General features: G+C 70.7%; 45 protein-coding genes and 2 pseudogenes (1 of these 47 only partly in view). 18 read left to right on the top strand and 29 right to left on the bottom strand.

The genetic code is table 11. The annotated features are described in order from the left end of the window. Positions 1 to 308 precede the first annotated feature (308 nt). Together EF387_RS03285 and EF387_RS03290 are read left to right on the top strand one after the other, a co-directional pair. Complete coding sequence (locus tag EF387_RS03285; protein ID WP_128374930.1) at positions 309 to 1,544, top strand: trypsin-like serine peptidase; 1,236 nt, start codon at positions 309 to 311, stop codon at positions 1,542 to 1,544. A 338-nt stretch (positions 1,545 to 1,882) separates the two neighbouring features. Further along, positions 1,883 to 2,308 (top strand): annotated as a pseudogene (locus EF387_RS03290) (hypothetical protein); the annotation flags it as partial. Positions 2,309 to 2,408: 100 nt separating this feature from the next. On the opposite strand, the gene hflX reads toward EF387_RS03290, so the two are convergent. The 6 genes from hflX to miaA form a co-directional block, all read right to left on the bottom strand. Beyond that, the gene (gene hflX / locus EF387_RS03295; protein WP_128374931.1) at positions 2,409 to 3,902 is read right to left on the bottom strand and encodes a GTPase HflX; all 1,494 of its coding nucleotides are present in this window, start codon (positions 3,900 to 3,902) and stop codon (positions 2,409 to 2,411) included. 443 nt (positions 3,903 to 4,345) lie between these two features. Continuing rightward, on the bottom strand, positions 4,346 to 5,809 hold the full coding sequence (locus EF387_RS03300) for a M1 family metallopeptidase (RefSeq protein ID WP_128374932.1): 1,464 nt from the start codon (positions 5,807 to 5,809) through the stop codon (positions 4,346 to 4,348). Positions 5,810 to 6,078: 269 nt separating this feature from the next. Then, a complete protein-coding gene (locus tag EF387_RS03305; protein WP_128374933.1) occupies positions 6,079 to 8,319 on the bottom strand; it encodes a RelA/SpoT family protein in 2,241 nt (746 codons plus the stop codon). Positions 8,320 to 8,711: 392 nt separating this feature from the next. Then, a complete protein-coding gene (gene dapF, locus EF387_RS03310) occupies positions 8,712 to 9,581 on the bottom strand; it encodes a diaminopimelate epimerase (RefSeq protein ID WP_128374934.1) in 870 nt (289 codons plus the stop codon). Positions 9,582 to 9,657: 76 nt separating this feature from the next. Further along, positions 9,658 to 10,143 carry a hypothetical protein gene (locus tag EF387_RS03315; protein WP_162467071.1) on the bottom strand — a complete coding sequence of 162 codons (486 nt, stop codon included), beginning with the start codon at positions 10,141 to 10,143 and terminating at the stop codon, positions 9,658 to 9,660. 108 nt (positions 10,144 to 10,251) lie between these two features. Next, on the bottom strand, positions 10,252 to 11,190 hold the full coding sequence (gene miaA / locus EF387_RS03320; protein WP_128374936.1) for a tRNA (adenosine(37)-N6)-dimethylallyltransferase MiaA: 939 nt from the start codon (positions 11,188 to 11,190) through the stop codon (positions 10,252 to 10,254). A gap of 183 nt (positions 11,191 to 11,373) precedes the next feature. Here miaA and EF387_RS03325 point away from each other — a divergent pair, with 183 nt between their 5' ends. Together EF387_RS03325 and EF387_RS03330 are read left to right on the top strand one after the other, a co-directional pair. Then, positions 11,374 to 11,652 carry a hypothetical protein gene (locus tag EF387_RS03325; RefSeq protein WP_128374937.1) on the top strand — a complete coding sequence of 93 codons (279 nt, stop codon included), beginning with the start codon at positions 11,374 to 11,376 and terminating at the stop codon, positions 11,650 to 11,652. Positions 11,653 to 11,694: 42 nt separating this feature from the next. Further along, positions 11,695 to 11,985, top strand: a complete 291-nt coding sequence (locus EF387_RS03330; protein ID WP_238431313.1) for an antitoxin — start codon at positions 11,695 to 11,697, stop codon at positions 11,983 to 11,985. A 412-nt stretch (positions 11,986 to 12,397) separates the two neighbouring features. Here the strand turns inward: EF387_RS03330 and EF387_RS03335 are convergent, their stop codons facing one another. From EF387_RS03335 to EF387_RS03345, 3 genes are all read right to left on the bottom strand, one after another. Then, on the bottom strand, positions 12,398 to 13,117 hold the full coding sequence (locus EF387_RS03335) for a class III extradiol dioxygenase subunit B-like domain-containing protein (protein ID WP_128374939.1): 720 nt from the start codon (positions 13,115 to 13,117) through the stop codon (positions 12,398 to 12,400). Positions 13,118 to 13,199: 82 nt separating this feature from the next. After that, positions 13,200 to 14,735, bottom strand: coding sequence for a tRNA (N6-isopentenyl adenosine(37)-C2)-methylthiotransferase MiaB (miaB, locus tag EF387_RS03340; RefSeq protein ID WP_128374940.1), 1,536 nt, complete (start codon positions 14,733 to 14,735; stop codon positions 13,200 to 13,202). Between the two features lie 66 nt (positions 14,736 to 14,801). Further along, positions 14,802 to 15,227, bottom strand: a complete 426-nt coding sequence (locus EF387_RS03345) for a pyrophosphohydrolase domain-containing protein (protein WP_128374941.1) — start codon at positions 15,225 to 15,227, stop codon at positions 14,802 to 14,804. A 332-nt stretch (positions 15,228 to 15,559) separates the two neighbouring features. Here EF387_RS03345 and EF387_RS03350 point away from each other — a divergent pair, with 332 nt between their 5' ends. Together EF387_RS03350 and EF387_RS03355 are read left to right on the top strand one after the other, a co-directional pair. Beyond that, complete coding sequence (locus EF387_RS03350; protein ID WP_128374942.1) at positions 15,560 to 16,678, top strand: peptidoglycan recognition protein family protein; 1,119 nt, start codon at positions 15,560 to 15,562, stop codon at positions 16,676 to 16,678. Positions 16,679 to 17,114: 436 nt separating this feature from the next. Next, positions 17,115 to 18,113 carry a TAXI family TRAP transporter solute-binding subunit gene (locus EF387_RS03355; protein ID WP_128374943.1) on the top strand — a complete coding sequence of 333 codons (999 nt, stop codon included), beginning with the start codon at positions 17,115 to 17,117 and terminating at the stop codon, positions 18,111 to 18,113. Between the two features lie 124 nt (positions 18,114 to 18,237). Here the strand turns inward: EF387_RS03355 and EF387_RS03360 are convergent, their stop codons facing one another. Continuing rightward, entirely contained in the window at positions 18,238 to 19,662 is a 1,425-nt protein-coding gene (locus tag EF387_RS03360; RefSeq protein ID WP_128374944.1) for a sensor histidine kinase, read from the bottom strand. 9 nt (positions 19,663 to 19,671) lie between these two features. Further along, positions 19,672 to 20,358, bottom strand: a complete 687-nt coding sequence (locus EF387_RS03365; RefSeq protein ID WP_128374945.1) for a response regulator transcription factor — start codon at positions 20,356 to 20,358, stop codon at positions 19,672 to 19,674. A gap of 323 nt (positions 20,359 to 20,681) precedes the next feature. Between EF387_RS03365 and EF387_RS03370 the strand changes: the two genes are divergently transcribed. The 8 genes from EF387_RS03370 to EF387_RS03400 all read left to right on the top strand — a co-directional run bounded on the left by EF387_RS03370 (position 20,682) and on the right by EF387_RS03400 (position 27,770). Then, positions 20,682 to 21,458, top strand: a complete 777-nt coding sequence (locus EF387_RS03370; RefSeq protein WP_128374946.1) for an amino acid ABC transporter ATP-binding protein — start codon at positions 20,682 to 20,684, stop codon at positions 21,456 to 21,458. 148 nt (positions 21,459 to 21,606) lie between these two features. After that, positions 21,607 to 22,449 (top strand): glutamate ABC transporter substrate-binding protein, encoded by an 843-nt coding sequence (locus tag EF387_RS03375; protein WP_128374947.1) that lies wholly within the window; start codon positions 21,607 to 21,609, stop codon positions 22,447 to 22,449. Between the two features lie 96 nt (positions 22,450 to 22,545). Continuing rightward, the gene (locus EF387_RS03380; protein WP_128374948.1) at positions 22,546 to 23,220 is read left to right on the top strand and encodes an amino acid ABC transporter permease; all 675 of its coding nucleotides are present in this window, start codon (positions 22,546 to 22,548) and stop codon (positions 23,218 to 23,220) included. Further along, on the top strand, positions 23,217 to 24,125 hold the full coding sequence (locus EF387_RS03385) for an amino acid ABC transporter permease (RefSeq protein ID WP_128374949.1): 909 nt from the start codon (positions 23,217 to 23,219) through the stop codon (positions 24,123 to 24,125). Before EF387_RS03380 ends, EF387_RS03385 begins: the two co-directional genes overlap by 4 nt. 225 nt (positions 24,126 to 24,350) lie before the next feature. Further along, positions 24,351 to 26,006, top strand: a complete 1,656-nt coding sequence (locus EF387_RS03390) for an FAD-dependent monooxygenase (protein WP_128374950.1) — start codon at positions 24,351 to 24,353, stop codon at positions 26,004 to 26,006. A 591-nt stretch (positions 26,007 to 26,597) separates the two neighbouring features. Continuing rightward, complete coding sequence (locus tag EF387_RS49670; RefSeq protein WP_309544753.1) at positions 26,598 to 26,669, top strand: putative leader peptide; 72 nt, start codon at positions 26,598 to 26,600, stop codon at positions 26,667 to 26,669. Between the two features lie 34 nt (positions 26,670 to 26,703). Then, positions 26,704 to 27,285 (top strand): cupin domain-containing protein, encoded by a 582-nt coding sequence (locus EF387_RS03395; protein WP_128374951.1) that lies wholly within the window; start codon positions 26,704 to 26,706, stop codon positions 27,283 to 27,285. 83 nt (positions 27,286 to 27,368) lie between these two features. Then, positions 27,369 to 27,770: a rhodanese-like domain-containing protein gene (locus EF387_RS03400; RefSeq protein WP_128374995.1), complete on the top strand. Its 402-nt coding sequence runs from the start codon at positions 27,369 to 27,371 to the stop codon at positions 27,768 to 27,770. Positions 27,771 to 27,849: 79 nt separating this feature from the next. On the opposite strand, the gene EF387_RS03405 is transcribed toward EF387_RS03400, so the two are convergent. From EF387_RS03405 to EF387_RS03430, 6 genes are all read right to left on the bottom strand, one after another. Further along, positions 27,850 to 30,369 carry an ABC transporter permease gene (locus EF387_RS03405; protein WP_128374952.1) on the bottom strand — a complete coding sequence of 840 codons (2,520 nt, stop codon included), beginning with the start codon at positions 30,367 to 30,369 and terminating at the stop codon, positions 27,850 to 27,852. Beyond that, complete coding sequence (locus tag EF387_RS03410) at positions 30,366 to 31,040, bottom strand: winged helix-turn-helix domain-containing protein (protein ID WP_128374953.1); 675 nt, start codon at positions 31,038 to 31,040, stop codon at positions 30,366 to 30,368. Before EF387_RS03410 ends, EF387_RS03405 begins: the two co-directional genes overlap by 4 nt. 316 nt (positions 31,041 to 31,356) lie before the next feature. After that, complete coding sequence (gene recX, locus EF387_RS03415; RefSeq protein ID WP_128374954.1) at positions 31,357 to 32,373, bottom strand: recombination regulator RecX; 1,017 nt, start codon at positions 32,371 to 32,373, stop codon at positions 31,357 to 31,359. Positions 32,374 to 32,381: 8 nt separating this feature from the next. Continuing rightward, complete coding sequence (gene recA / locus EF387_RS03420; protein WP_128374955.1) at positions 32,382 to 33,509, bottom strand: recombinase RecA; 1,128 nt, start codon at positions 33,507 to 33,509, stop codon at positions 32,382 to 32,384. Between the two features lie 737 nt (positions 33,510 to 34,246). Beyond that, entirely contained in the window at positions 34,247 to 35,491 is a 1,245-nt protein-coding gene (locus tag EF387_RS03425; protein WP_128374956.1) for an AI-2E family transporter, read from the bottom strand. Positions 35,492 to 35,552: 61 nt separating this feature from the next. After that, positions 35,553 to 35,747, bottom strand: coding sequence for a DUF3046 domain-containing protein (locus EF387_RS03430; protein ID WP_128374957.1), 195 nt, complete (start codon positions 35,745 to 35,747; stop codon positions 35,553 to 35,555). Between the two features lie 78 nt (positions 35,748 to 35,825). Here EF387_RS03430 and EF387_RS03435 point away from each other — a divergent pair, with 78 nt between their 5' ends. Further along, the gene (locus EF387_RS03435) at positions 35,826 to 36,770 is read left to right on the top strand and encodes a hypothetical protein (RefSeq protein ID WP_128374958.1); all 945 of its coding nucleotides are present in this window, start codon (positions 35,826 to 35,828) and stop codon (positions 36,768 to 36,770) included. A gap of 20 nt (positions 36,771 to 36,790) precedes the next feature. On the opposite strand, the gene EF387_RS03440 is transcribed toward EF387_RS03435, so the two are convergent. The 3 genes and pseudogenes from EF387_RS03440 to EF387_RS03450 form a co-directional block, all read right to left on the bottom strand. Beyond that, complete coding sequence (locus EF387_RS03440; RefSeq protein WP_128374959.1) at positions 36,791 to 37,099, bottom strand: AzlD domain-containing protein; 309 nt, start codon at positions 37,097 to 37,099, stop codon at positions 36,791 to 36,793. Continuing rightward, positions 37,096 to 37,863, bottom strand: coding sequence for an AzlC family ABC transporter permease (locus tag EF387_RS03445; RefSeq protein WP_128374960.1), 768 nt, complete (start codon positions 37,861 to 37,863; stop codon positions 37,096 to 37,098). Before EF387_RS03445 ends, EF387_RS03440 begins: the two co-directional genes overlap by 4 nt. Before the next feature lie 113 nt (positions 37,864 to 37,976). Then, positions 37,977 to 38,741 (bottom strand): annotated as a pseudogene (locus EF387_RS03450) (AraC family transcriptional regulator); the annotation flags it as partial. Between the two features lie 75 nt (positions 38,742 to 38,816). On the opposite strand from EF387_RS03450, the gene EF387_RS03455 reads away from it, so the two are divergent. From EF387_RS03455 to EF387_RS03465, 3 genes are read left to right on the top strand one after another with little or no spacing between them, the layout of a single operon-like run. Further along, the gene (locus EF387_RS03455) at positions 38,817 to 43,730 is read left to right on the top strand and encodes an ATP-dependent helicase (RefSeq protein ID WP_128374961.1); all 4,914 of its coding nucleotides are present in this window, start codon (positions 38,817 to 38,819) and stop codon (positions 43,728 to 43,730) included. Between the two features lie 34 nt (positions 43,731 to 43,764). After that, complete coding sequence (locus EF387_RS03460; protein ID WP_128374962.1) at positions 43,765 to 44,595, top strand: Fpg/Nei family DNA glycosylase; 831 nt, start codon at positions 43,765 to 43,767, stop codon at positions 44,593 to 44,595. Between the two features lie 49 nt (positions 44,596 to 44,644). After that, positions 44,645 to 45,406 carry an SDR family NAD(P)-dependent oxidoreductase gene (locus tag EF387_RS03465; protein ID WP_128374963.1) on the top strand — a complete coding sequence of 254 codons (762 nt, stop codon included), beginning with the start codon at positions 44,645 to 44,647 and terminating at the stop codon, positions 45,404 to 45,406. Positions 45,407 to 46,078: 672 nt separating this feature from the next. Here the strand turns inward: EF387_RS03465 and EF387_RS03475 are convergent. The 9 genes from EF387_RS03475 to EF387_RS03520 all read right to left on the bottom strand — a co-directional run. Then, positions 46,079 to 46,549: a Dps family protein gene (locus EF387_RS03475; RefSeq protein WP_128374965.1), complete on the bottom strand. Its 471-nt coding sequence runs from the start codon at positions 46,547 to 46,549 to the stop codon at positions 46,079 to 46,081. Between the two features lie 384 nt (positions 46,550 to 46,933). Continuing rightward, complete coding sequence (locus EF387_RS03480; RefSeq protein WP_128374966.1) at positions 46,934 to 47,311, bottom strand: helix-turn-helix domain-containing protein; 378 nt, start codon at positions 47,309 to 47,311, stop codon at positions 46,934 to 46,936. A 109-nt stretch (positions 47,312 to 47,420) separates the two neighbouring features. Then, entirely contained in the window at positions 47,421 to 47,966 is a 546-nt protein-coding gene (locus EF387_RS03485; RefSeq protein WP_128374967.1) for a CinA family protein, read from the bottom strand. Further along, the gene (gene pgsA, locus EF387_RS03490) at positions 47,963 to 48,664 is read right to left on the bottom strand and encodes a CDP-diacylglycerol--glycerol-3-phosphate 3-phosphatidyltransferase (RefSeq protein ID WP_128374996.1); all 702 of its coding nucleotides are present in this window, start codon (positions 48,662 to 48,664) and stop codon (positions 47,963 to 47,965) included. Before pgsA ends, EF387_RS03485 begins: the two co-directional genes overlap by 4 nt. A 500-nt stretch (positions 48,665 to 49,164) precedes the next feature. After that, positions 49,165 to 50,706 (bottom strand): 30S ribosomal protein S12 methylthiotransferase RimO, encoded by a 1,542-nt coding sequence (rimO, locus tag EF387_RS03500; protein WP_128374968.1) that lies wholly within the window; start codon positions 50,704 to 50,706, stop codon positions 49,165 to 49,167. Positions 50,707 to 50,960: 254 nt separating this feature from the next. Next, a complete protein-coding gene (locus EF387_RS03505; RefSeq protein ID WP_128374969.1) occupies positions 50,961 to 51,818 on the bottom strand; it encodes a helix-turn-helix domain-containing protein in 858 nt (285 codons plus the stop codon). Between the two features lie 273 nt (positions 51,819 to 52,091). Beyond that, entirely contained in the window at positions 52,092 to 54,911 is a 2,820-nt protein-coding gene (locus tag EF387_RS03510; protein ID WP_238431315.1) for a DNA translocase FtsK, read from the bottom strand. Between the two features lie 241 nt (positions 54,912 to 55,152). Beyond that, positions 55,153 to 55,833: a response regulator gene (locus tag EF387_RS03515; protein ID WP_128374971.1), complete on the bottom strand. Its 681-nt coding sequence runs from the start codon at positions 55,831 to 55,833 to the stop codon at positions 55,153 to 55,155. A 318-nt stretch (positions 55,834 to 56,151) separates the two neighbouring features. Further along, positions 56,152 to 57,671: the 3' portion of a HAMP domain-containing protein gene (locus EF387_RS03520; protein ID WP_162467072.1), read on the bottom strand. 3,853 nt of this gene lie beyond the right edge of the window; only the last 1,520 of its 5,373 coding nucleotides appear in the window; its start codon lies beyond the right edge, outside the window; it ends in the stop codon at positions 56,152 to 56,154.

Genomic DNA, 57,671 nt, shown 5'->3' on the forward strand with positions numbered 1-57,671 from the left:
GGACCGGTTGCCCAGGCGCCGGTTGTCCGTCGCACCGCACGTCAGGACGAGGAGTCCACGCATCCGAGTACGACAAGACGGGGGCACTGCGCTCAGTTGGCAGGTCCCCCGTACGTACCAACGACGCCAGCCGCGTGGGGCCACGGGCGAAATCAAGATAATTGCCGTCGGTGACGATCAAGATCTTTCCCGTGACGGAACCGTTGCCGTTCCGTCGGAAGTCCCCCACAGCAACGGCATAGTCTGTGGTGCCGTTCAGCCCTTCGGCTGAACGGCGTTCGCCGAAGCAACTCAGGGGGAGTCTCACCATGCGATCGATACATCCGCGCAGCACCGACCGCCGCGGGAGGGGCGCGCGCCGCGGTACCTCCCCCCTGCTGGCCGCGGTCGGCCTCGTCACCGCAGTCGCACTCACCGCGACCGCCTGCGGCAAGGCCGACAGCGACACGAACGCGACCGCCGACTCCTCCGCCTCCTCCTCGTCCCAAAACGGCGGTGACGACAAGATCCAGATCCCGGACGACATCAAGGACAGGCTCAAAGAGCACGGGATCGACGTCGACAAGTGGAAGAACGGCGCCTGGAAGAACTGGGACAGGGACGACTGGCTGCGCGAGGCCGGCGATTTCATCAACCCGATCATCGAAGGCCTGTGGGACCCGGACCGGATGCGTGACGCCGAGGAACCGGACAAGCCCGTCGACGACAGCGACCTCTCCGGTGACCAGGGAGTCACCGACCCGACGCCGGCGCCCGTGAAGGCCCAGGCTGTGCAGCCCACGTACCACGACAGCGTCCCCGAGGCCGGCAAGGTGTTCTTCGACTCCCCCGAGGGCACGATGGTCTGCTCGGCGACGGTGGTCGAGGACCCGGCGAACCCCGGAAAGTCCAACATCGTGTGGACGGCGGGCCATTGTGTGCACGCCGGCAAGAAGGGCGGCTGGTACCGCAACATCGCCTTCGTGCCCTCGTACAACGACGAGGCCATGTCGGCGGCCGAGTTGGAGACCGCCACCCGTGAGGAGGTCGCTCCGTACGGTGTCTGGTGGGCCGACTGGGCGCAGACCTCGGACCAGTGGATCGAGCAGGGCGGTGCGACGGGCGGTGACGGCGCCCCCTACGACTTCGCGGTGCTGCACGTGAAGCCCGAGGAGGGCAGCGGCGGAAAGTCCCTCGAGGAGACCGTCGGGGCAGCGCTCCCGGTGGACTTCAACGCGCCTGCCGTACCGGAGATGGACAGCCTCACGGCGACCGGCTACCCGGCCGCGGCCCCGTTCGACGGGGAGACGCTCTTCCAGTGCACGGGCAAGCCTGGCCGCCTTTCGATCGCGAAGGCCGACCCGACGATGTACCGCATCGGCTGCACGATGACCGGTGGTTCGTCCGGTGGCGGCTGGGTGGCCAAGGGATCGGACGGCAAGCCCGCGCTCGTCTCCAACACGTCGATCGGCCCGGCCAGTTCGGGCTGGCTCGCGGGTCCGCGCCTCGGCACGGAGGCCAAGGGCGTGTACGACGCGGTGAGCAAGAAGTTCGCCGGGCAGTGACCGGTCCAGGGACCGGACGGCGACGAAGACTCTGCTGAACGAGAAGTACGGGGAAGTACGAGGAAGAGGTAACGGCGTCTGGACGGACGGTGGTCGGCGGAGAGGCTGAACCCTCACCCTGCGGCCGCCGTTCGTCCTCAAGTGTCCGGGCACAGTGGGGTCTCGCGGCTCCGCGTGGAGCCTGCTCCCGGCTTGATCAGCACCTGGGATTCAATGTTCCAACGGGGGTAACACCACTATGCGCACCTCACAACGGCGGCGCTCAGTCCTCTCCGCCATCGGGCCGGCCGCGGCCCTGGCGCTCACGGCGGTCGCCTGCGGCCCGGGCGACGCGTGCGGGCGCGGCCTACGACTACGCGGTGCTGCATGTGAAGCCCGAGAGTGGCGGCAAGTCCCTCGAGGAGACGGTGGGCGCCGCACTGGATGTGGATTTCTCCGCGCCCTCCGCACAGTCGGTGAGCCAGATGGGCGCCTGGGGCTACCCGGCCGCGCCGCCGTACAACGGTCTGAGCATGTTCAAGTGCCTGGACAGGCCCGGTCGGCTGTCGCTGTCGCCGGCCCTGCCGACGATGTACCGGATCGGCTGCACCATGACCGGCGGTTCGTCCGGCGGCGGCTGGTTCCGGGTGGCGAACGGCAAGACGGTGCTGGTCTCGAACACGTCGATCGGTCCGACCGACAACACCTGGCTCGCGGGTCCGCAGCTGGGCCGGGGCGCCCAGACGCTGTACGACGAGATGGGCCGGGAGTACGGCGGCCGGTAACCGCCGAGGCGCCCGAGCGGAGCGGAACAGACCGAAGGTCCGCCCCCGGATCAGGGGGCGGACCTTTGGTTTCACCAGGGGCGGACCGCGGTCGTGCCGGTCACGCGAGCGACGCCGGCGCGTACGGTGCCAGCTCCGCCGCCAGTTCCTCGTGGACGCGCACCTTCAGGAGCGTGCCCTCCGGGGTGTGCTCCTCGGAGAGGACCTCGCCCTCGGAGTGCGCCCGGGCGACCAGGCGTCCCTGGGTGTACGGCACGAGGATCTCGATCTCGACCGAGGGCCGCGGCAGTTCGCTGTCGATCAGCGCACGCAGTTCGTCGATGCCCTGGCCGGTGCGGGCCGACACGGCGATCGCACGCTTCTCGATCCGCAGCAGCCGCTGAAGCACCAGCGGGTCGGCCGCGTCCGCCTTGTTGATCACGACGAACTCGGGCACGTCCGTGGCACCGACGTCACGGATCACCTCGCGCACGGCGGCCAGCTGCTCCTCCGGCGCCGGGTGCGCGCCGTCCACCACGTGCAGGATCACGTCGGCGTCGCCGACCTCCTCCATCGTGGAGCGGAACGCCTCGACGAGGTGGTGCGGCAGGTGGCGTACGAAGCCGACGGTGTCGGCCAGGGTGTACAGCCGCCCGCTCGGCGTCTCGGCCCGGCGCACGGTCGGGTCGAGGGTCGCGAACAGGGCGTTCTCCACCAGAACTCCCGCCCCGGTGAGACGGTTGAGCAGGGAGGACTTGCCCGCGTTGGTGTAGCCGGCGATGGCGACCGACGGCACCTTGTTGCGCCTGCGCTCCTGACGCTTGATCTCGCGGCCGGTCTTCATGTCCGCGATCTCCCGGCGCATCTTCGCCATCTTCTCGCGGATTCGACGCCGGTCCGTCTCGATCTTGGTCTCACCGGGACCACGGGTGGCGAGGCCGCCGCCCTTGCCGCCGCCCATCTGCCGGGACAGCGACTGACCCCAGCCGCGCAGCCGCGGCAGCATGTACTGCATCTGCGCCAGGGCCACCTGCGCCTTGCCCTCTCGGGACTTGGCGTGCTGGGCGAAGATGTCGAGGATGAGGGCCGTACGGTCGATGACCTTGACCTTGACGACGTCTTCGAGGTGGATCAGCTGGCCGGGGCTCAGCTCACCATCGCAGATGACGGTGTCCGCGCCCGTTTCGAGGACGATGTCGCGCAGCTCGGTGGCCTTGCCCGAACCGATGTACGTGGCCGGGTCCGCCTTGTCGCGGCGCTGGATCACGCCGTCGAGCACCACGGCGCCCGCGGTCTCGGCGAGGGCGGCCAGCTCCGCCAGGGAGTTCTCCGCGTCCGCCGCGGTCCCCGAGGTCCACACCCCGACGAGCACCACGCGCTCCAGACGGAGCTGTCGGTACTCGACCTCGGTGACGTCCTCGAGTTCGGTGGAGAGGCCCGCCACGCGGCGCAGGGCGGCACGGTCGGAGCGGTCGAACTGGTCGCCGTCCCGATCTCCGTCGATCTCGAAGCTCCAGGCGACGTCCTCTTCCATCAGGGCATCGGCCCGAAGACCTTCGGGGTAGTTCTGCGCGAGGCTCTGCGCGGCCTGGGAAGGGGAAGAAGAGGAGGTCATTGGATCCTTACGTAGTGAGGATGGGGATGGGGCGACGGACGTGTTCCGTCACTGTCGACAACGCGCGGGGCCGCCGGGAGATTCCCGGCACCGCCTTCGCGCGGTCCGCTCCGCTCCGGAGGTTTCCCGGAACCAGCCCGGGAGAATCCCGGCTTTCCGGGACCGTCCGGGGCAGTGCCGCCGACCTGACGATGGTCGCACGGCACGACCCGTCTCGTCACGCGACTTATCACCTGTGGCCGCGGACGACGGCCTTCCGCAGGTGGGGCCCGGAGGTGACCTGCGGACTACCGCCGATCACCGGTCGCCGGTGCCCCGCAGGAGGCGGCCGGCCGCACCGGCGCGACGACCGGTCGCCGGTGCCCGCAGAAGGCGGCCTCCCGCCGGTACGTGGTGGCGTATCGCCGCGGTGCGGTGGAGTGGCTCGCCCCCATAGGTGGGCCCTAGCGCCGGGCGGTCGTGGGGGTGCTGCGCCAGTCCGGGTGGCCCGGCATCGGCGGGGTCTTCTCGCCGTACAGCCAGGCATGGAAGAAACCGTTCAGGTCGCGTCCGGAGATGCTGGAGGCGAGGTCCACGAAGTCCGCGGTGGTGGCGGTCGCGTCACGATGCGTGATCACCCAGGCGCGTTCGAGCAGTTCGAAGGCCTCGTGGCCGATCTCCTCGCGCAGCGCGTAGAGCACCAAGGCGCTGCCGTCGTAGACGACGGGGCGGAAGATGTCGAGCTTCTGGCCGGGGCGGGGCGCCTTGGGTGCGGCGGGCGGGCCGCCGGCGGCCCGCCAATGGTCGGACTTCGCGTAGGCGGCGCGCATGCGGTGCTCCACCTCGACCCCCGCCTTGTCCTCGGCGTACAGGGCCTCGTACCAGGTGGCGTGCCCCTCGTTGAGCCACAGGTCGGACCAGGTGTGCGGGCTGACGCTGTTGCCGAACCACTGGTGTGCCAGCTCGTGCACCATGACCGAGTCGACGTACCACTCCGGGAGGTCGGAGCGCAGGAACAGTTCCCGTTCGAAGAGCGACAGGGTCTGGGACTCCAATTCGAAGCCGGTGGTCGCGTCGGCGATCAGCAGCCCGTAGGTCTCGAAGGGGTAGCGGCCGGCCCTCTCCTCCATCCAGCGGATCTGGCCGGGTGTCTTCGCCAGCCATTTCTCCAGTCGTTCGCGGTCCCCGGCGGGTACGACGTCACGCACGGGGAGGCCGTGCGGGCCGGTGCGGCGCACCACGGAGGATTGGCCGATGGACACCTGGGCCAGTTCGGTGGCCATGGGGTGGGCGGTGCGATAGGCCCAGGTGGTGGTACCGCCGTGGCGCTGTGTGCCCAGGGGAAGGCCGCCCGCCACGGCCGTGTGGCCCGCGGGCGCGGTGACGCGGAACGTGAAGTACGCCTTGTCCGAGGGGTGGTCGTTGCACGGGAAGACCCGGTGGGCGCCGTCTGCCTGGTTGGCCATGACGAGCCCGTCCGCGGTCCGTACCCATCCGCTCCTGACGTCCTCGGCGGGCACCGGGTCGCTCAGGTGCCGCACGGTGATGCGCATCCCGGAGTGCGCGGGCAGCGGCTCGGCCGGGGTCACCACGAGGTCCTCCCCGGCATTCCGGAAGGTCGCCGGCGCGCCGTTGACCTCGACCGACCGCACCGTTCCGTGCGAGTAGTCAAGGTTGACGCTCTCCAGTCGTGCGGTCGTCGTGGCGTCGATCGTGGTGATGGTGGGGAGAGGCTCGTCGTTGGCGCCGGAGTAGGTGAAGTCGAGGTCGTAGGAGACGACGTCGTACCCCGGGTTCCCCAGGTGCGGAAAGAGGCGGTCACCGATCCCGAGCGGGGCGGCGGGGGGATTCGCGGCGACCAGGCAGACGGAGACGGCGGAGGCGAGCAGCGCGACGGAGGCACGGCGGGCCCTGGCGGTGAACGGCATGGACCACGGCTACCAGCGCACACTCACCGGACGGCGACGACTCGCGCCGGGCCCACCCGAACGGGTCGTCCGGCATCTGCTCCCCGGGAGGCCGCCGAAGCCGACCGCCGCCAGCGGCGGCCACCGCGCCCGGCTGCTCTCACGGCGGAACTACCGCGCCCGGCAGGTCACATCGCGGTGCTACTGCGCCCGGCAGTCTGACCCCAGCAATACCGCGCCCGGCAGCTGTCACCGCAGCGCTACCGCGCCCGGCAGCCCTCTTCGCGTCGCTACTGCGCCGCCGCGTGATGCTGTGCGCGGCTGACGTCGTACACGCCGGGGACGTTGCGCATCGCCTTCATCAGGGCGGGCAGGCCGGCCGCGTCGGGGAGTTGGAGTGTGTAGGTGTGGCGGACCCGCTGCTGGCTGGGGGGCTCCACCGTCGCGGAGACGATGGCGACGCCTTCCTGGGCGATGGCCTCGGTGAGGTCGGCCAGCAGGTGGGGGCGTCCGAACGACTCGGCGACCAGGGTGACCCGGCACTCGGTGATGTCGCCCCAGCGCACGCCGACCTCCTTGCGCCCGGTGGCCTTCATGCGCACCACCCCGGCGCACTCCACGCGGTGCACGGTCACCACTCCCCCGCGCACGGCGAAGCCGGTGACCTCGTCGGGCGGCACGGGAGTACAGCAGCCCGCGAGGCGTACGGTCGCGCCGGGGCGGTCGACCACGGCGCTCGCGCCGTCGGGGCGGCTCGCGTGGGTCGTGTCGGAGGAGGGGCGCGCGCCGGCGGGTGAACGGAGCGCCGTGCTCTCGGCCGCCGGAGCCGCCGTGTCCTCGGGGGCCGCCCCGGCGACGACCCCCCGCGAGTCGGCCGGGGTGTCTTCGGGCGAGGACGACTTGGCCGAGGCACTCTCGGACGGCCCGGCCTGCGCCTCCGCGGCCGGCTTCGGATGGGCGGCCAGCCACCGGTTGATGGCGATCCGAGCGGCAGGCGTGCGCGCGTGCTCCAGCCACTCCCGGGAGGGCTCGGAGGACGGGTCCTGGCCCATGAGGAGCTGGACGGTGTCGCCGTCCCTGAGGACGGTGCTCAGCGTCGCCAGCCGGCCGTTGACGCGGGCGCCGATACAGGCGTGCGCGTCCTCGCCGTACTGCGCGTACGCCGCGTCCACACAGCTGGCGCCGGCGGGCAGCCCCAGCGTGCCGCCGTCGGGCCGGAAGACGGTGATCTCGCGGTCCTGTGCGAGGTCCGCGCGGAGTGTGGTCCAGAAGGTGTCGGTGTCCGGGGCGGCCTCCTGCCAGGCGAGGAGGCGGGAGAGCCAGCCCGGCCGGGTGGGGTCGGCGCGCTCGCCGTCGGCCGGGTCGTCGCCGGCGGGGGCGTACGGGTTGCCGAGCGCGATCACGCCCGCCTCGGCGACCTTGTGCATCTGCTGGGTGCGGATGAGGACCTCGACGATCTCGCCGTCCGCCCGGGCCACGGCCGTGTGCAGCGACTGGTACAGGTTGAACTTGGGGGTCGCGATGAAGTCCTTGAACTCGGCGACGACCGGGGTGAGGCAGGTATGCAGTTCGCCGAGGACCCCGTAGCAGTCGGCGTCCTCGGCGACGAGTACGAGGAGGCGGCCGAAGTCGGCGCCGCGCAGTTCGCCGCGTTTACGCGAGACCCGGTGCACGGAGACGAAGTGCCGCGGCCGGATGAGGACGTCGGCGGTGAGTCCGGCCTCGCGCAGCACCTTCCGCACCTCTTCCGCCGTCTCCGCCAGCGGGTCGTGGGCACGGGCCGCGTTGGCCACGATGAGTTCCTTGGTGTGCGCGTACTCCTCGGGTCGGAGGATCGCGAACACCAGGTCCTCGAGTTCGGTCTTCAGGGCCTGTACGCCGAGCCGTTCGGCGAGTGGGATCAGTACGTCGTGGGTGACCTTGGCGATGCGCTCCTGTTTCTCGGGACGCATCACGCCCAGCGTGCGCATGTTGTGCAGCCGGTCGGCGAGCTTGATGGACATCACGCGGACGTCGTTGCCGGTGGCGACGAGCATCTTCCGGAACGTCTCGGGTTCCGCGGCGGCGCCGTAGTCGACCTTCTCCAGTTTGGTGACGCCGTCGACGAGGTAGCGGACCTCCTCGCCGAACTCCTCGCCCACCTGTTCGAGGGTCACCTCGGTGTCCTCGACGGTGTCGTGGAGCAGAGAGGCGGTCAGGGTCGTTGTCTCGGCGCCGAGTTCGGCGAGGATCAGGGTCACCGCGAGCGGGTGGGTGATGTACGGCTCGCCGCTCTTTCGCATCTGGCCGCGGTGCGAGGACTCGGCCAGCAGATAGGCCCGGCGCAGCGGTTCCAGGTCGGCGTGCGGGAAGTGCGCGCGGTGGACCTCGGCGACATGACCGATGGCGTCGGGCAGCCGGTCGCGGGCGACGGGTCCGAGGAGCGCGGCCCGTCCCAGGCGGCGCAGATCGATCCGCGGGCGGTTCCGCCTGCGATGGGCTCCGGGCGTCACGGAGCCCTGGGTCGCAGGGTTCGTGGCCTCCGCACTCATGGGGCACCTCCGGCTCGTGACCGGCGGACGGGGCCCCATGGCGTACGCGGCTCTGGGGATGCGTCGTTCCCCCGTCCGGGCCGGTGCTTGATGCTATCGAGCCGAACACCCCCGTCTGGCCGCCTCTCACCGACAGTGAAACGGATCACCCATTCGAGCGACAGATCGAAGGTTGACGTCTTGGGCCGGGAGTCCCACGAGTTCCCGATGGTGCGTCAGAGGGCCTCTGGGCCACGCCACAAGCTCCCTTGGGGGCACCACCAGCCACTGATGCCTCGTCAAGCCCCTTCCCAAGACGGCCAATCCGCTCCGGAAACGGTCCGAAATGCCACCCCCGCATGGGAGTTGTGGGCACGACAGGAGGTGACCAGAAGCACACGTCGGCGATCGGCTCAGGAACTCTCGGCGGCGAGCCAGTCGCCGTCGATCTCGCCCTCCGCGACGATCACCGCGGGGCCGGTCATCTCGATCTCTCCGTCCGGGTGCTCGGTGATCACCAGCCGGCCACCGAGCACGTCGACGGTGTACGTGGCCGGGGTGCCCGTGACCGTCGGGTCGGCGCCGTCGCGGCGGGCGGTGGCTACGGCGACCGCGCACGCGCCCGTACCGCACGAGCGGGTCTCGCCGGAGCCGCGCTCGTGTACGCGCATCGCCACATGGCGGGGGGCGCGGTCGACGACGAACTCGACGTTCACCCCGTCGGGGTATGCGGTCGCCGGGCTGAAAAGCGGCGGCGCGAGCAGGTCCCCGGCGTCGTCGAGGGAGTCCACGAAGGTCACGGCGTGTGGATTGCCCATGTTCACGTTGTGTGCGGGGCGACTGAGGTCGCCCACGCGCACGGTGACGCCCCCCTCCGGGAGGACCGCCTTGCCCATGCCGACGGTGACCTCGCCGTTCTTGGCGATGTGCACCTTCTTCACGCCCCCGCGGGTGGCCACCACGAGATCGCCCTCCGACACGTGTCCCGCGCGCTGGAGGTAGCGCGCGAACACCCGTACACCGTTGCCGCACATCTCGGCGATCGAACCGTCGGAGTTGCGGTAGTCCATGAACCACTCCGCCTCGGCCGCCATCGACGTGGCCTCGGGGTGCGCGGCGGACCGGACGACGTGCAGCAGACCGTCAGCGCCGATGCCGGCGCGGCGGTCGCACAGCGCGACGACGGTGCTCGGCGGGAGGTCGATGACATTCTCCGGGTCCGGGACGATCACGAAGTCGTTCTCGGTCCCGTGCCCCTTGAGGAAGGCGATCCGCGTGCTCATTCCTCGATCGTACGGGGTCGCTGCGGCACCCCGCCCGGCTGTCCACAGGGGGCGCCGGAAGGGGGCGGCCGCGGGCTCACCTCAGACGCGCGACCCGCCAGACCGCGAGCACGGCCACCGCCACGACCACCACCGCGTACGCGATCACGAGGCGCCAGTCGGGGCGGCGCCCGGAGCCGCGGGGCGGCAGACCCGGCCACGTGTAACCCACCCGGCGGGCGGCCATCATGCCCCATCCGGCCGCGCAGCTGCAGATCAGCAGACCGAGCATGGCGACCACGGCACCGCCGTCGCCGAACTCGAACGCCAGCGGGAAGGCGAACATCAGGGAGCCGACGGAGGCGAGGATCACGATGGGCGCGAGCTGCCAGATGCGCAGCCTGCGGTGCGGGCGCAGCTCGACCTCGACCTCGGCGCCCGTGGACATCTCGTCCGGGGCGGGGCCGTCCGCGGTCAGCGACGGGATCTCGTCCGGCCCGTCGGGGCTCAGACGGTCCTCGTCCTGCTCCCGTGCGGTGTCGTACTCCCCGCTTTGTGCGGTGTCGCGAGGGCTGGCCTCCATCGCCACGCGCCCTCCCAACTCAGGACTTCACTGGTCGATCGAAACCCGATGATGGCACGGCGTCGGATGCCCGGACGGCGACCGGAGCGTCCCGATGCCAGGACGTGATCAGGCTGTAACCGGTCGTTCGACCAACGCCAGGGCACGTCGCGGAAGTTCCGTCAGATCCGCCGCGGCCCCACTCAACCAGTGCACCCGGGGATCGCGCCTGAACCACGAATCCTGACGGCGCGCGAAGCGCTTGGTGGCACGGACGGTCTCGGCGCGCGCCTCGGCGTCGGTGCACTCGCCGGAGAGGGCCGCGAGGACCTGCTGGTAGCCGAGCGCGCGCGATGCCGTACGCCCCCGGCGCAGCCCCCGCGCCTCCAGTGCGCGCACTTCCGCCACCAGGCCCGCGTCCCACATACGGTCGACCCGGCGCGCGATGCGCTCGTCGAGTTCCGGGCGGGTCACGTCCACCCCGATCTGCAGGGTGTCGTAGACGGAGTCGTGTCCCGGCAGGTTGGCCGTGAAGGGGCGACCGGTGATCTCGATGACCTCCAGGGCGCGGACGATCCGGCGACCGTTGCTGGGCAGGATGGCCTGGGCGGCCTCGGGGTCGGCGACGGCGAGGCGGGCGTGCAGGGCACCCGAGCCGCGCAGGCACAGCTCCTCCTCCAGGCGTGCCCGCACCTCGGGGTCGGTGCCGGGGAACTCCAGGTTGTCGACCGCTCCGCGTACGTACAGACCGGAGCCGCCCACCAGGATGGGCCAGCGGCCCTCCGCGAGCAGGGCGTCGATTCGGGCGCGGGCGAGGCGCTGGTACTCGGCCACGGACGCGGTGACCGTGACGTCCCAGATGTCCAGCAGGTGGTGCGGGACGCCGCCGCGTTCCTCGGGCGTCAGCTTGGCGGTGCCGATGTCCATCCCCCGGTAGAGCTGCATCGAATCGGCGTTGACGACCTCACCGCCTAGCTGCCGGGCGAGGAATACACCCAGATCGGACTTTCCTGCTGCTGTGGGGCCGACGACGGCGATGACCCGAGGGCCGGGGGCTGCGCTACTCACTGCCCCAGTCTCGCAAACCTCCGGAGTACTTCTCGAATGAGTTAAGTGACGGTGACGGTCCGAGTTCGTTGCCTGTTGCGAGGTTCCGGCCGCCGGTCGCGGGGACCGGTGCCCCAGGCTGCGCAAAGGGACGCTCCGGGCGGCGCGGGATTTCGCCCACACGAGTAACGTATGGAGTTGTAAATGGGCGTTTTTGCCAGGTTTCGCCGCAAGTCAAAGGCCGCTTCCGGCACTGCCGAGAAGGCGTCGGTGACCGAGGCCGAGGCCGTCGTGTCGACTACGGACATCGCGGCCGCCACCTCGGAGACGGAGCCCTCCGGCAACGAGGAGCGCGCCGGAGACGAGGACGGGGCCGCGGCCGCGGTGAAGGGCGACGCGTCCGGTGAGGGCGTCGAGATCCCCAAGCAGCAGTCCGCTCAGGAGGCGGCCGACAGCGGGGCCGGCGAGGCCGCCCGTAGGTGACCGACCCGCGCGGGAAGGTGAACGATGGGCCTCCGGGACACGATGAAAACCAGACTCGCCCCTGCCAAGGGCAAGATGTCGGGCCTCGCGCTGCGGCACGAGGAGAAGATCGAGCACGGCATCGACCGCGCCGCGCGGGTCGCCGACAGGACGACCAGGGGCAAGTACAGCACCAGGATCCACACGGGCACGGGCAAGGCGAAGGGTGCCCTGGACCGGTTCGCCCACCAGGAGGGCAAGTCGCAGGGCACGCCCACTGCCGAGCGGACACCCCCGCCTGCGTCCGAGCCCCCGCCCCCGCCCGCTTCTGAGCCGCCCCCGCCGACTTCCTGATCCGACGCGCGACGGCGTGGCGGCGGACGATCGGGCACAGCACGGCGGACGAGTCGGCTCAGGAGGGCGATAGCCGGCACACGACGGCGGAGGACCGCGGAGCACCCCATGCTCCGGTCCTCCGCCGTCGTGTGCCGCGTGCCGTCGTGTGCCGGAGGCGCCGTCCTGTGCGGGAGGTGCCGTCGTGTGTGCCAGGAGTGCCGTTCTGTGCCACGTGCGCCGTCGGTGCCGCAGCCGCGTGCGGCGCCGTGTGCCGCCCAGGCCACCCGGGCCACCCGGGCCACCCGTTGGCCCTACGACCAGGCCGCCACCAGATAGCCCACGCCGTACGGCGCCTCGTCGTACAGCATTCGGTGCCGCAGCCGCGTGCGGCGCCGTGTGCCGCCCAGGCCACCCGGGCCACCCGTTGGCCCTACGACCAGGCCGCCACCAGATAGCCCACGCCGTACGGCGCCTCGTCGTACAGCAGTGACCCGCCCAGTCCCGCGTCTTCCGCCGCGCCCGCGAGGACCTGCCAGGGGGCACGGCCGGAGGCCTTCAACTCCGCCGCCAGTTCCGCGTCCAGCGCTTTGAGGGCCGCCACGTCCGCCGACCCCAGGGCGCGCGCGACCGCCGCGTCGAAGGGCGCCGCCCGCTCGTCGAGGTAACCGGGCGCCTTGAGCGTGCGGCACGCGCTGCCGTCGCCCATCACCAGCAGGGCCACCCGCTCGGCCTGCGCCCCGATCTCCCGTCCCACCTGGATACACCGCTCGGCCGCGAGGGGTTCCCCCACACCCAGTCCCTCGATCGGGGCATCGGAGAAGTCCGTTCGCTCCAGCAGCCACGCGGCGACGGCGAGGGAGGGCGGCAGCTCACGCTCCGAGGTGCCGGGGCCGTCTCCCAGGTCTCCCAGGCGTACGTCGAGGTCGACGCCGAACCCGCGGAAGGAGCCGCGGGTCCCCGCCGCGTGCGGCCCGCGCCCGCTCTGCTCGGCGGGGCCGACGACGACCAGCAGGTCGGGCCGCGCCGCCGCGAGCACACCCAGAGCGTCCGCGCACGCTTCGCGCGCGGCGGCCAGTTCGGGCGCGGCTCCCGCGGCGACCTCGGGCACGAGCAGGGGCGGGCAGGGGCAGACCGCGGCGGCTACAAGCATGATCGGCAGCGTAGCCCCGCCCCTGGGCCGAGTGTCACCGGTCGGTCGCCGCCGAGTGTCAATAGCTGCCGAGTGCCACCGGTCAGTCGCAGCCGCACCCGCTGCCCGTGGCGACCGGCAGCGGCTCGGGGACGCCTACCTTGGGCAGGCCGAGCATCACTCCCGCCGGCTTCCGCGCCTCGTCCGTCCTCGCCGCCTTCTCGACGTGTCGCTTCTCCCAGGCGTCTCCCGCGCGCGTGGCGCGCACGTTCAGGACGGCTCCCTCGGCGAGCAGGTGGTGGGGCGCCGCGTAGGTGATCTCGACGGTGACCATGTCGCCGGGACGGACCTCCGCGGTGGGCTTGGTGAAGTGCACCAGACGGTTGTCGGGTGCGCGGCCGGACAGGCGGTGGGTGGCGCCGTCCTTGCGGCCCTCCCCCTCGGCGACCATCAGTTCCAGGGTGCGGCCGACCTGCTTCTTGTTCTCCTCCCAGGAGATCTCCTCCTGAAGGGCGACGAGACGCTCGTAACGCGCCTGGACGACCTCCTTGGGAATCTGGTTCTCCATCGTGGCCGCCGGGGTGCCGGGGCGCTTGGAGTACTGGAAGGTGAAGGCCTGCGCGAAGCGGGCCTCGCGAACCACGTGCAGGGTCTGTTCGAAGTCCTCCTCGGTCTCGCCTGGGAAGCCCACGATGATGTCGGTGGTGATCGCCGCGTGCGGGATCGCCTCCCGCACCTTGCGGATGATGCCCAGGTAGCGCTCCTGACGGTAGGAGCGGCGCATCGCCTTCAGAACGGTGTCCGAGCCCGACTGCAGCGGCATGTGCAGCTGGGGCATCACGTTCGGGGTCTCGGCCATGGCGGCGATCACGTCGTCCGTGAAGTCGCGGGGGTGCGGCGAGGTGAAGCGCACGCGCTCCAGGCCGTCGATCGTGCCGCAGGCCCGCAGGAGCTTGCTGAAGGCCTCACGGTCGCCGATGTCGGACCCGTAGGCGTTGACGTTCTGCCCGAGCAGGGTGATCTCCGAGACGCCCTCGTCGACCAGTGCCTCGATCTCGGCCAGGATGTCGCCTGTCCGGCGGTCCTTCTCCTTGCCGCGGAGCGCGGGGACGATGCAGAAGGTACAGGTGTTGTTACAGCCGACGGAGATGGAGACCCACGCGGCGTACGCGCTCTCGCGGCGGGTCGGGAGCGTGGACGGGAACGCCTCCAGCGCCTCGGCGATCTCGACCTGCGCCTCCTCCTGGACGCGGGCGCGCTCCAGGAGGACGGGCAGCTTGCCGATGTTGTGCGTCCCGAAGACGACGTCCACCCAGGGCGCCTTCTTCACGATGGTGTCGCGGTCCTTCTGCGCTAGGCAGCCGCCGACGGCGATCTGCATCCCCGGGCGCCCGGCCTTCTTCGGGGCGAGCCGGCCGAGGTTGCCGTACAGCCTGTTGTCGGCGTTCTCACGCACCGCGCACGTGTTGAAGACGACGACGTCCGCGTCACCGTCCGAGCCCTCGGGGGCGCGTACGTAGCCGGCCTCCTCCAGGAGCCCGGAGAGCCTCTCGGAGTCGTGGACGTTCATCTGGCACCCGTAGGTGCGCACCTCGTATGTCTTGACGCCCACTGCCAGGCTCCGGTCACTGCTGCTCATGCGACAAGGGTAGGCGGTGCGGGCCGTACGCCCGAACGGGTTGTGGACGGCCCGCCGGTGAACGGGTCATTCCGCGCCCGGGCCGGGGCCGTCCGCGCCGGGGACCCAGCCCTGGCGTCGCAGTACGCCGGACACGTCCGGCGCCCGGTAGTGCTCCCCCTTGAGGACCTTGCCGTCGACCCGGCGGGCGATCCGGCCGTCGGGACCGCGCTTGGACATGTTGGCGCGGTGGATCTCGGCGATGACCTCGTCCAGGCCGATGCCGTGCACGAGGGCGGTGCCGTACGCCACGTAGACCACGTCGGCCAGTTCGTGGGCCAGCTGGTCCAGGGGCCCGGTCACGGACACCTCGGCGACCTCGGCGGCCTCCTCCGCCAGGAGTTCGCCCCGGTGGGTGGCGAGTTCGGGAGAGACCTCGGTCGGTGTGCTGCGGGCGTCGAGGCCGAACGCCAGGTGGAATTCGCGGACGAGATCGGCGGGTGAGGAGTGCATTCTGTGAGCCTAACGAGGTCTTTGAGACAGCGCGTGCCTGCGTTGCGTAGGCTTCTTGAGCCTTCAAACACGGTCGTGTGTACGGCAGTTGGCCCGCCGGGCGCACGGCGGCACGTGGCAGTACCTCGCGCAGCGGCGCCCCGGACGGGCGACACCGGCGAGCCGGGCCGACGGGGGCTGCGGAGCAACGAGGACCACGGGTGATCGTCGGCATCGCGCGCCGCCGCCCCAACGCCCCACCTCCGCTTGCCCCGTCGTCGTGCCGTCTGCGGCCGAGAGGCTCCCGCGGCTCCCCAGGCCGTCAGGAACGAACAGGAACACTAAGGAATCCCATGACCGTTCCACCCACACCCCCCTCCCACCGAACCTCCTCCCGTCTCAGCCGCCGCGGTCTGATCGGTGCCGCGAGCGCCGTCGCTGTGGGCGCCGTGGTCACGCCCACCGTGATGGCGGCCACGACGGACGACTCCTCCGGCGACGCCGACGGGTCGACGACCGAGGCGTTCCCCAAGACCCGGGCCGAGGCGGCCACCGGCGAGGCGCCGGTCGAGACCGCTTTCCCCCTCGTCTACGTCGGTGTGCGCTGGTCGGGAACCGGCGACGCCGCCGGCGGAGGCATCCGGCTGACCGCTGCCGACGGCAGCCTCGGCGCCTGGAAGTCACTGAGCGGCAGCGGCTGTTCGGAGGGCGAGGGCGGGGCGCTCCTCATCCCCGCCCGGGAGGCGTCCGGTTACGAGGTGAAGGCCCCGGACGGCGCCGACGGTCTGCGTTCGCTGGCCCTCGACACCGTGCACGGGCCGCGGCGCGAGGTGGCCGTTCCGGCAGACACCACCCGGGTGCGCGGGGTCGCGTATCTGTCGCGGGCTGCCTGGGGTGCGGACGAGTCACTGCGCTTCAAGCCCGACGGTTCCGAGAACACGCCCACCGCGTACTACCCGTTCCAGACCATCACGGTGCATCACACCGCCACCCCGAACGACGATCCGGACCCGGCCGCCACCGTGCGCGCGATCTACCAGTTCCACGCGGTCACCAACGACTGGGGCGACATCGGGTACCACTTCCTCATCGACGAGGAGGGACGCATCTACGAGGGGCGCTACTCGGGGGACGACGGTATTCCCGCGCACAACGCGGACGGGAAGCTGGTCACCGCCTTCCACGTGGGCGGCTTCAACTCCGGCAACCTCGGGATCGCCCTCCTCGGCACACTGGTGGACCAGGGCCCCACGGACGCCGCCCGGGCCTCCCTCACCCGGCTGATCCGCGTCCTCGTCCGTTTCCACGGCGTGGACCCCAAGGCACAGGTGACCTACGTCAACCCCGTCAACGGCACCAAGAAGGACGTCCCGGAGATCAGCGGTCACCGCGACTGGATGGAGACGGAGTGCCCGGGCGCGACGATGTACGCGGAACTGGCGGCGCTGCGGGACGCGGTGGGCGGGCGGTGAGCTGAACCGTCCGGGTGTGCTCGGCCGGGCTGACCTTGGTGCGGTTCCTGCTCGGCTGGGCCGCTCCGGAGTGGTCCTTGACCGGCTGGGCCGCTCCGGAGTGGTCCTTGACCGGCTGGGCCGCTCCGGAGTGGTCCTTGACCGGCTGGGCCGCTCCGGAGTGGTCCTTGATCGGCTGGGCCGGTCCGGAGTGGTTCCCGATCTGCTGGCTTGGGCGGAGCGGTTCCCGACCGGCCTGCTCGTCCGGAGTGGTTCCCGATCTGCCGGCTTGTCCGGAGCGGTTCCCGATGATCTGGGCCGGTCCGGAGCGGTCCCTGGCCCGCTCGTCCGAAGCGGTCCCCGGCTGGCTCGCCAGAGCTGGGCAGTGGGTGCACGGCGGGGCGTGCGTGTGCCCCGCCCTGGTCATCCGGGGCGGCAGGCTGGCAGGATCGCGCGCATGCCCAAGCCATTCCCCCCGATCGGCAGACGCCGCGCGCTGCAGGGTTCCGCGGCCGCGTTCGTGGCCTTCGGACTGCTGTTGTGGTGGCTGCTGCCGATAGGGGAGAGATCGCCCGGCGGAGACGTGACCTTCAGCACGGGTTCCCAGAAGGGCGTGTACCAGCAGTACGGGGGCCTGCTGAAGGACGCGCTGGCGGAGGACATGCCCAGCCTCGACGTACGGCTCTGGGAGAGCGAAGGGTCGCAGGAGAACGTCGAACGGGTGGCCACCGGGCAGGCCGACTTCACCATCGCGGCAGCCGATGCGGTCGCCAAGTACCGCCTGGACCAGCGTTCGGGGTGGGGCCGGCTGCGCGGCTGCGCCCGGCTGTACGACGACTACGTCCAGCTGGTCGTGCCGCGCGCCTCGTCCGTGCACTCGGTGGCGGACCTGGAGGGCAAGAAGGTCGCGATAGGACAGCCCGGCTCCGGGGTGCGGCTGATCTCCGAGCGGATCCTGGTGGCTTCCGGGCTCGACCCGAACAAGGACATCAAGGCCGTGTCCAGCAGCATCGCCACCATGTCCGAGCAACTCAGGCGCGGGGAGATCGCGGCGTTCTTCTGGTCCGGCGGGCTGCCCACGGGGGCCGTGGCCTCGCTCGCGGAAACCTTCGACATCCGGCTCGTCCCGCTCGGCGGCGACCTCGTCGAGAAACTCCACAAGCAGGGCGGGGTCTCGGTCTACTACCGGGCGGCGGACATTCCCGCCGATGCGTACAAGGAGGTCCAGGAGGGGCAGGCCGTGCAGACGGTGGCGGTGGCGAACATCCTGGTGACCCGCGCGGGCGTCGACACGAAACTCACCGAGCGCTTCACCCGGACGGTGATCGACAGCCGGGACAGCATCGGGCAGGAGGTGCACTCGGCGCAGTTGGTCGACCTGCGCACCGCCATCTACACGGATCCGCTGGAACTGCACGAGGGCGCGGCACGGTACTACCGCTCGGTGAAGCCGTAGCGGGTCCCGCTCCCCGGCGCTCTCCGACCACACCGCGCGACCGCGCCACACGTAAACCGTCCAGGGAGACCGCCACCGCCCAGGGAGACCGCACCGCACCCGACTGCCCGCCCGCGCCCACTCCTCAGATGCCGGAAGGACCCCTCTCGGGTCTGACGCGCGGCACAGTCACCGTCACCGTCAGGCCGTGCGGTTCGTGATGGGTGTAGGCGATCGTGCCGCCGCCCGCTGAGAGCAGTGCGCGGGAGATGGACAGACCGAGGCCGGAGCCCTTGATGTTCTGGTGGCGACCGCTGCGCCAGAAGCGGTCGCCGATGCGGGTGAGTTCTTCGTCGGTGAGGCCGGGACCGGCGTCGGTGACGACGACCTTCGAAACTTCCCCGTTCGAGGTGACGGAGACCTCGACCCGTTCCCCTTCGGGAGTGAACTTCAGGGCGTTGTCGATGACCGCGTCGAGGGCACTGGAGAGCGTGACCGGGTCGGCCCAGGCGGTGGTGGCGGGGCAGTCGCCGACGAGTCGTACGCCCTTGAGCTCGGCTACCGGTTCCCAGGCCGCGACGCGCTCCGCGGTCAGCGCGCCGATGTCGGTGAGCCGGAGGTCGGCCTGCGCGTGTTCGGCGAGGGCCAGGTCGAGCAGGTCGTCGAGGACCTGTGCCAGACGTTTGCCCTCGGTGCGGACCGAGGCGATCTCCTCGTTGCCCTCCGGCAGTTCGAGGGCGAGAAGTTCGATGCGCAGCAGCAACGCAGAGAGCGGGTTGCGCAGTTGGTGCGAGGCGTCGGCGACGAAGGCGCGCTGCTGCTCCAGGACGTCCTCCACGTTGTCCGCCATCTCGTTGAACGACCGGGCCAGACGCCTGAGTTCGGGCGGTCCGCCGGCCGCGGCGACCCGTGCGTTCAGCCGCCCGGTGGCGATGTCGTGGGTGGTCGCGTCGAGAATCCGTACGGGCTTGAGCACCCAGCCGGTGAGCCGCAGCGCGGCACCCACCGCGAGCAGCATCGCGGCGGCCTCCCCGAGACCGATGACGAGCCACCCGTGCAGGGTCTTGGAACGCATCTGCCCGGTGGGCGAGTCGGTGACGACCACCGCGACGACGTCACCGTCCCGGATGACCGGTGAGGCGACGACCAGCCGTTTCTTGCTGTCCCAGGGCCAGATCTGTGCCGGGTCGTGGCTGCGCCGCCCCAGCAGCGCCTCCTCGAAAGCGTCACGCCCCTCGCCCTTCGCGGGCAGGTACCAGGTCTCGGGGGCGTGCGCCATGGCGGAGTGGTCTCGGTAGAAGACGCCTGCGCGGATCCCGTAGACCTCGTCGTACTGCTGCAGCTCGCTACGCAGCGTAACCCCGCGCTGTCCCTCGGGGCCTACCCGCGAGCCGGTGGGGCGGTCGGTGACGAACTGTGCGAGGGACGCGAAGCGGGCGGCGTCGTCGATCCGGTCGACGACGACCTCCTGCTGCTGCGCGGCGGCGAGGCTCACCGCGAGCGGAACGCCTAGCGCGAGCAGGACCGCCGCCATGAGGACGATGAGCAGCGGAAGAAGACGTGTGCGCACCCGTCCCCGCTACGACGCCGGGGCGACGAGCCGGTAGCCGACGCCGCGCACGGTCTCGATCAGGGCGGGCATGCGCAGCTTGGAGCGCAGGGACGCCACGTGCACCTCAAGGGTTCGCCCGGTCCCCTCCCAACTCGTGCGCCACACCTCACTGATGATCTGCTCCCGCCGGAACACCACTCCGGGCCGCTGCGCCAGCAGCGCGAGCAGATCGAACTCCTTGCGGGTCAGTTGGACGACCGAGCCGTCCACGCTGACCTGCCGGGTGGGCAGTTCGATGCGGACGGTGCCGAGCAGCAGGGCATTCTCCGCCGAGCCGGACGCGTCGTCGTGGGCGGTGCGCCGGCTGACGGCGTGTATCCGGGCGAGCAGTTCCCCGGTGTCGTACGGCTTGACCACGTAGTCGTCGGCCCCGAGGTTGAGGCCGTGGATGCGGGAACGCACGTCGGAGCGGGCCGTCACCATGATCACGGGGGTGCTGGTGCGTTTTCGGATCTTGCCGCACACCTCGTAGCCGTCCTGGTCGGGCAGCCCGAGGTCGAGCAGGACCACCCCGAACCCATGCGCTTCCGGTACGAGCGCCTGGAGCGCCTCCTCGCCGCTGCGCGCGTGCACGACCTCGAACCCGTGTCGCGCCAGGACCGCGGACAGTGCGGCGGCCACGTGGTTGTCGTCCTCGACGAGGAGCAGTCTCACCCGGGCCCCCTTGGTTTTACTGATCGTTCGACTGTTCGTTCGCCTGGTAGTTGGCGTCGGCGCGTACTCTGGACATCATCTGGACGTGTGTGCGTGCTCATGCCCTCAGGCAGTCACGCCGATGAGTGAGGACCGCGTCAAGGGCCATCGGTGTGCGGGCGGCTTCCGTTACGCAGCCGGTACGCGCCCCCGACTAGGCCACTACGGGGAGTGTCCGACTGCTATCGGATCGTTATCCTCAGATTCCCCTCAGATGTAATGACGCTGGTGGAGCGGCGTTACTACTGTCCTCACAACCCGAGGAGGACGGAGCGGAACAACCGATGAGCAATGTATCGGTGACCAAGGACGCGGTGCCCGCGACCGGCGATCTGGTCGTGCTGAAGGACGTGAACAAGCACTTCGGCGCGTTGCACGTGCTCCAGGACATCAACCTGACCATCGCGCGTGGCGAGGTTGTGGTGGTGATCGGACCCTCGGGGTCCGGCAAGTCCACCCTCTGCCGCACGATCAACCGTTTGGAGACCATCGACTCGGGCGCGATCCATATCGACGGCAAGCCGCTGCCGGCGGAGGGCAAGGAGCTGGCCCGGCTGCGCGCGGACGTCGGCATGGTCTTCCAGTCCTTCAACCTCTTCGCGCACAAGACCGTGCTCGAGAACGTGATGCTGGGCCAGCTCAAGGTCCGCAAGGCCGACAAGAAGGCCGCGGAGGAGAAGGCGCGCGGGCTGCTCGACCGCGTGGGCGTCGCCACCCAGGCGGACAAGTACCCGGCGCAGCTCTCCGGCGGTCAGCAGCAGCGCGTCGCGATCGCGCGGGCGCTGGCGATGGACCCCAAGGTCATGCTCTTCGACGAGCCGACCTCGGCCCTCGACCCCGAGATGATCAATGAGGTGCTGGAGGTCATGCAGCAGCTCGCCCGGGACGGCATGACCATGGTCGTCGTCACCCATGAGATGGGATTCGCACGATCGGCTGCCAACCGGGTCGTCTTCATGTCCGACGGCCGCATCGTCGAAGAGGCTGTGCCGGACCAGTTCTTCAGCAACCCGAACAGTGACCGGGCGAAGGACTTCCTGTCGAAGATCCTGCACCACTGACGGTCGGCGCCGGCCCGGGACCGCGTCCCGGACGCACGCCACACCGGACCGCGGTCCCGGGCGCACTCCGCACCGGACCGCGTCCCGGACGCACAACGTCTACCGCCATCGACGGCTCGTACCCTTCACCACTCAAAGGATGTTCATCATGAAGCTCCGCAAGGTCACCGCCGCGTCGGCCGCCGTGCTCGCGCTCGCCCTCACCGCCACCGCTTGTGGGTCGGATGACAAGGACAGCGACAGCGCGGGAGCCGGGGGTGGCGACAAGATCAAGGTCGGCATCAAGTACGACCAGCCCGGTCTCGGCCTGAAGGAGTCGGACGGATCCTTCTCCGGCTTCGACGTGGACGTGGCGACGTACGTGGCGAAGGAGCTGGGCTACGACGCCGACCAGATCGAGTTCGTCGAGACCAAGAGCGCCGACCGTGAGAACGCGCTCGCCCGAGGCGACGTGAAGTTCATCGCGGCGACCTACTCGATCAACGAGGAGCGCCAGAAGAAGGTCGACTTCGGCGGCCCCTACCTGCTGGCCCACCAGGACCTGCTGGTGAAGTCGGACTCCGACATCACCGAGGCCACGGACCTCAACGGCAAGAACCTGTGCTCGGTGACCGGCTCCACCTCGGCGCAGAACGTCAGGGACAAGCTCGCCCCCAAGGCCAATCTGAAGCAGGTCGGCGGCTACTCGGAGTGCATCGCCGCTCTGCAGAGCGGCGCCGTGGACGCCGTGACCACGGACGACTCGATCCTCGCGGGCTTCGCCGCACAGCAGCAGTACAAGGGCCAGTTCAAGCTGGCCGGCCTGAAGCTGAGCAACGAGAACTACGGCATCGGCGTGAAGAAGGGTGACACCGAGACCCTCAACAAGATCAACGACGCCCTCGAGAAGATGGTCAGCGAAAAGGCCTGGGACAAGGCGGTCCAGGACAACTTCGGTCCGGCCAACTACAAGAACGAGCCCGCGCCGAAGATCGGCAACATCGTCAAGTAGCGCAGGACTCCACCGGCGTGCCGCCGCCCACCGCGATCAAGGCGGCGGCACGCCGCGCTATCCACGTACGCCACCCACCCGGAAGCGCGGGAGACCGTGTTCGACTTTATTTCTGACTATGACAACCCGACCCTGTTGGGTGCCTTCTGGATGACGGTGAAACTCACCTTCTTCTCCGGCATCGGCTCCCTGGTCTGGGGCACGCTCCTGGCCGCGATGCGGGTCAGCCCGGTTCCGCTCATGCGTGGGTTCGGTACGGCCTATGTGAACATCGTCCGGAACATCCCCCTGACGGTCATCATCATCTTCACCTCGCTCGGCCTCGCCGACATCTTCGGGGTGACGATGGGCTCCAAGGTGTTCGAGACCCGGGACTTCCGGCTGGCGATCCTCGGGCTGGTCGCCTACACCGCGGCCTTCGTCTGCGAGGCGATCCGTTCCGGCATCAACACGGTGCCCCTCGGGCAGGCCGAGGCGGCCCGCGCCATGGGACTGAGCTTCAGCCAGACCCTGCGACACATCGTGCTGCCGCAGGCCTTCCGCTCGGTGATCGGCCCGCTGGCCAACGTTCTGATCGCCCTGACCAAGAACACCACGGTGGCGGCCGCGATCGGCGTGGCAGAGGCCGCCTACCTGATGAAGGAAATGATCGAGAACGAGGCTCAGACGCTCCTCATCGGCGCGATCTTCGCATTCGGCTTCGTGGTACTGACCCTGCCCACCGGCCTCTTCCTCGGCTGGCTCAGCAAGCGACTGGCGGTGAAGCGATGAGCTCGGTCCTGTATGACGCTCCGGGCCCTCGCGCCAAGCGGCGCAACGTCCTCTTCTCGGTGATCTTCTTCCTCCTGCTCGCCCTGCTCGTGTGGTGGGCCTGGAAGACCCTGGACGACAAGGGCCAGCTGGAGTGGGCCCTGTGGAAGCCGTTCACCCAGTCGGAAGCCTGGACGACGTATCTGCTGCCCGGCCTCGCCGACACGCTGAAGGCCGCGGCGCTCGCCATGGTGATCGCCCTTCCACTGGGCGCGCTCTTCGGCATCGCACGCCTGTCCGACCACCGGTGGGTGCGGGTTTCGGCCGGCGCCGTGGTCGAGTTCTTCCGGGCGATCCCGGTACTGCTGCTGATGCTGTTCGCCAACGAGTTCTACGCTCGCTCGACGGATGTCAGCACCGCGGACCGGCCCCTGTACGCGGTCGTCACCGGCCTGGTGCTCTACAACGCGTCCGTCCTCGCCGAGGTCGTCCGGGCCGGCATCCTGGCCCTGCCCAAGGGGCAGACGGAGGCGGCCTACGCGATCGGTCTGCGCAAGGGCCAGACGATGTCCAGCATCCTGCTCCCGCAGGCCGTCACGGCCATGCTGCCGGCCATCGTCAGCCAGCTCGTGGTCATCGTGAAGGACACCGCGCTGGGTGGCGTCATGATCGGCTTCACCGAGCTGCTCAACACGCGCAGCACGCTCGCGGCGTTCTACGCCAACGTCATCCCCAGCTTCATCGTGGTGGCGGTCATCTACATCATCCTCAACTTCATCCTCACCAGCTTCGCCGGCTGGCTCGAGAAGAGGCTGCGCCGCAGCAAGCGCAGCACGGGCGCTGTCCTCGGCAAGGAGAAGGTCGACGACATCAACGCCGCCGAGGTGGGAGGCACCTTCGGAACGGGTGCCGGAGGCAGCATTTGACGAGCGGTCGCACGGTCGCCATCTGATCAGCAGTCAAGTCGCATGAGCAGTACGGAGGCAGTGGCATGATCGCCACTGCCTCCCTCGCTTGACGCAAACCCCGGCAATGGGTTGCATACGTTCTGTGATCGCACACCCTGCCCCATTCACCAGTTCCGGTACTTGTTCCGGTGGTTCTTCCGGGACGACGTCCAGGACACAGCACAGGGCAGGGGGCGTCACGCCGTGGACCCGGTGATCATCGTCGGGGCGGGGCCCGTCGGGCTCACTCTGGCTCTGGCGCTGGCCCGCCAGGAAGTCCCGTCCGTCGTCCTGGACGAGGGCACCGGCAAGGAGGAGCAGCGGTTCGCGCGCACGGTCGTAGTGCACGAGGACACTGCCGACCTGATGCACCGGCTGACCGGTTCCCCGCTGGACCGGACGGGACTGCGCTGGGCCGGATGGCGGTCGATGCGGCGCAAGCAGGTGATGCGGAAGATCACTTTCACGTCCGATGATCAGGTGCCACGGACTGCCGGTCCTTCCGGGAATCCGGGCGACGAGACCGACGACCGAGCCCCGGCACCGCTGCACCTCGCCCAGCACGAGCTGACCCGCGCGCTGCGCGCCGCCATCGACGGCGAGCCGCTGATCCAAGTCGCCGTGGAGAACCGGCTCGACTCCATCGAGCAGGAGCCGTCCGGGGTGACCGCGCACACCCGCGGTCCCCAGGGCACCTGGTGGCGCGGCAGCTATCTCATCGGCTGCGACGGCCCGCGCTCCACGGTCCGCAAGCTGGAGGACATCCGCTTCCCGGGCCGAACGGCCGTCGAACGGCACGCCGTGGCGGCGCTGCGCACGGAACTCCCCTGGCCCGGCCAGGCGTTGCTGCACCGTATGCCGCCGTGGCGGACGTCCGGCCCCTCGGCGGGGGAGATCGCCGCACGGCCCCTCGCCGACGACGTCTGGCGGCTGGACTGGCTGCTGCCACCGGGCAAGGATCTGGTCACACCCGAACTGCTGGTGGCGGGCGTCCGCGAGACCCTCGCAGGCTGGAGCGGCGACGGCACACCCGCGTACGAACTGCTGGACACCGGCGTGCACACGGTCCACCACCGCCTCGCCCGTCGGTGGCGGGCCGGCCGGGTCTTCCTCGCCGGGGACTCCGCACACCTGCTCGGCGCGCTCGGTGGCCACGGTCTGGAGGAGGGGCTGCGGGACGCCGACAATCTTGCCTGGAAGCTGGCACTGGCCTGGCACCACGGCCCCCACGAAGCACTGCTCGACAGCTATCAGGAGGAGCGGCGCGCCGTGGTCTCCGCCCGGCTGCGCGCCGCCGACCAGGTGCTGCCGGTATTGCGTGGCGGCGGGGGGTTGCGCTCGTACGTGCCCGGATCGGCCCGCAGTCATGACGCGCTGATCTCCGACGGCCACTTGGGGCGCGGTGCGCTCGGGGCGCCGGGGGCCTACGCCACCTCTCCGCTCGCGCCCGAGCACACCGAGTCGGAGGTGTCCGTGGACACGGCTCCCGGTGCGCCGGTCGTCGACGTCCGGGTGACCGCGGAGGACGGTTCGTTCGTACGGCTGCGGGAGCGGCTCGGGCGCGGAGCCCTGCTGGTGGTGCTGATCGCTCCGGGTACGGGCGTGTGGGAGCGCAAGCACTGGGTTACGGCCGGCGTCATGCCACGACTCGCGGCAGCGGTGACCGCGCTGCCGGGTCCCGCCGAACTGCTGGTCGCCGAGAGCTACCCGGGCGCCGCGGCGCACTCCGTGCTGCTGATCAGGCCGGACGGCCATCTGGTCACCGCACTGAGCGGGGTCCGCCCGGCGGAGCTGTACGCGGCGGCCGAGGCGGCGCTGGGCGGATTAGCGCGGCGTGAGGCGGCGGCGAGCACGGGATGAGGCCTGGGGCGTCGGCGTCGCGTGCCCGTCGCCGCCGTATGCCCGTGCCGTCGTGTGGCCGTGCCGTCGTGTGGCCGTCGCCCTCGTATGCCCGTGCCGTCGTGTGGCCGTCGCCCTCGTATGCCCGTGCCGTCGTGTGGCCGTCGCCCTCGTAGGCCCGTGCCGTCGTGTGGCCGTCGCCCTCGTATGCCCGTGCCGTCGTGTGGCCGTGCCGTCGTGTGGCCGTCGCCCTCGTATGCCCGTGCCGTCGTGTGGCCGTCGCCGCCGTGTGGCCGTCGCCCTCGTATGCCCGTGCCGTCGTGTGGCCGTGCCGTCGTGTGGCCGTCGCCCTCGTAGGCCCGTGCCGTCGTGTGGCCGTCGCCCTCGTATGCCCGTGCCGTCGTGTGGCCGTCGCCGCCGTGTGCCCGTCGCCGTGGGCGGCCTTTGGTCGATCTGGCCGCCGTAGGCCTGTCGCCGTCCCGGTCATGTGCCCGTTCCCGCAGTGGCCGCGAGCAATTTTCGAACTGACGGTCACCGTCGGGTCCACATAGTGACTCTCGGTTGACCGCTCCGCGGCACCATGGTGTACTCCGGACCGTGACCGACACCTGTGTGCGCCTGTGGCGGAGGGTCCATATGGACCTCGTCCGCTATGCGGGCTGCGTGTGTCGCCCGTCCTGCTGATTCGCCTTCTCCCCCTCTGCGCACCCGCCTTGGCATGGGTGCGCTTTCACGCGAACACTTCAGGACGGTACTCGTGTCTGTCTCCGCATTCCCCGCCGTACCGGCGACCGCGACCGGCGCCCCGGCTCCCACCCAGGCGGACCTCCTCGACTTCGTGCGCCGCACTGCCTCCGACGCCGAGTTGATCGCCTCACTCCCCCTCGACCCCGAAGGCCGCACCTGGGTCCGGCTGGAGGGCCCCGGCGGCAGCGAGGCCTGGCTGATCGGCTGGCCGCCCGGCAGCGGCACCGGCTGGCACGACCACGCCGAGTCCGTCGGCGCCTTCATCACCGCGTCGGGCGAGCTCAAGGAGAACTCGCTCGCCGTTCGGCTGCCCAGTGAGGGGTGGACCACCCTGGAACTGACCGAAGGGGTGGACCGCGAACGGGGGTTGCCGGCCGGCAGGGGCAGGTCGTTCGGTCACCACCACGTGCACGAGGTGCTCAACGAGTCCACCGAGGTGCACGCCATCTCCGTCCACGCGTACTACCCGCCCCTGCCGCTGATCCGCCGCTACAGCCGGACGGAACAGGTGCTGCGCCTGGAGCAGGTCGAGCGTCCGGAGGACTGGCAGTGAGCGCACACCCTGTGGACGGGGAGCAGCCGGTGGGCGGGGAGCAGCCTGCAGGCGGGGAACGCGCCGTCGATGGCGAACGCCCCATGGGCATCGACGAGTTGCTGGATCGGGTTCGCGCGGCCCTGGACCGGGTGGCGCCCGAGGAGGCACACGACGCGACGCAGGCCGGGGAGGCGCTCCTGGTCGACATCCGTTACGCGGCCCTGCGCGACCGCGACGGGCTGATCCCCGGCGCCCTCGTCGTGGAACGCAACGAGTTGGAGTGGCGCCTCGATCCCCAGGGCAGCCACCGCGCGCCGGAGGCGGCCGACCACTACGTGCGTGTGGTGGTCGTCTGCAACGAGGGCTACGCCTCGAGCCTGGCCGCAGCGTCCCTGCACGCCCTGGGCCTGCACCGGGCCACAGACCTGGTGGGCGGCTTCCAGGCGTGGAAGGCGGCGGGGTTTCCCGTGACGCGGGATCGCGGGGCGGTTCGCTTCCGCTGAGTAATTTCTCGCGCGCGCTCAGGTGGCGCCCCGCCCCGCCGGAGAGGCGCGGGGCGCACACTTGCGGGTCGCCCACCCACTACTCCTGAGCCGTGGCCACCCTCACCGGCAGGGGCCGCAGGGCCACTCGCCCCGGTACCGCGGTGGCCACCAGGGCCAGCAGGCCGGCGATCGCGATCACCGAGACGTAAACCAGCGGTGTGACCGACGGTGCCGCCCGACCGGTCATGCCGACGCTGAACGCGGTCAGTACGGCGAGCGCGATCCCGCTGCCGAGCGCCGTGGCCAGGAACAGCACCGACAGCGCCTCGGTACGCAGCATCCGCAGCACCTGTCGCCGTGTCGCGCCCGCGAGCCGCAGCATCGCGAATTCCCGTACACGCGCGGAGACCGACATGGCGAGCGTGTTGACGACCGCGATCGCGGTGAACGCCAGCACGAGTGCCATGGCGAGGTGGTTCACCTCCGCGTTCGCCTGCTGCCGCCCCGCTTGCACCCCGTCAGCCGCAGCCGGGGTGAGGACGCGCAGGTCAGGGAACTCACTCAGGGTGGTCGCGAGTTGTGCCTGTGTGCGGGTGGAGCCGACGAGGACGGCGGCGCCGAGCGGATTGTCGACATGGCGGGCGACCAGGTCGTGGGCGAAGGTGAGATCGCCGAAACCGAGCCCCTTGGCATAGACGGCGATGACGGTGAGGGTGGTCGGCGTTCCGTCACCCAGTGTCAGCTTCAAAGCACTTCCTGGCCTCAAGTGGTGCTGGTCAGCGGCCAGTTGGCTTACGGCGACGGTGTCCTCGGCGAGCCCCGACAAGGATCCCGCGATGACGTCGGGGTCCCAGGCGCGGGTGAGGCCCGCGGGGGTCACGCCCTGCGCCGGGTACTTGTCGAGGCCGACGCGGACGGTCGTCCGGACGACTTCGGTGACGGTGTCGCCCTGGGTACGAAGACGCCGTGCGGCCTCGGCCGGCACACCGGGCCCCTGCGCCGTGACGACCCAGTCGGCGCGGATGCCCTCCCGGGCCTGGGCGCGGGCCGCGTCACCGAGGGTGGGCTGGACGAAGAGGACAGTGCAGGTCATACCGACGAGGAGGGTGAGCGGGGTGACGACGGACGCCATGCGGATCGCATTGCCGCGGAGGTTGGCGATGGCGAGCCGGCCGCCGAACCCGGTCGTCCGCAGCGGTCCAGCGAGGACGACGGCCGTGGCCTTGACCAACGGTGGTCCGAGCAGCGCCACGGCGGAGGCGAGGACCACGACGGCGAGGAAGGTGACCGGAGTCGACGCGGGCTCGGTCCGCAGCCCCGTGAGCACGATGACGAGGGTGGTGCCGCCGGCCAGCAGGAGGAGTCCGGCGAGGGTGCGTCCCCAGGCCGGACGGACGCGCTCGACGGCCGCTTCGGCGAGGGCTTCGGCAGGACGGATACGGGTGATGCGGCGCGCGGAGACACGGGCGGCGGCCCAGGCTCCGAGCAGCGTCGCGGCGACGGCGGCGAGCGGCGGGAAGACACCGGCCGTGTGCTGAAGGGTGGCCGGTACGGCGCCGAGTTCGACGAACCGGTCGTGCAGCAGACCGCCGAGCGGCAGCCCGGCGCATGCTCCCAGGACACCGGCCACCAGGCCGACGATCAGGGCCTCTCGCCCGAGTAGTGCGCGGAGTTGGCCCCGGGTGGCGGCCACGGCGCGCAGCAGGGCGAGTTCGCGGTGCCGTTGCCGGATGGACAGCGCGAAAGTGCCGACGACCACGATCACGGCGACCAGCAGCGAGGTGCCGCCCATGGCGCCACCGAGACTGACGAGCTTCACCCGGGCCGCGGCGGCGTCCAGGAACTCGACGGGGCCGCGGTCACTGCCGGCGCTGACCTGCACGGTGGTGCCGCGCAGCGCCCCGGCGACGTTTCGCCGAAGCACTTCCGGCGTGGTGCCCTCGGCGGGGAGCACGCCGAACGCGGTCACCTGCCCGGGATGTGCGGCGAGACGGCGGGCCTCCGCGGCGGAGAAGAAGAGGGAGGTCTGATGGCGTACCGGGGTGCCCTGGGCGATTCCGGTGATCCGGTATGCGCGCGGCTCCCGGGTCGACTGGACGGTGAGCCGGTCGCCGGGCCCGAGGCGCGCACGGTCGGCGAGGTAACGGTCGACGACGAGATCGCCATCCTGTACGGGGGCCTTTCCGCTGATGAGGGTGTACGGGGTGAGGGTCGCGGACTCCCAGGCGTGACCGTATGCGGTCCGGTCGCCGGTGGGGACCGAGGGCTGGGCGAGGAAGGTGAGTTCCGGAACGACTCGGGCCGCCCCGGGTACGCGCTTCAGCTTCTCCCCCAGGGCCTCGGGCAGCCAGGCACGTTCGGTGATCGGCTTCGCCTTGTGTTTGACCTTGGTCTTGCCCTTCTTGTGTTTGACGGTCTTCTGGTGGACGTTCTGGTCCGCGGACACGATCACGGGCGCGGCAGCGTAGCGCTCGGTGCCGATAGTTCCGCGCAGTCCCGTTTCCAGGAGGGTGCCGCAGGCGGTGATGAGGGCGGCGGCGCACATCAGGGCGAGGAATGCACCGAGGAAGCCGCCCTTTCGGTGCCGGACGGTCCGCAGGGCGTAACGCAGCATCATGAGAGCTCGCTCTCCTCTGTGTCGTCCTGGTGCGGGGCGGCCGGGAAGGCGAGGAACCGAGTGAGCACGGTGCGTGCGCCGGACGGGGTCTCGGTCTCGGGCCGCTGGTAGCGGTTGAGGAGCGCGATGTACTCCTCGAAGAACTCGCGGAGTTCGGGGAGGGTGAGCCGAACGGTTCCGCGCGAGTACGGGAAGGCATCCGCCCAGGGGTCGTCGTCGCCCGCGCCCCGTTGCAGTTCCTCGAAGAGTTCCAGGTCGGCTGCGTAGGCATGGTGGTTCAACTCGTCCATCACCAGCCTCATCTCGGGGCTCTGCCGGCTGCGCGGCGGAAAGCGGCGGTCGCCGGGCACGGCTCGCCACCAGCGCTCGCGGCCGTGGCCCGTGCGGTCGGTCTCCTCGACGAATCCGTACCGGGCCAGCTCGCGCAGGTGATAGCTGGTGGCGCCGGTGTTCAGTCCGAGCGCACGGCCAAGGGTGGCCGAGGTGGCGGGGCCGTGCACGGTGAGGTGTTGCAGCACGCGTTGCCGCCGGGGGTGGGCGAGGGCTTTGAGGGTCGCCAGGTCGTCGAGCTCGATGGACTCGCGCCGCCCGGGTTCACCGGAGGTCCGTCCCGCGTCGCCATCAGGGCTCACCGACCTCGTGGTCCGGGTCGCGCCGGGTTGATTTGACATGAGTACACAGTCGTTTGTGCACAGTTACCCGTGCACTGATGTGACCAGGCGTCTTCGACAGGGGGCTAACCCCACCTTGAACGCTGGGAGTTGGTGCTCACTCCCGGGCCCGGTGGACAGCGAGGAGGCGGGAGCCGAGACGGGAGCCGGAGCCGAGACGAGAGCCGGAGCCGAGACGGAGACGGGAGGCGAGACGGAGGCGGAGACGGGAGCCGAGACAGGCGGAGAAGGGAGCCGAGACAGACGGAGAAGGAGACGACAACAGAAGGCTGGGGAGGCCGGGGTGGGAGGCCGCGGCTCCCCCGAGCAGACTGGATCAGTACTGGTCGTCCTCCAAGCCATCCGTGTCCTCGCCCGCTTCCTCCAGTGCCTGCCGGACCACCCGCAGGGCCATGCCCTCCGGGTAGCCCTTGCGGGCGAGCATGCCCGCGAGGCGGCGCAGGCGCTTGTCTCTGTCGAGGCCTCGCGTGGAGCGCAGCTTGCGCTCGACCAGTTCCCGGGCGGTCGTCTCCTCCTGCTCCGAGTCGAGCTGTCCGACGGCCTCGTCGATCAGCGAGGAGTCCACTCCTCTGGTGCGCAGTTCCCGGGCCAGCGCCCGCCGCGCCAGCCCTCGCCCGTGGTGCCGGGACTCCACCCAGGCGTCGGCGAAGGCACCGTCGTCGATGAGGCCGACTTCCTCGAACCTGGACAGCACCTCCTCCGCCACGTCCTCGGGGATGTCCCGCTTGCGCAGGGCGTCGGCGAGCTGCTTACGCGTACGCGGGGTCCCGGTGAGCAGGCGCAGACAGATGGCCCGCGCCCGCTCAGCCGGGTCCCCCGGGTGGGGTTCCCCCTCCTCGGCCCTCGACGAGGGAGGGGAACCGCCGTCCTGTGGGCGACGGGAGGCTTCACCGAAGCCGCCCGCCCGCCGTCGGCCACGCGGTCCACCACTGCCGCGCCGCCCCGTGGCACGGTTCCGACCGTCACCGTGTCCGTCATCGCGTGAAGCGTCGTCATGCCTCCGGCCGCCGCGTTCGAGACCACCGCCGGGCGGGCCGGACCCGTCCGGCGGACCCTGACCGTCCGGATCCCCGCCGTAGGCACCGTCGTCGACATTGGCCGCACCGTCGGCATAGGCACCGTCGTCGACATGGGCGGCACCGTCGTTGGCATAGGCACGGTCGGCGTAGGAATCACCGCCGCCGTGAGCGCCGTCGCCGCCGTTCCCCCGCTTCCGGTCGTGCGGTCCGGCCCCCTGTCCGGCCGAGCCGCCGCTCCCACGCCCTGGCCTCTGGGGGGCGACGGGATGCGCGTACTCGGCCCAGTCGGTTCGCCACGCTTTGGAATCAGGCACAGTACGGGTCAGCTCTTGGTCGCCGCGGCCTTGGACTTGGTGGCCTTGGCCGCCGGAGCCGACACCGCCTTGGCCGCTTCCTCGGCCGCGAGGGCCGCGCTCGCCGCGTCCGCGCCCGGTTCGGCGGCGGGCTCCTCCGGCCGCACGCCGACGCCCAGCTTCTCCTTGATCTTCTTCTCGATCTCGTTGGCCAGGTCGGGGTTGTCCTTGAGGAAGTTGCGCGCGTTCTCCTTGCCCTGACCGAGTTGGTCGCCCTCGTAGGTGTACCAGGCACCGGCCTTGCGGACGAAGCCGTGCTCCACGCCCATGTCGATCAGACCGCCCTCGCGGCTGATGCCCTGACCGTAGAGAATGTCGAACTCGGCCTGCTTGAAGGGCGGCGCCACCTTGTTCTTGACGACCTTGCAGCGGGTGCGGTTGCCCACCGCATCCGTACCGTCCTTCAGTGTCTCGATGCGACGGATGTCGATACGCACCGAGGCGTAGAACTTCAGTGCCCGGCCACCGGTCGTGGTCTCCGGGGAGCCGAACATCACACCGATCTTCTCGCGCAGCTGGTTGATGAAGATGGCGGTGGTCTTGGACTGGTTCAGCGCGCTGGTGATCTTCCGCAGGGCCTGGCTCATCAGACGAGCCTGCAGACCCACGTGCGAGTCGCCCATCTCGCCCTCGATCTCCGCGCGAGGGACGAGCGCGGCGACGGAGTCGATGACGATGAGGTCGAGGGCACCGGAGCGGACCAGCATGTCCACGATCTCCAAGGCCTGCTCGCCGTTGTCGGGCTGGGAGAGGATGAGGTTGTCGATGTCGACGCCGAGCTTGCGCGCGTACTCGGGGTCGAGGGCGTGTTCCGCGTCCACGAAGGCGACTTGGCCGCCGGCCTTCTGGGCGTTCGCCACCGCGTGCAGGGTCAGGGTCGTCTTGCCGGAGGATTCCGGTCCGTAGATCTCCACGACACGGCCGCGCGGCAGTCCGCCGACGCCGAGAGCCACATCGAGTGCGGTCGACCCGGTCGGGATGACCTCGATGGGCTCCTTCGACCGCTCGCCCATGCGCATCACGGCGCCCTTGCCGAATTGCCGTTCAATCTGTGCGAGCGCGGCGTCGAGCGCCTTCTCGCGGTCGGTTCCTGCCATGGGTTCCACCCGGTTTGCTTGAGTCGATCGCTTCACGCCAAAGACGCTAACGCCTGCCACTGACAATGCGCTCTGACGCCCGCCCGGCCTGTGGATAACTCGGGCGGATCTCCATGAAATCCCCCGTGAAATCCCCGTCGCGAGCCCGCCGGAGACTCCATAAGAATGGATGTTCGATTTTAGTGTCAAGCGCACCACGCGGCTCCCGAAGACCACGGCCGGCTCTGGTACCGCCGCCGCGGAGCCCCCAACGAGACCGAGCAACGCCCTGCCCGAAAGCCCCTTCGTCCTGACGGCCTGCGCGCCCCTCGCTCCCCACAGCCCTCCGGGCGTGGCCGCTCGACTCTCCGGCCCTCCGGGCGCGGCCCCTCGGCCCTCCGGCCTTCCGGGCGCCCCATATCCGTGCCTCCCCGCCACGGCGCTTCGGGCCGTCCACCAGCACGGTCGCGCCAGGGCGCATCCCGGCTGCACTCCCGGCTGCACTCCCGGTGCGCTCCCGGTGCGCTCCCGGGCGTGGCGCCGGGTCCCCTCGCACTTCGGCATGGAGACGCCGTTCGACACCGCGGTCTCCATGACCCGGGCGGTCGGGGGTGGGGGTGCTGGTGGTGCTGCTTTCGGTGTTCGCCGTCGCCACGTTCCGGTACCGGCCCGAGGGCCCGCAGGGCTTCCTTCGTCGGCACGGGGGCCTGGGCGGTCGTCGCCTGCTGAGTGTCCGGTTCCGGGTGCTCGACGGCCGACTAGGCGGACGCGTCCTCGGCCCCCGTCCCCGTCCGCCTCCCCAGCAGCCGCCGCACCCGCGCGAGCGCGACGCCCGAGCCCCGCCTGCGATGGCCGTGCACCCGCGGGTCGTCCGTGACGTCGTACCGCTTCACATAGGCCCCCAGGAAGGCCTGCAGCGTGGCGACCGCCGGAATCGCGATCAGCGCGCCCACCGCGCCCATCAGGGCAGTGCCCGCGACGACCGAACCGAACGCGACAGCGGGATGGATGTCCACGGTCTTCTCGGTCAGCTTGGGCTGCAGCATGTAGTTCTCGAACTGCTGGTAGACGACCACGAAGATGAACACCCACAGCGCGTACCAGGGGTTCACGGTGAAGGCGATCAGCATCGGCAGGGCGCCCGCCAGATACGTGCCGATGGTGGGGATGAACTGCGAGACCAGGCCGACCCAGACGGCGAGCACCGGCGCGTTCGGGATGTCGAGCGTCGCCAGCAGGACATAGTGGGCGGCACCCGAGATGAGGGCCATCAGGCCGCGCGAGTAGATGTAGCCGCCGGTCTTGTCGACGGCTATCTCCCAGGCGCGCAGCACCTCGGCCTGCCGGGCGGGCGGCAGCACCGAGCACAGCGCTCGCCGCAACCGCGGCCCGTCGGCGGCGAAGTAGAACGAGAACAAGGCGATCGTCAGGAGCTGGAAGAGGCCGCCGAGGACCTGCGCGGACACGTCCAGTACGCCGGTCGCGCTGTTCTGCACGTACTTCCTGAGCCAGTCCGAGTGCACCAGGCTGTCCTGGATGTCGAGGCGGCTCAGCTCGGTGTTGAAGGTCGAGTTGACCCAGTTGATCACCTGGTCGAGATACCTCGGGAAGTCCTCGACGATATTGATGATCTGACCGGCGAGCATCGAGCCGAGCAGGGTGACGAAACCGGCGCTCGCGATCATCACGGCGAAGAAGACGATCGCGGTGGCCAGCCCCCGGCGCATGCCGCGAGTGGCCATCCGGCTCACCGCGGGTTCTATGGCGAGGGCCAGGAAGAACGCGATGAGGATGTTGATCAACAGCCCGGTGAGCTGCTGGAACGCCCAACTGCCGAACTGGAAGCAGGCGTACAGGGCGAGCGCGAGCACCATGGCCCGCGGCAGCCAGCGCGGCATGCGGCTTCCCGACGCGGCGCCCCCGGCCGGAGGGCCGGCGGGAGGCGTCGTGCCGGGCGGAGAAGCCTCTGGTGTGACCTGGGCGGTCTCGTCGGTGGGTGCCACGGTGCAAGTCTCACCCACACGGCCGTCATCCGGGCCCCCGGCCTGGGGATCTCTTCGCCGATCAGCGCTTTTCGTGCGGAACGTTCATGGTCGCGCACACCACGCGCCAGATGTCCTTCGCCTCCCAGCCGGCGTCCAGGGCCTGGTGCACCGTGCGCCCGCCGAGCTCCGACATGACATGGTCACGTGCGAAGGTGTCGGCGTACCCGGGACCGAAGTGATCCGCCATCCGCTGCCAGAAGACCGTCAACCGCATGACTCCAGTATCCCGCCCTGAGGGTGGGGCCCGGCGGCGAGGCCTTGTCGCGGAGGTTTTCCGTCCTACGGTCGGAACATGGCCGAAACCGGAGCATTCCCACCGCCCCCGTCGCCCGCGGCGCGCTCGCCGCTCGCCCGGGCCGAGCACTTCGTGTGGCTCACCGCGCGCGTGCTGGAGCAGCGCCAGTTCGCGTACCACTTCCTGGACGGCGATCCGGACGCGGTGGAGACCGCGCTGGCCGCCTACCGCAACGAAGACGAGGGCTACGGTCACGCACTGGAACCGGATCTGCGCGGGCCGGTCAGCCAGCCGCTGCACACCGGTCACGCGCTGCGCGTGCTGGACTCGATCGGGCGCTGCGGCGGGCAGCGGGTCGAACGCGTCTGCCGCTATCTGACCGCTGTCTCGACGTCCGACGGGGCTCTCCCGGCGGTCCACCCCAGCCAGCGCGGCTATCCCGCCGCACCCTTCGTGCCGATCGTCGACGATCCCCCGAGTTCTCTCCTCGCCACCGGGCCCGTGGTGGGCCTGCTGCACCGCAACGACGTGTGGCACGCCTGGATGTTCCGGGCCACCGACTTCTGCTGGCAGGCGGTCGACTCCCTGGAGGTGACACACCCCTACGAGGTCGAGGCCGCCGTGGCGTTCCTCGACTCGGCACCGGACCGTCCCCGCGCGGAAGCCGCCGCCGACCGGCTGGGCCGTCTGCTGCGGGAGCAGCGGCTCGCCGCCCTGGAGCCGGACCGCCTGGACGCCTACCCGGTCGCGCCGGGCTACGCACCGGACGAGCACCACTTCGCGCACGACTTCGCCAAGACGCCCGGTTCACTCGCGCGCGCGTGGTTCACCGACGAGGAGATGGCCCGCTCCCTCGACTTCCTCACGAGCGAGCAGCAGGAGGACGGTGGCTGGCCGGTCCGCTGGCGCCAGTGGGCGCCGGGCACGGCCCTGGAGGCGCGGCCGATGGTCACCGTCGAGGCGCTGCGGACCCTGCGGGCGTACGGACGGACCATTACCTGAGTGCTGTCCCTCGCCGTCGCTCAGCCCGTCATGGCCCGCACCCCCGCCGTCACCACGACGGCCGCGGCGATCACGATCAGGAAGGGCGCCCGCAGCAGCAGCGCCACGGCCGCCGCCGCGAGGCCCGCCGCCTTGGCGTCCAGGACGAGGGTCTGCCCCTCGGCGAAGGTCTGCTGCGCGGTGAGCGCCGCCAGGAGGGCGACGGGCAGCAGCGCGGCGAGGCGCTGGACGAGAGGCCGCTCCAGTACGCCCTCGGGGACCAGCAGCCCGAGGAGCTTGACGGCGTAGCAGCCCACGGCGGTCACACCGATGGCGATCCAGATGTTCAACGCTCTTCCTTCGGTGCCTCGTCCGGTGCCTCATCGGCGTCCACAGGGTTACGGGTGGCGCGGCGGCCCGCTCCGTAGAGGGCGATCGGCGCCGCGAGCGCTGCCACCAGGACCGGGACCCCGGCGGGCAGCACGGGCAGCAGGCCGAGCCCGAGGAACACGGCGAGGCCCGCGACGGCACGCTCCAGGGTGGTCTTCAGCATCGGCGCGAGCAGCGCCAGGAAGACGGCCGGCCCCGCGGCGTCCAGCCCCCAGGCGTCTGTGTCGCCGATGGCCCCGGCCCCGAGCGCGCCGAGCAGTGTGGTGAGGTTCCACAGCACGTACAGGGTGAGTCCGGTGACGGTGAAACCGATGCGGGCGCTGCGCCGCGTCGGCTGGGCGAGCGCGACCGCGGTGGTCTCGTCGATGACCCACTGGGCGGCCGCCGGCCGCACCGCGCGCGGGAGGGCCAGCAGCTGGGACAGCCGCAGCCCGTAGAACGCGTTCCGCACCCCGAGGAAGAAGGCGCCCGCGGCGGCCGTGAACGGGTTGCCGCCGGCCGCGAGCGCGCCGACCAGCGCGAACTGCGAGGCCCCCGTGAAGACCAGGAGGCTGAGCACACAGGTCTGCAGCAGCGTCAGGCCGCCGCCGGCCGAGGTCACACCGAAGGCGAAACCGGACAGGCCGACGGCGAACCCGACACCGAGTGCGTCTCGTACGACGGCGGCGTCGGGTTTTCCACCGTTCTGGTTCCCTGTGTCTGCGAGTGCTGTCCGTTCTGCCACGCCTGGGACGGTAGGGGTCGGCCGGCCGGCGGGTCTTGTACGTTCTTGCGCTCGCGCTGATACGCGCCCGGCGGCACCCCGACGATGCGGGTGAAGTGGCGGTTGAGGTGCGGCTGGTCGGTGAAGCCGACGGTGACGGCCGCGTCGGCGGGAGCGATCCCCGCGTCGAGGAGGCGGCGGGCCCGGCGCACCCGGGCGTCCGTGAGCCAGGTGTGCGGAGGCATGCCGTAGGTGTCGCGGAAGGCCCGCAGCAGCGCGAAGGGGCTGCTGCCCAGGTCGGTGGCGAGCCGCTGCAGGGTGGGTGGCTCGGCCATGTGTTCCTCCAGCACGGCCCGTGCGCGTGCCGCCACGCCGGCACCCGCGGTGCGCACGGCGCGCTGCGGCAGCGGACCGCCGTTCAGGCGCAGGAGGCGGGTCACGGCGACCCTCAGCAGGGTGTCGGCGGCGAGCGCGTTGCCCTCGTCGGCGGCGCGGAGCACCTGGTGGACAAGGGCGACGGCGTACGGGTCGGCGAGCACCGGGGCGACGAAGCCGGGCGTGCCGCGGATGGAGGTGGTCTCCGCGGCTATCTCGGCGACCAGGTCCGGTGACGGGTAGACGGCCCCGTACCGCCAGCCCTCCGGAACGCCCGCGCGGCCGGTGTGCGGGGTGTCCGGGTTGACGAGCGCGAGGGACCCCGCGCCCGCGTACACGTCGTCGCCGCCGTGGTGGAAGACCTCGGCGCCGTCGGCGATGGCCGCGATGACGAAGTTCTCGTGGGTGTGCCGCACGAAGGTCTTGTGGACGTAACTCGCCCTCAGCAGATCGACACCGGGCAGTTCCGGGTACTGCCAGTGCCGCGCCCGCTCGGTGGAACCTGCCATGCGTCCATTCTCCATCACGTCCCAACGACGACGGAGTGGGCGTCTACGCAGGTCAGGGGCATTGTCAGTGGCCGGGTGCAGGATAGGGGCATGGCACGGACTGCACTCGACGGCTTCTCTCCCGCGACCCGCGGCTGGTTCACGGGGGCCTTTTCCACGCCCACCGCGGCCCAGGCCGGGGCGTGGCGGGCCATCGGTGCGGGGTCGGACGTGCTGGTGGTCGCCCCGACCGGCTCCGGCAAGACCCTGGCCGCGTTCCTCGCCGCGCTGGACCAGCTGGCGTCCGCTCCTCCGCCGGCCGATCCGAAGAAGCGCTGCCGGGTGCTGTACGTGTCGCCGCTGAAGGCTCTCGCGGTCGACGTCGAGCGGAACCTGCGCAGTCCGCTGACCGGCATCCGTCAGGAGTCGGTGCGGCTGGGGCTGCCCGAGCCGGAGGTGCGGGTGGGCATCCGCTCCGGCGACACCCCGGCCGCCGAGCGCCGTGCGCTGTCCACGCGTCCGCCGGACATCCTGATCACCACCCCCGAGTCGCTGTTCCTGATGCTGACGTCGGCCACGCGCGACGCGCTGACGGGTGTGGAGACCGTGATTCTGGACGAGGTGCACGCGGTCGCCGGCACCAAGCGCGGCGCCCATCTCGCGCTCTCCCTGGAGCGCCTGGACGAGCTGCTGCCCAAGCCGGCCCGCCGGATCGGCCTCTCGGCGACCGTGCGCCCGGTCGACGAGGTCGCGCGCTATCTCTCGCCGCGCCGCAAGGTGGAGATCGTGCAGCCGCCGTCGGGCAAGGAGTTCGACCTGTCCGTGGTCGTACCGGTCGAGGACCTGGGCGAGTTGGGCGGCTCCCCGGTGGCCGACGGGAGTGAGGGAGCGGAACGGCCGTCGATCTGGCCGCATGTTGAGGAGCGGATCGCGGACCTCGTCCAGGCCCACCGTTCCACGATCGTGTTCGCCAACTCCCGCCGCCTCGCCGAGCGCCTGTGCAACCGTCTCAACGAGATCGCGTACGAGCGGGCGACCGGCCAGACGCTGGACGAACACCACTCCCCGGCCGAGCTGATGGGCGGCTCGGGCGCGGCCCAGGGGGCGCCTGCCGTCATCGCGCGCGCCCACCACGGCTCGGTCTCCAAGGAGCAGCGGGCTCTCGTCGAGGAGGACCTCAAGGCCGGTCGGCTCCCTGCCGTGGTCGCCACCTCCAGTCTCGAACTCGGCATCGACATGGGTGCCGTGGATCTCGTCGTCCAGGTCGAGTCGCCGCCGTCCGTGGCCTCCGGCCTGCAGCGCGTGGGCCGCGCGGGCCACCAGGTGGGAGCGGTCTCGACGGGTGTGGTCTTCCCGAAGTACCGCGGTGACCTGGTCCAGTCCGCCGTCGTCACGGAACGGATGCGCAGCGGCTCCATCGAGTCGCTGAAGGTCCCCGCCAACCCCCTGGACGTCCTCGCCCAGCAGCTCGTCGCGATGACGGCGCTGGACACCTGGCAGGTCGACGACCTGCTCGCCACGGTCCGCCGGGCGGCCCCGTTCGCCTCGCTCCCGGAATCGGCCTTCACGGCCGTGCTCGACATGCTGGCGGGCCGGTATCCGTCCGACGCCTTCGCGGAGCTCAGGCCGCGCGTGGTGTGGGACCGCGTCGCCGGAACGATCACCGGGCGCCCGGGGGCACAGCGTCTGGCCGTCACCTCCGGGGGCACGATTCCCGACCGAGGGCTCTTCGGGGTCTTCCTCGCCGGCGCCGATCCCAAGAAGGGCGGTGGCCGGGTCGGCGAGCTGGACGAGGAGATGGTGTACGAGTCGCGGGTCGGGGACGTCTTCACGCTGGGCACCAGCTCCTGGCGGATCGAGGACATCACCCGTGACCGGGTGCTGGTGTCCCCCGCGCCCGGTGTCCCGGGCCGACTGCCCTTCTGGAAGGGCGACCAGCTGGGCAGGCCGCTCGAACTGGGCCGCGCGGTGGGCGCGTTCCTGCGCGAGGTGGGTTCCCTGCCGCAGGACGACGCACGGCTGAGGCTGCTGGCCGCGGGACTTGACGCCTGGGCCGCGGACAACGTCCTTTCGTACCTGGCGGAACAGCGCGAGGCCTGCGGCCACGTGCCGGACGACCGCACGATCGTGGTCGAACGGTTCCGTGACGAGCTGGGCGACTGGCGAGTCGTGGTGCACTCGCCGTTCGGCGCCCAGGTGCACGCCCCGTGGGCGCTGGCGCTGGGCGCCCGGCTCTCCGAGCGGTACGGCATGGACGCCCAGGTCATGCACGCCGACGACGGCATCGTGCTGCGCCTGCCCGACGCCGATCTGCTGGGGCTGGACCTGCTCGACCAGGAACCTCGCAAGGCGGGCACCGAATACGACTCGGAACAGGCTCCCGTCGGCGCGGCGGACGTCGCCTTCGACAAGGGCGAGGTCGATCAGATCGTCACCGACCAGGTGGGCGGTTCCGCGCTGTTCGCGTCGCGGTTCCGGGAGTGCGCCGCGCGGGCGCTGCTGCTGCCGCGCCGCAACCCCGGAAAGCGCACACCGCTGTGGCAGCAGCGGCAGCGCGCGGCCCAACTGCTCGAGGTGGCCAGTGAGTTCGGCTCGTTCCCGATCGTCCTGGAGGCGGTCCGCGAATGTCTCCAGGACGTCTTCGACGTGCCCGGGCTCGGGGAGTTGATGGGTGACATCGAGTCCCGCAAGGTGCGACTGGTCGAGGTCACCACACCGGAGCCGTCTCCGTTCGCGCGCTCCCTGCTGTTCGGGTACGTGGCCCAGTTCCTGTACGAGGGCGACTCACCGCTCGCCGAGCGGCGCGCCGCCGCGCTGTCGCTGGACTCGCGGCTGCTCGCCGAGTTGCTCGGTCAGGCGGAACTGCGCGAACTGCTCGACGCGGAGGTGCTGAGCGAGCTGGAGCGGGAGCTGCAGTGGCTCACCGAGGACCGGCGGGTGAAGGATCCCGAGGGCGTCGCGGACGTGCTCCGTCTGCTGGGCCCGCTCACCGACGCGGAGCTGGCGGAGCGCGGCGCCGAGCGGAGCTGGGTGCGGGAGCTGGCCGGGGCGCGGCGCGTGATCAGGGTCAGGGTCGCCGGGGCCGAACACTGGGCCGCGATCGAGGACGCGGGCCGACTGCGTGACGCGCTGGGCACGGCCCTGCCCGTCGGGGTGCCGGAGGCCTTCATGGAGCCGGTCAAGGACCCGCTCGGTGATCTCCTGGCGCGATACGCGCGCACCCACGGCCCGTTCACGTCGGCGACCGCGGCGGCCCGCTTCGGCCTCGGCACGGCCGTCACCGAGGGGGCGCTGCAGCGGCTGGCGGCGAGCGGCCGTGTCGTCCAGGGCGAGTTCCATCCGGCGGGCATCGGCCAGGAGTGGTGCGACGCGGCGGTGCTGCGCAGGCTGCGCCGCCGGTCCCTGGCCGCCCTGCGCGAGGAGTTGGAGCCGGTACCGCCCGCCGCGCTCGCACAGTTCCTGCCGCAGTGGCAGCACGTCGGCGGCGGGCACGGGCTGCGCGGTGTCGACGGTCTCGTCCGGGCAGTCGAGCAGTTGCAGGGGGCCTCGGTACCGGCGTCGGCGCTGGAGAAACTCGTCCTGCCGTCACGCGTGTCGAACTACACCCCGGCGATGCTGGACGAGCTGACGGCCGCCGGCGAGATCCTGTGGGCCGGGGCCGGTTCGCTGCCCGGCAAGGACGGCTGGGTTTCGCTGTATACGGCCGACTCGGCCCCGCTGCTGCTGCCGCCCCCGCACCCGCTGGAGCCGACCGCACTCCACCAGTCGGTCCTGGACGCCCTCTCCGGCGGCTACGGCCTGTTCTTCCGGCAGATCGCCGACCAAGTCCGCGCCACCACGCACCCGGACGTCACCGATCCCCAACTGGCCGACGCCGTCTGGGACCTGGCCTGGTCAGGACGGCTCACGAACGACACCCTCGCGCCCATGCGCGCGGTCCTCGGCTCGGGCCGCACCGCGGGATCCACTGCCCACCGCGCCAAGCGCACGGTGCCGCGCGGCCGGTACGGCTCGCTCACCGCAGGTGCCCGCCCGGTCTCCCGTACGGGGCCGCCCACCGTCGCCGGACGCTGGTCGCTGCTGCCCGACCGCGAACCCGACACGACCGTGCGCTCCCACGCCCTGGCCCGTACGCTGCTCGACCGGCACGGCGTGGTCACCCGGGGCGCCGTGGCGGCGGAGGGGGTCGAGGGCGGTTTCTCGGCGACGTACCGCGTCCTGTCGGCTTTCGAGGACAGCGGTCAGGCCCGCCGGGGCTATGTGGTCGAGGGGCTCGGCGCCGCACAGTTCGCGATGGACGGCGCGGTGGACCGCCTGCGCGCGGTCGCCAACGCCCGCGAGCGGGGCCAGAGTCTGCCGGGCCCGGACGTCGGCGGACCTTCGCCCGTCCCGTACGACACAGGCTTCGTGGACTTCCCGGACTTCGACGCCGATGGCACCAGTGGCGCCGACGACACCGACGACATCGACGACTCCCGCGAGGAGAACCCCCCGACCCTCTGGGAGAGCCTCGACGCCCCCGCCAGCGCCGCACAACTCGTCGACGGCCCCGCTTTCGCGCACGGAAGCCCGAGGTTCCCGGCGCCGGCCGCCCCCGGCCACCTGCCCCGCCGGGGCTCCCGGGCCCCCAACGCCCCTCAAGGCATGGTCCTGGCCGCCGCCGACCCGGCCAACGCCTACGGCGCGGCCCTGTCCTGGCCGGAGCCGCCCACCGGCGCCGGGCACAAGCCGGGTCGCAAGGCGGGCTCCCTGGTGGTGCTCGTCGACGGGGAACTGGTGCTCTACATGGAGCGGGGCGGCAAGACGCTGCTGGCCTGGCCGTCCGACCCGGACGCCCCGGCCACGGACGACCCCCGCCTGCGGACGGCGGCCGAGGCCCTGGCGGCAGCGGCACGCGCGGGTTCCCTGGGCACGGTCACCGTGGAGCGCGTCAACGGTGCCTCCGCCCTGACCTCCCCCTTCGGCACCCTCCTGGAGGCAGCGGGCTTCATCGCCACTCCCCGGGGCCTGCGGATTCGCGCGTAACGCGCGCCATCCCGGCGCGTGCCACTCTTGACCCATGCCCGAAGGAGACACCGTCTGGCAGACCGCGGGGAGGCTGCACGCCGCGCTCGCGGGCCGTGTGCTGACCCGATTCGACCTCCGGGTGCCCCGGTACGCCACCGTGGACCTCACCGGCCGCACCGTCCTCGACGTCACCCCGCGGGGCAAGCACCTCCTCACCCGGTTCGAGGGCGACCTGACGCTGCACTCGCATCTGCGCATGGACGGCTCGTGGAAGGTGTACGGGACCGGGCAGCGCTGGAGCGGCGGCCCCGGCCACCAGATCCGCGCGATCCTCGGCAACCCCGAGCGCACCGCCGTCGGCTACCGGCTCCCCGTGCTGGAGCTGCTGCGCACCACCGAGGAGCACCGCGTGGTCGGTCATCTCGGACCCGATCTGCTGGGCCCCGACTGGGATCCCGACACGGCGCTGGCCAACCTCCTGAAGGACCCCGCCCGTCCGCTCGGTGAGGCCCTCCTCGACCAGCGCAACCTCGCCGGGATCGGCAATGTCTACAAGAGCGAACTCTGCTTCCTCCTGAGGGCCACCCCGTGGCTGCCGATCGGTCAACTCCCGGCGGAGCGCGCGGAACAACTGCCCGCCCTCGCCAAGAAGCTCCTGGAAGCCAACCGCGACCGCCCGGTCCGCACCACGACGGGACGCCGCGGGCAGGACCTGTTCGTCTACGGCCGCGCACCACGCCCGTGTCTGCGCTGTCACACCTCGATCCGGGTCGGGGACCAGGGGGACGGTTCCCGCGAGCGCCCGACCTACTGGTGCCCGGCCTGCCAGTCGGGCCCCGGCCCCGACTCGGCCCACCGCACCCACCGGCGTCCTGGCAATTGACGCACCACGACAATTGACGATCCGTCAGAAACCCTCGTACGGTCCCTACATGTCCGTCAATGCGTACGACCTCACCGGACGCACGGCTTTCGTCACCGGCGCCGCGAGCGGCATCGGCCGTGCCTCCGCCGTACTGCTGGCGCAGGCGGGCGCCACCGTCCACTGCGCGGACCGCGACGCGGCGGGTCTGGACGAGACGGCCACCCTGATCAAGGACACGCCCGGCAGCGTCCGCACCCACGTGCTCGACGTGACCGACCGGGGCGCGCTGAAGGAGGCCGTGGCGAGCTGCGAACGTCTGGACGTGATGGCCGCCATCGCGGGGATCATGCACAGCAGCACGGTCCTGGAGACCCTGGACGAGGACCTCGACCGGGTGCTCGGGGTGAACTTCAAAGGAGTCCTGTACGCGTGCCAGGAGGCGGCCCGCACGATGATCGCGACGGGCACGCGCGGCAGCATCGTCACGATGGCCTCCGGGGCGGTGGACACCGGCGGACCGGGCCTGCTGTGTTACGGCGCTTCGAAGGCGGCCGTGGTCCAGCTGACGAAGACACTGGCGACCGAGGTGGGGGCGCACGGCATCCGGGTGAACGCGGTGGCGCCCGGATGGATCCGCACACCCATGACGGGCCAACACGGCGAGGCACAGGCACGGACAGAGGCGTTCATGGCCCGGATGTCACCGCTGGGCCGGGTCGGCGAGCCGGAGGACATCGCCCACGCGGTACTGCATCTGGCCTCCGACGCGTCGTCGTTCACCACGGGCCAGATCCTCCGTCCGAACGGTGGCGTAACGATGCCCTGGTGACCCACCCCTGCCGCTCCCCTGCCGCTCCCCTGCGGCCTCCCGCCGCTCCCAGCGCCCCGCGCGCGCCCAGCAGCTCCGGCCAGGCCTCCTTGCGCCACGCTCACGGGCCCAAAAGCTCGCGGGCCCACAGCTCACGGGCCGATAAGCTCAAGCTCATGGGCTCAGAACCCGGCCCTCACTCACCGACCACAACCACAGAACCGGTTCAGCGAGAACGGGACCCCTCGCTTCCAGGCTCGATCTGCGGCCTCGGCGGCTCCGGTGGCCGGTCCGAACCCGCCCGAACCTCCACACCTGCGTGGCCCTCCGCAACCACCCGGTCCGCCACGCCCGACGCACCTCCGTGCCAGGCCCGTACCCACCGGTCAACCCCCACGGCTCCCGGGGCCCGCGTCTTTGGCGCGCAGTGCACGGGGACCAGACTCAACCCCCACCCGCCGACGGCGACGGCTCCCTCGAGCGCGCCGGCGTCCGGCGACAGCACCAGCCGCGCAACGCTCCACCACCACAGCGCGCCGAGCCCCAGGAGCGCCCCCAGGACCGCTATCCGCCCCGCAAGTCCTGCGAGCCCTGCCAGTCCCGTCACGCGCATCACCCCCCGCGCGACGCCGGGCCGACCGCTCCCGGCCGGGACAGGGCGCGCAAGGTCTCGGACCACGAGACCGGCCGCCGTCAGCCGTTCTCCGCCTGGAACATCCAGTGGTGCTTCTCGAGATCCGCCGTGAGGCTGATGAAGATGTCCTGGCTCACGGGATCGGCCTCCCCGGTCACGGTCACCCGCTCACGCATCCGCGTGATGATCGAGCCGAGTGCCTCGACCAGCACTGCCACCGCGTCCGAGTCGTTGACCCAGCCCTCGGGAATCTTGCCGAGCCCGGAGTGGTCGGCCACCGTCGAAGCCCGGCCGTCGGGGGAGACACCGAGTGTGGCGGCGCGCTCGGCCACGGTGTCGGAGTACTGCCGTGCGGTGTCGACGACCTCGTCCAGCTGCAGGTGCACGGACCTGAAGCGCGGTCCGACAACGTTCCAGTGGATCTGCTTTGCCACCAGGGAGAGGTCCACCAGGTCGATCAGGGCACCCTGCAGCGCCTCGGACACGGCCTTCAGATCCTTCTCGGGGAGCGGGCTCTTCACGATGTACATCAGGATCCTCCGATTCCTTCGTCCGACCCTTCTCACCATCGCACAAAGCGACGAAAAGGGATCATTAGCAGGCGTACGGGACGAACTGTGACTCCCCTGGCTTCCGGGGGTTCCAGGCTTCCAGCCCAGGACCTCAGGCTCCCGGGCTCCCGACGTCCCGGGCTCCCCAGGTTTCGCCGGCTTTCGGGGACGGCCCGCACGATCCCACAGAAAGCCAAGTGCCCGACCGCAACGAGCGAAAACGCCGACCGCGGTGAGGCAGCACACACGCTTCGGGCAGCCGAAAGCCCCGGCCGCGCTCCCGGGTCTCCCCGGAGAGCCCGGCCGGGGCTCTCGTCGGTGTTCTGTTCCTGTGGTCGCGCGCATTGCACGCGCGCACGGGCGTCAGGCGGCGACTACGTCCACTGCCTCCGCAGGCGCCTTGATCGTCACCCGTTCCGGTGGCACACCGGTCACCGAAACGGAATTGAGTACCGGGCGGCGCACTGGCGCGGGCACCGGCTCGGTGGCCGCTGCCGACTGGGCCAGCTCGGCGAGGGCGAGCTCGTCGCTCACTTCCCGCATGAGTTCGGACATCCGTACGTCCAGCGCGTCGCAGATCGCGGAGAGCAGTTCGGAGGAAGCCTCCTTCTGCCCCCGCTCCACCTCGGAGAGATAGCCGAGTGAAACTCGGGCGGACGAGGAGACTTCGCGCAGAGTACGGCCCTGGCGCTGGCGCTGCCGACGCAGCACGTCACCCAGCAGGCGACGGAGCAGAATCATCGGTGGCTCCCTCCTCGGACCGCGTAGCCGCATCCTTCACGCCCCACCGTACCGCCTTGCGCCGCGGCCGTGCGGGGAGCGATGTCGTGTTCACTCAGGGCTGCAAACATCAATTCCCCCCGTTCTGTTCCGTATCCTGTGCCCCCCGGTTCCCAGCCTGTTCGCCGGAGAGCTCTTCCAGAAGCAGTGCGAGTACGCTGCGTACACTCTCCATACGGATTTCCGCACGGTCGCCGTTCAACCGCAACGCCGCCACTTTCCCGCCACCGAAGCCCTTTTCACCCGGCTCGGACGGCCCGTCCACGGCCACGAAGACCGTGCCGACCGGTTGTCCGTCCTGGGGTTCGGGGCCTGCCACACCGGTCGTCGCCAGCCCCCAGTCGGTGCCGAGGAACATCCGCACACCGGCTGCCATCTGGGCCGCCACCTGCGGGTTCACCGCTCCCTGGGCGGCCAGCAGCGCGGCGTCGACCCCCAGTACCTGATGCTTCAGCTCGGTGGCGTAGGCGGTCACCGAACCCCGGAAGGTCTTGGAGGCCCCGGGTACCGCTGTGATCTCCGCCGCAACCAGTCCACCGGTCAGGGATTCGGCGACGGCGAGCGTCTCACCCTTGACGGTGAGTAGTCGCACGACGTCGGCGGCGGGAGAACTCACCGTTCCGCCCCTTGCAACGCTGCCTGGCGCTCGGCGATTCCCCGCCTGCGCAACACAATGGCCTGTCTCACATAGTCGAGACCTGTGACGACGGTCAAGACGATCGCCACGGCCATCACCCAGAACCTCAGGGTGGCCAGTGGCCCCGTCAGCGCCAGGACGTACATGCCGACGGCGATTCCCTGGGTCAGGGTCTTCAGCTTGCCGCCGCGGCTCGCCGGGATGACGCCGTAGCGGATCACCACGAAGCGGAGCAGGGTGATGCCTAGTTCCCGCCCGAGGATGATCCCGGTCACCCACCACGGCAGATCACCGAGCGCGGACAGACAGATCAGCGCGGCGCCCATGATCGCCTTGTCGGCGATGGGATCGGCGATCTTCCCGAAGTCGGTGACAAGGTTGTACGTCCGGGCCAGGTGTCCGTCGAAGAGGTCGGTGATCATGGCGATGGCGAAGGCCGCCCAGGCGAGCGAGCGCCAAGCCGGGTCATAGCCGCCGTCGGTCAGCATCAGCGCGACGAACCCCGGGACGAGGAGGAGGCGCAGCATGGTCAGAAGGTTGGCGACGTTCCACACGCTGGCCTGGTTGACCGCGGCGCCCAGCTTTCCGCCGCGCACCGGCCTGCCCTCGGAGTCCGCGCCGGCGGTGTCCGCGTTCCCGGAGGCACCGGCACCCTCAGCGTTCCCTGCGCCGTGCACCTCTCCAGCCCCGGCCCCACCGGCGGAGGCCGCCTCTGCGGAGGAAACAGGCTCAGTAGCAGGTACAGCCCCTGTGGCAGGTACAGCCCCAGTGGCGCCAGGTCCTTTGGCAGGACCAGGCCCCTTGGCTGGAGCCGCTCCGGCGGCAGGAGCCGCCCCATCGGCAGGAACGGGCCCTCCACCCGGAATCGACCCCTCGGCGGAGAGTTTCCCACCGACGGGAAGCGACTCCCCCGCAGGCACCGAGCCCCCGACCGGACCCGACCCTCCCGCAGGCACCGAGCCCCCGACCGGACCCGACCCTGCGGCGGGCACCGCGCTGGGGCCCGAAGCCGGTTCCGCACCGCTCACCGAGGCCACACCGTTCCCTTTGGCCGCAGCGGTCACGCCCTTCCTCGCCGAAGCCCCGACGGCCGTCGCGCCCTTGGCGTCGTGGGCCCCGGCAGGGCCCGCCGAGCCCGCCGCGCCCGAGCCGCCTGCCGCGGATGCCGGGACTCCGGTCATCTGGCCGCCTCCTCAGTACACGCGAGCGAGCTCTGGAGCGGCTCGGCCACCAGGTCGACGCCCTCGGTGCCGACCACCTTCGCCTCGACCATACGGCCGACGCTCAGGCCCGTCTCCTCCGTGAACAGCACCTGGCCGTCCGTCTCCGGCGCCTGGTGCGCCGCACGGCCGACGACGCCGTCCTCGTCGACGGACTCGACCAGGACGTGCACCGTCTCGCCCAGGCGCTCCTCGGCCCGCTGCGAGACCAGTTCCTCCGCGAGCCGTGAGACATGGGCCAGCCGCTCGGCGACCACGTCCTCGTCCAGCTTGTTCTCGTACGTCGCCGCCTCGGTGCCTTCCTCGTCGCTGTACCCGAAGACACCGATCGCATCCAGTCGCGCACCCGTCAGGAACCGCTCCAGCTCCGCCAGGTCGGCCTCCGTCTCACCGGGGAAGCCCACGATGAAGTTGGAGCGCACACCGGCCTGCGGGGCCTTGGAGCGGATGGTGTCGAGCAGTTCGAGAAAGCGGTCGGTGTCGCCGAAGCGACGCATCGAGCGCAGCACGTCCGGGGCGGAGTGCTGGAACGACAGGTCGAAGTAGGGCGCGATCTTCGGGGTCGAGGTCAGCACGTCGATGAGCCCCGGCCGCATCTCGGCGGGCTGCAGATAGCTGACGCGGACGCGCTCGATACCGTCCACCCCGGCCAGTTCGGGCAGCAGGGTCTCCAGGAGACGGATGTCGCCGAGGTCCTTGCCGTAGGAGGTGTTGTTCTCGGAGACCAGCATGATCTCCTTGACGCCCTGCTCGGCCAGCCAGCGCGTCTCACCCAGGACGTCGCTGGGCCGCCGCGAGATGAAGGAGCCCCGGAAGGACGGGATGGCGCAGAACGAGCAGCGCCGGTCGCAGCCGGAGGCGAGCTTGACGGAGGCCACCGGTGAGGAGCCCAGCCGACGGCGCAGCGGTGCGCGCGGGCCGGAGGCCGGGGCGATCCCATCGGGCAGATCGGCGGGCGTCGCGGTAGCCGAGCCGTCAGCCGCGCCCGGGCCGGCAGCAGCGTCGGAGCCGGCAGTGGCGTCGACCAAGGCGTGGCCGGGAAGAGCCACGCCGGCTCCCGCCCGCTGCCGCTCGGCCGGGCTGATCGGCAGCAGCTTGCGCCGGTCGCGCGGGGTGTGCGAGGCGTGGATGCCGCCGCTGAGGATGGTCTGGAGGCGGTCGGAGATGTCCGCGTAGTCATCGAAGCCGAGCACGCCGTCGGCTTCGGGCAGAGCCTCCGCCAGCTCCTTGCCGTAGCGCTCGGCCATGCAGCCCACCGCCACGACGGCCTGGGTTCTGCCGTGGCCCTTGAGGTCATTGGCCTCCAGGAGCGCGTCGACCGAGTCCTTCTTGGCGGCCTCGACGAAGCCGCACGTGTTGACCACGGCGACATCGGCGTCCTCGGCGTCCTCGACGAGCTCCCAGCCGTCCGCCTCCAAACGGCCTGCGAGCTCCTCCGAGTCCACCTCGTTGCGGGCGCAGCCAAGAGTGACGAGTGCGACGGTACGGCGTTCAGGCATGGGCTCAAGACTACTTCGTCCCGCTGACAGCCCACGTCGTCAGGGTTGCCCGGTACTGGGAGCGGAACGCGGCGCTTCACCTGGCCGCACACGCGTACGACCTCGAAATGTGCATAACGCACGTACATAGGCCGCACGCCCGGAGCTACTGGGCGGCTGCGACCAAGAACACGTCCCGCGTACGACACACACGAAAGCGCGCGTGCCGCCCGGAAGGGGGGCACGCGCGCGTGAGGGTGTGGGCCTGAGCGCCGTCAGCCGACCTCGGGGTCGCCCTTGGTGTAGCTGAGCCGCTCGACCTGTCCGGGCTGGAACTCGTCCTCGATCTTCTTGCCGTTGACGTACAGCTGGATCGCGCCGGCGTTGCCGAGCACCAGGTCGATCTGTTCCTTGTCCTGGAAGGTCTTCGAGTCGCCCTGGTTCAGGGTGCCGTCGAACAGGCTCCGTCCGTTGTGGTCCTTCGCCGAGATCCAGCTGCGGCCGTCGGCGGCGCTCACCTGGACCGTGACCTTGTCCCCGGGGGCCGCCGCGATGGCGCTGTCCGAGACTTCCGGCTTGGGGTCCTCACTCTTCGACGGGCTCGACTTGGGGGTCGCCGACTTGCCGACGGAGGGCTTGGATCCTTCGGCGACCTGGGTCGTGGAGCGCTTACCGCTGTCGTCTCCGTTGAAGAGCGTGAACCCGACGAAGCCGACCACGACCACGATCGCCGCCACCATGGCCGCGGTCCAGTTGGGCCCCCGGCGCTCCGGACGTATCCGCTCCGCCTCGAACAGCGGTGCTGCCGGGGTGGGAGCGGGCCGTCCGCCGTGCTCCTCGGCGAACTGCTCCAGGAGCGAAGCGGGATCGAGGTGCACGGCGCGGGCCAGGGTGCGGATGTGGCCGCGCGCGTAGACGTCACCGCCGCACGCCGCGAAGTTGTCCTGCTCGATCGCCTGCACGATGGCGATCCGGACCCGGGTGGCGGTACTGACGTCGTCGACGGTCAGCCCGGCCGCGATCCGCGCCTCGCGCAGCGCACGGCCGATCGAGGGACGATCACCCTCAGGTACGTCTTCGAACGGACGCTCGTCTTCAGGGGAGTTGCCGTCTGGGGAGTTGCCGATGGACACGGGGGCGCCTTTCGAGCGTGTAGCCACCTGTGCTGGAAGTTCAGTCTAGGGGGGGTACGAAAGGGTGGGGCAACCGGGCGGTACTACTTTGTACGCCATCAGAATGGCCCGTCATCCTGATGTTGGGACATGTACTTGTCCCTTCCCTCAACTTGACGTTGGACGCAGGGGAACGGTTGCTCACAGTTCCCTTACGGGTGAGTCACGTTCGGCCGGACGGGCGATCCGTACGAAGATCGAACGGACATCGTACGAAGATCGGCCCACCGCTTTCTAGGGTTGATCCTCCCCGCGGATCACCGCGAGCACTCCATCCAGATCATCGGCTTTCACAAGAACGTCACGAGCCTTGGAACCCTCACTGGGTCCGACGATGCCGCGGGACTCCATGAGGTCCATCAGCCGCCCGGCCTTGGCGAACCCGACGCGCAGCTTCCGCTGGAGCATCGAGGTGGACCCGAACTGGGTGGTGACGACCAGTTCGGCGGCCTGGCAGAGCAGGTCGAGGTCGTCGCCGATCTCCTCGTCGATCTCCTTGTTCTGCTTGCTGCCCACGACGACGTCGTCCCGGAAGACCGGCGCCATCTGGTCCTTGCAGTGCTGGACGACCGCCGCGATCTCTTCCTCGGTGACGAAGGCGCCCTGCATACGGGTGGGTTTGTTGGCGCCCATCGGCAGGAAGAGCCCGTCGCCCTTGCCGATCAGCTTCTCGGCACCGGGCTGGTCGAGGATGACCCGGCTGTCGGCGAGGGAGGAGGTGGCGAAGGCCAGCCGGGAGGGCACGTTCGCCTTGATGAGTCCGGTGACGACGTCGACGGAGGGCCGCTGGGTGGCCAGGACGAGATGGATGCCGGCCGCGCGCGCGAGCTGGGTGATCCGAACGATCGCGTCCTCGACGTCCCGGGGCGCGACCATCATCAGGTCCGCCAACTCGTCCACGATGACGAGCAGGTACGGATAGGGCTGCAGCTCGCGCTCGCTGCCCTCCGGCAGCTTCACCTTGCCGTTCCTGACGGCCTCGTTGAAGTCGTCGATGTGCCGGTAGCCGAAGGCGGCGAGGTCGTCGTAGCGCAGGTCCATCTCGCGGACGACCCACTGCAGCGCTTCGGCGGCCCGCTTGGGGTTGGTGATGATCGGTGTGATCAGGTGCGGGATGCCCTCGTAGGCGGTCAGTTCGACCCGCTTGGGGTCGACGAGGACCATGCGGACGTCCTCGGGGGTCGCCCGCATCATGACCGACGTGATCAGGCAGTTGACGCACGATGACTTGCCGGAGCCGGTGGCGCCCGCGACCAGCATGTGCGGCATCTTGGCGAGGCTGTGCATGACGTAGCCGCCCTCGACGTCCTTGCCGAACGCGACCAGCATCGGGTCGTCGTCCTCGGCGGACTCCGCCAGGCGCAGCACGTCTCCCAGGTTGACCATCTCGCGGTCGGTGTTGGGGATCTCGATGCCGACCGCGGACTTGCCGGGGATCGGGCTGATGATCCGGACGTCCGGGCTGGCCACGGCGTACGCGATGTTCTTGGTGAGCGCGGTGATCCGCTCGACCTTCACGGCGGGGCCGAGTTCGACCTCGTAGCGGGTGACCGTCGGGCCGCGGGTGAAGCCGGTGACGCGGGCGTCGACCTTGAACTCGGTGAAGACGGTGGTGAGCGCGTCGACGATGGCGTCGTTGGCGGCACTGCGCGCCTTGCCGGGGCCGCCGCGCTCGAGGAGGTCCAGCGACGGCAGCGCATAGGTGATGTCGCCGGAGAGCTGGAGCTGCTCGGCACGCGGCGGGAGGTCGCGGGGCTCCCTCCGCGCGGACTTGGTCAGGTCGGGCACACCGACGGTCTCGACGGGCGCCTCGACGCCGTTCTCGGCCGCTCTTCCGGATTCCTCACCGGCGGCGTTCTCCGCGGCCTTCGCGGCACTGCGGGCGGAGTCCTCGTCGGCCTTCCGCGAGCCCTTGCCGCGCGCCTTCGGTACCGGAGTGGTCTCCTCGCGGTCGCCGACCCGGACGCCCTGCGTCAGATCGGCGACCAGTGGCGACGGCGGCATGCCGTTCATGACGGCACCGTCCAGCGCGGCGGCGGCCGCGGCCGCAACGTCGACGGCGTCCATCGGCCGGCCCGGCTGCGGTGGCTGCGCGGTGGCGGGCCGGCGGCGGCGCTTGGAGAGGGCCTCCTGTTCGGCGCTGTCCGGGTCGTAGGAGTCGGGCGCACGTCCGCGCCTGCGGGAGCGCGCGGGCAGCGCGTCACGCCACTGGTCGTCGTAGCGCTCGTCGTCGTCGCTGCCGGTGTCGGTCTGCTCCTCCGGCTCCGGCTGGATGATGCCCAGCTTGACGCAGGCCAGCCGCAGTCGCTGCGGGATGGCGTTGACGGGCGTGGCCGTGACGACGAGCAGCCCGAAGAGGGTGAGCAGGACCAGGAGGGGTACCGCCAGCACCGCGCCCATGGTGAACGTCAGGGGGGTCGCCGCTCCCCAGCCGATGAGCCCGCCGGCGTCCCTGATCGCCTGCATACCGTCGCTGCGCGCGGGGGCGCCGCAGGCGATGTGCACCTGGCCCAGCACACCGACGACGAGGGCCGACAGACCGATGACGATGCGGCCGTTGGCCTCGGGCTGCTCGGGGTGGCGCATGATGCGGACGGCGATGGCCGCGAGCAGGAGCGGGACGAGCAGGTCGAGTCGGCCGAACGCCCCGGTGACCAGCATCTCGACGAGGTCACCCACGGGGCCGCGGAGGTTGGACCAGGTACCTGCGGCGACGATCAGGGCGAGGGCCAGCAGGAGCAGGGCGAGGCCGTCCTTTCGGTGGGCGGGGTCGAGTCCCTTGGCACCCCGGCCTATGCCGCGGAAGACCGCACCGACGGCATGGGCCGTTCCCAGCCACAGCGCGCGTACGAGTCTGTAGATGCCGCCGGTGGGACTGGGGGCCGGTTTGGGCGCGGGCTTCTTCGCCGCGGCCTTCTTGGCGGGCGCCTTCTTGGCGGCCGTCTTCTTGGCCGGGGCCTTCTTCGCGGGGGGCTTTTTGGCAGCGGCCTTCTTCGCCGGGGCTGCCGCCTTCTTCGCGGGTGCCTTCTTGGCGGCGGACTGACGTGAGGCCATGGGTGTGAGGTTACCGGGGGAGACGACAGGGGACACGTGTGCCCACCGCTTCACCCGTTCGTGTCGCTCGCGCGCGGGCACGGAATTGACGCTTCCATTTCGGGCGCGCGCCAACCGCTCCATTTCGGGCACGTACCAACCGTGACAACTGCGCATCCGAACGGAGCGACTTCACGCCCGTACACGGCAACTCGACGGCGCGCCCACCGCCGTCCGAACGTGCGAGGCCGGACGGCCGTCCTCAGTTCTGCGAAGGCAGCGAGGGCGCGCTTCCCGTCCCCGGCTCCAGAGCGTCCAGCGCCCTGCGCAAACCCGTGAGTTTGCGTTCGAGATGGGCCGCGGTGGCCACCGCGGCGGCATCCGCGGAGTCGTCGTCGAGCTGCTTGGACAGGGCCTCGGCCTGCTCCTCGACGGCGGCGAGCCGCGCGGAGAGTTCGGCGAGCAGTCCCGCCGGTTCCTTGGCCCCGCCGACCGCCGTCTTCCCGCCGCCCTCCAGCTGGAGCCGCAACAGAGCGGCCTGCTCGCGGAGTTGGCAGTTCTTCATGTAGAGCTCGACGAAGACGGAGACCTTGGCGCGCAGCACCCAGGGGTCGAACGGCTTGGAGATGTAGTCCACCGCGCCCGCCGCGTAGCCGCGGAAGGTGTGGTGCGGGCCGTGGTTGATCGCGGTGAGGAAGATGATCGGGATGTCCCGGGTCCGCTCGCGCCGCTTGATGTGCGCCGCGGTCTCGAATCCGTCCATTCCCGGCATCTGAACGTCCAGCAGAATGACCGCGAAATCATCCGTGAGCAGTGCTTTGAGCGCTTCCTCCCCGGACGATGCCCGAACCAGCGTCTGATCGAGCGCAGAGAGGATGGCCTCCAGCGCCAGCAGATTCTCCGGCCGGTCATCGACCAGGAGGATCTTGGCCTTCTGCACCATGGCCCGTCCTCCTCGCCCCGGCAGTGCACCGGGCGCCGCCCCAGGGGACGACTCCCTTGCGCCGCCCGTCCTTGTGCCGGTCATGGTAGCCGCACCCCGCCTGTCGACACACCCTGTCACCGCGATGTCACTGTGCACGTAGCAGAAACGCAAGCGGAGACCAGAAGGTTCCCCGAATACCGCGTTTCTACACCGAGTCGGCAACAGTCCGTCAGCAACGCGCGCCAACGCGCCCGTCCCGCCTCCGACCCGCCCCGCACCGCCCCGGACCGGGCACGGAAGCGGGGCCGCGCCGAACGCCGCGCCCCGAGGCTGCGGTCACTCCGCCCGCATCCACTGCTCCATCACAGCCAGCAGGTGGTCGGGGTCGACCGGTTTGGTCACGTAGTCGGACGCGCCCGACTCGATGGCCTTCTCCCGGTCGCCCTTCATCGCCTTCGCGGTCAGCGCGATGATCGGGAGCCCCGCGAACTGCGGCATCCGGCGAATGGCCGTCGTCGTGGCGTACCCGTCCATCTCGGGCATCATGATGTCCATCAGCACGACCGTCACATCATCGTGCTGCTCCAGGACTTCGATGCCCTCACGTCCGTTCTCCGCGTACAACACGGACAGCCCATGCTGTTCCAGGACGCTGGTGAGCGCGAAGACATTGCGGATGTCGTCATCGACGATCAGCACCTTCTCCCCCTCGAAGCGGACGGTGCGCCGCTGCGGAACAGCGCCCTCCGGAATCCCGTTCTGCCAGTCCTCCTGCACGTCCGCCCCCGCGGACTGCTGGTCGACCGCGACCGAGCGGCGCCGGCGACGGAACAGCGCCGCAGGCCCGTTCTGCGTGTCCTGGTACGACCTCACCTCGGCCGGCGTCTCCACGCCCGAGGCGGCCGCGTCGGACTCCAGCAGTTCGCCGGGCTCCATGGTCGGGGAGAGCTGCGCATAACCCTGCGGCGGCAGTTCGCTCGGGTGCAGCGGCAAATACAGAGTGAACGTGGAGCCGCGCCCCGGTTCGCTCGCCGCGTGGATCTCACCCCCGAGCAGCCGGGCGATCTCCCGCGAGATGGACAACCCCAGCCCCGTACCGCCGTACTTACGGCTGGTGGTGCCGTCCGCCTGCTTGAAGGCCTCGAAGATGACCCGCATCTTGCTCGCCGCGATACCGATACCGGTGTCGGTCACCGAGAACGCGATCAACTCGGAGTCCGCATCCCGCAGGGAACCCGTCTCCAGCAGCTGCTCCCTGATGTTGACGGGAACGTCGGCGCCCGCCGGCCTGATCACCAGCTCGACCGCCCCGCTGTCGGTGAACTTCACCGCGTTGGACAGCAGATTGCGCAACACCTGCAGCAGGCGCTGTTCGTCGGTGTGCAGCGTCGCGGGCAGCTCCGGGGATACCCGCACCGAGAAGTCGAGCCCCTTCTCCGCGGTCAGCGGCCGGAACGTGGCCTCCACGTAGTCCACGAGCTGGACCAGCGCGATCCGGGTCGGGGAGACGTCCATCTTGCCCGCCTCGACCTTCGACAGGTCCAGGATGTCGTTGATCAGCTGGAGCAGGTCGGAACCCGCGCCGTGGATCGTCTCCGCGAACTCCACTTGCTTCGGGGTGAGGTTGGAGTCCGCGTTGTCGGCGAGCAGCTTGGCGAGGATGAGCAGCGAGTTCAGCGGGGTACGCAGCTCGTGCGACATGTTCGCCAGGAACTCGCTCTTGTAGCGCATGGAGACGGCGAGTTGCTCGGCGCGCTCCTCCAGGACCTGCCGCGCCTCCTCGATCTCGGTGTTCTTCACCTCGATGTCGCGGTTCTGCTGGGCCAGCAGCTCGGCCTTCTCCTCCAGCTCGGCGT

The sequence above is a fragment of the Streptomyces cavernae genome, from assembly GCF_004023625.1.
GTDB classification, from domain to species: domain Bacteria; phylum Actinomycetota; class Actinomycetes; order Streptomycetales; family Streptomycetaceae; genus Streptomyces; species Streptomyces cavernae.

Bases quoted from the DNA above. Each gene is read 5' to 3' on its own strand.
- EF387_RS03370 (WP_128374946.1), top strand. From the start codon at position 20,682: ATGAGCAATGTATCGGTGACCAAGGACGCGGTGCCCGCGACCGGCGAT.
- EF387_RS03480 (WP_128374966.1), bottom strand. From the start codon at position 47,311: ATGATTCTGCTCCGTCGCCTGCTGGGTGACGTGCTGCGTCGGCAGCGC.
- dapF (WP_128374934.1), bottom strand. From the start codon at position 9,581: ATGAGCACGCGGATCGCCTTCCTCAAGGGGCACGGGACCGAGAACGAC.
- EF387_RS03355 (WP_128374943.1), top strand. From the start codon at position 17,115: ATGCCCAAGCCATTCCCCCCGATCGGCAGACGCCGCGCGCTGCAGGGT.
- EF387_RS03435 (WP_128374958.1), top strand. From the start codon at position 35,826: ATGGCCGAAACCGGAGCATTCCCACCGCCCCCGTCGCCCGCGGCGCGC.
- EF387_RS03335 (WP_128374939.1), bottom strand. From the start codon at position 13,117: ATGCTTGTAGCCGCCGCGGTCTGCCCCTGCCCGCCCCTGCTCGTGCCC.
- EF387_RS03515 (WP_128374971.1), bottom strand. From the start codon at position 55,833: ATGGTGCAGAAGGCCAAGATCCTCCTGGTCGATGACCGGCCGGAGAAT.
- EF387_RS03395 (WP_128374951.1), top strand. From the start codon at position 26,704: ATGGGTGCGCTTTCACGCGAACACTTCAGGACGGTACTCGTGTCTGTC.
- rimO (WP_128374968.1), bottom strand. From the start codon at position 50,706: ATGCCTGAACGCCGTACCGTCGCACTCGTCACTCTTGGCTGCGCCCGC.
- EF387_RS03305 (WP_128374933.1), bottom strand. From the start codon at position 8,319: ATGAGTGCGGAGGCCACGAACCCTGCGACCCAGGGCTCCGTGACGCCC.
- EF387_RS03430 (WP_128374957.1), bottom strand. From the start codon at position 35,747: ATGCGGTTGACGGTCTTCTGGCAGCGGATGGCGGATCACTTCGGTCCC.
- EF387_RS03410 (WP_128374953.1), bottom strand. From the start codon at position 31,040: ATGTCAAATCAACCCGGCGCGACCCGGACCACGAGGTCGGTGAGCCCT.
- EF387_RS03300 (WP_128374932.1), bottom strand. From the start codon at position 5,809: ATGCCGTTCACCGCCAGGGCCCGCCGTGCCTCCGTCGCGCTGCTCGCC.
- miaB (WP_128374940.1), bottom strand. From the start codon at position 14,735: ATGAGCAGCAGTGACCGGAGCCTGGCAGTGGGCGTCAAGACATACGAG.
- EF387_RS03460 (WP_128374962.1), top strand. From the start codon at position 43,765: ATGCCCGAAGGAGACACCGTCTGGCAGACCGCGGGGAGGCTGCACGCC.
- EF387_RS03375 (WP_128374947.1), top strand. From the start codon at position 21,607: ATGAAGCTCCGCAAGGTCACCGCCGCGTCGGCCGCCGTGCTCGCGCTC.
- EF387_RS03400 (WP_128374995.1), top strand. From the start codon at position 27,369: ATGGGCATCGACGAGTTGCTGGATCGGGTTCGCGCGGCCCTGGACCGG.
- EF387_RS03325 (WP_128374937.1), top strand. From the start codon at position 11,374: ATGGGCGTTTTTGCCAGGTTTCGCCGCAAGTCAAAGGCCGCTTCCGGC.
- EF387_RS03315 (WP_162467071.1), bottom strand. From the start codon at position 10,143: ATGGAGGCCAGCCCTCGCGACACCGCACAAAGCGGGGAGTACGACACC.
- EF387_RS03405 (WP_128374952.1), bottom strand. From the start codon at position 30,369: ATGATGCTGCGTTACGCCCTGCGGACCGTCCGGCACCGAAAGGGCGGC.
- EF387_RS03350 (WP_128374942.1), top strand. From the start codon at position 15,560: ATGACCGTTCCACCCACACCCCCCTCCCACCGAACCTCCTCCCGTCTC.
- EF387_RS03455 (WP_128374961.1), top strand. From the start codon at position 38,817: ATGGCACGGACTGCACTCGACGGCTTCTCTCCCGCGACCCGCGGCTGG.
- hflX (WP_128374931.1), bottom strand. From the start codon at position 3,902: ATGACCTCCTCTTCTTCCCCTTCCCAGGCCGCGCAGAGCCTCGCGCAG.
- EF387_RS03345 (WP_128374941.1), bottom strand. From the start codon at position 15,227: ATGCACTCCTCACCCGCCGATCTCGTCCGCGAATTCCACCTGGCGTTC.
- EF387_RS03285 (WP_128374930.1), top strand. From the start codon at position 309: ATGCGATCGATACATCCGCGCAGCACCGACCGCCGCGGGAGGGGCGCG.
- EF387_RS03475 (WP_128374965.1), bottom strand. From the start codon at position 46,549: ATGTACATCGTGAAGAGCCCGCTCCCCGAGAAGGATCTGAAGGCCGTG.
- EF387_RS03385 (WP_128374949.1), top strand. From the start codon at position 23,217: ATGAGCTCGGTCCTGTATGACGCTCCGGGCCCTCGCGCCAAGCGGCGC.
- recA (WP_128374955.1), bottom strand. From the start codon at position 33,509: ATGGCAGGAACCGACCGCGAGAAGGCGCTCGACGCCGCGCTCGCACAG.
- EF387_RS03330 (WP_238431313.1), top strand. From the start codon at position 11,695: ATGAAAACCAGACTCGCCCCTGCCAAGGGCAAGATGTCGGGCCTCGCG.
- EF387_RS03465 (WP_128374963.1), top strand. From the start codon at position 44,645: ATGTCCGTCAATGCGTACGACCTCACCGGACGCACGGCTTTCGTCACC.
- EF387_RS03510 (WP_238431315.1), bottom strand. From the start codon at position 54,911: ATGGCCTCACGTCAGTCCGCCGCCAAGAAGGCACCCGCGAAGAAGGCG.